Below are 56317 nucleotides of genomic sequence, written 5' to 3'. Positions count from 1 at the left end.
TGAACCAGCGGTCGCGGTCGGAGTCGTCGGCGATGGTCTCGACGGACTGCCCGGTGCTCTCCGCGAGCAGCCGGTGCATGAGCCCCTTGGTGTAGACGAGGTTCTCCGCCTGGATCGCGATGTCGACGGCGGTGCCCCCGATCCCGGCCGACGGCTGGTGCATCATGATCCGCGCGTGCGGCAGCGCGAACCGCTTGCCCGGCGTCCCCGCGCACAGGAGGAACTGGCCCATGCTCGCGGCGAAGCCCATCGCGACCGTCGACACGTCGTTGGGGATGAGCCGCATCGTGTCGTAGATGGCGAGCCCGGCGCTCACCGAGCCGCCGGGGGAGTTGACGTAGAGCGCGACGTCCGCGCGCGGGTCCTCCGCCGAGAGCAGGAGGAGCTGGGCGCACAGGCGGTTCGCGACGGCGTCGTCCACGGCCGTGCCGAGGACGACGATGCGCTGGTGGAGCAGGCGCGTCGTGAGCTGGTCGTCGAACGACGAGGCCGCCGGGGCGGCGGCCTCCGCGCGCGGGGTCCGGTGGTGGTCGCCGACGGCGGGTCGGCCGGTCAGGTGCGTGGTCATGCGACCACCCTGCGCCCGGCCGGGCCCCATGAGGAGGCCGATCTGCCGTCGGCACATTCGCCGACGGCAGATCGGCCGTCGCCGGGCTATCTGATGGGCCAGTCCCGGTGCTCGACCACGATGCCGCTCGGTGCAGGGCTGATCGTCACGTAGACCTTGGCCGTGGCCCGCGTGCCGTACGGGTTGCCCAGGATGCACCCGAGGTCGACGTAGCCGCCCGCGCTGAGGTGCTCGGTCCACGTGAAGCTGCCGATGCGGTTCCCGTCGTAGTAGCACGCGAAGGTGTAGGTGCCGGAGGGGAACGTCGCGTTCGCGTTGACGCGGAAGACCGTGCAGACGCTGGTGTTCTGGCAGTCGCCCCACGAGCCGGTGGCCTTCCCGGGCCCACGCGTGACCCAGATGGTCGGCGGGACCGGGCGAGGGTCGGTGCGGTGCGTCGCCCAGCCGCTCCACGGCCCGCACCCGGCGGCGTTGCACGCCTGCGCCCGGAGGCGGAACGTCTGGTCGTAGTCGTTCCCGACGTCGACCGTCTGCCCCGAGCCGCTGGACCCGCCCTCGATCTGCCAGTTGTAGCGCGAGACGCCGTTGCCGCCGTTCGACGAGGGCGCGGAGATCGAGAAGCGGCCCGAGGTCGCGCTCAGTCGGGACACGGACACGCCCGGCTCGCTGGGCTTGCCGTACGCGCTGATCGACCCGGACGCCGGGCTCGACGTGGACGTGCCGCCCTTGTTCGTCGCGGTGACGGTGAACGTGTAGTTCCCGGCGGGGAGGCCCGTGAAGTCGACGGACGTGCCGTCGACGTCCTTCTTCGCGCCCCCGGGCGACGCCGTGACGGTGTACTTCGTGATCGGGCTGCCGTTCGCGTCGGCGGCACCCCAGGACACGCGCGGGATGCCGCTGTCCTGCCCGCCGCCGCCGACGTTCTGCACGCTCGGCCGGGGCGGAGCCTCGGGGCGACCGTAGGGGACCACGGCCGCGGACGCCGCGCTCTCCGCCGTCCGGCCCGCCTTGTTCTCGGCCGTCACCGTGAACGTGTACGACGACTCGTTGTCGAGGCCCGTCGCCTTGTGGCTCGTCGCGGTGAGGGAGAGCGCGGCGCCGTCGCGGGAGCCGTTCTTGTACCGCTGCAGGGTGTAGCCCTTGATCGCGTCGCCGTTCTCGAACGGCGCCTTCCACGACACGTCGATCGAGCCGCCGTTGAGCGGCGAGTCCGCGGCGCGGACCGCGCTCGGCGTCTCCGGGACGTCCGGCAGGCCCGCCGGGATCTCCTCGGCCGAGTACTCGCCCCAGTCCGAGGGGTCGGGGGCGAGGTTGTTCGCCCGGACGCGGACGCTGTACGCGGTGCCGTTCTCGAGCCCGTTCCACACGTACTGGGTGCCCGAGAGCGCCGTGACCTGGACGGCGCCGCCCTTCGGCGCCGGGGAGATCTCGAGGTCGACCGTCTCGATCGGCGAGCGGTCGGTGTAGGTCTTGTTGGTCCAGGTGACCGTGAGGGACTTGTCGCCGAACTCGAGGGTGGGTGCGGCGGGCGGGTCGGGCTTCTCGTCGGGTCGGGCGACGGCGGAGGCCGGGGAGGCGGGTCCGTCGCCGACGGCGTTGGTCGCGTAGACGGTGAAGGTGTACTCGACGTTGTTGGTCAGGCCGTCCAGGGTGCAGGTGGTGGTGCCGCAGGCCTTCTCGTAGCCGTTCTGGGAGCGCACGGTGTAGCCGGTGATGTCTGCGCCGTTGTTGTTCGGCGGGTCCCAGGTGAGCACGACGGTCTTGGAGCGGATCTCGACGACCTGCGGGGTCGCGGGCGCCTCGGGCTTGCCCAGCACCTTGAGCTGGACGCGGCCCTCGACCATGCGGTCGGGGTCCTTCGTCGCGTCCTGGATCCGGTAGACGACCACCATGACGCCCACGAACGAGTCGGCGGGCGTCACGACGACGTCGCCCCCGCTGTACGACACGTCGCCGCTGCCCGTCTCGACGCTCGCGCCGACGATCTCCAGCGGGGTGTCGGGGAAGGGGTTGGAGTCGTTGGCGAGGACGGGCACGGTGGTGGCCTTGCCCTGGTGGGCGTCGTCGACGGTGTCGGGGTTGGCGCGCGCCAGGGGCCGGGTCGAGGCCACGACGGTCAGGGTCGCGGCGCCCTCGACCGGGGGGTGCTCGCCGTCGGTGACGGTGATCGGGACCTGCACGACCGAGCCCTTGGGCACGTCCGGGGTCGCCTGGGCGCGCAGCGTGGTGCCCTCGACGGTCACGGTCACGCCCTGGGCCTGGCCGGTGGCCTTGAAGGTCAGGGGGTCGCCGTCGGGGTCGGTCGCGAAGCGCGCGAGGTCGATCGAGGCCTCCTCGCCCGCCGCGACGTCGAGCGTCGGGGTCGACAGCTCCGGCGGCAGGTTCTCCGGCGGCACGACGCTGATCGGCAGCGTGAGCAGCGCGGTGTGGCCGTCGGGGTCGTCGGGACCGGAGCCGTCGGTGACCTCGAAGGTCACGGCGGCGGGACCGACGTAGTCCGGCGCGGACGTGTAGGTGATCTCCGTGGTCGAGAGGACCTCGCGCGTGCCCTCGAGCGCGGTGACCTTCTCCTCCGTGGTGAGCCGGGGAGTCTTGCCCTCGACGACCAGGACGTAGTCCGTGATGTCGATGGGCAGCGGCTCGCCGCTCACGACCTCCAGGGGCGTGATGCCGGGACGGAGGGTCGGGGCCTGGTCGGTGAGGCCGGGGACCTTGACGAAGGCCTTGGCGGTCAGGCCGTCGATGTCGGTCGCGGTGTAGGTGATGACCTGGCGGCCCTCGGTGAGGGTGACGGTGAGCTCGCCGTCGGGGGTGACGCTCGCGGTGCTCGCGTCGGTGGTGACGGTGAGCTCGCTCGCGGCGCCGTCGGGGTCCTCGTCGTTGTCCAGGACGGGGACGGTGACCTCGGTCTTGCCCAGGATGTCCTCCACGGGCACGGTGTCGTCGCGCGCGACCGGGGGCAGCAGGGGCGCGTTCGCCGAGACGTTCACGGTGACCGCGCCGGTCGCGCGGGCGCCGTAGGTGTCCTGGATCTGGTAGTAGAACGTGTACGAGCCGTCCTGGTCGGGCGAGGTCAGCACGATGCGGTCGGCCACGACCTCGGCGTCCAGGTCGTGGGTGTCCTCGATCCCGCCCGGGACCAGCCCGACCTGGTCCCCGTCGGGGTCGGTGTCGTTGGCCAGCGCCGCGACCGAGACCGTGCGCCCCGGGCGCACCGTCACCTCGTCGTCCACCGCGACCGGCGACTGGTTGGTGTCCGCGGGACGGGCGATGCCGACGTTGACCGTGCCCGTGGCGGTGGCGCCGCGCGCGTCGAGCACGGAGTACGTGAACGTGTCCGCCCCGGTCGCGTTCTTCGACGCCGCGTACTCGATCATCCCGTCCACGACCCGGGCGGTGCCCTTGCCCGCGGGGGTGGCGATGCCGGTGACCTGGACGGAGTCGCCGTCGGGGTCGATGCCGTCCAGCGGGACCGCGATGCGCACGCTGGACCCGGACAGCACCCGGGCCTCGATCTCGCGCGGCTGCGGCGGGGCGTTGTCCTCGCCGTCGCGGATCCGGATCGTGACCTGGGCCGAGTCCTCCTGCCCGTTGACGTCCCGCACCCGGTAGATCGCGTACGCCGTGCCCGCCTCCGAGCCCGCCTTGAACCGCAGCGTGTCCTCCGACACGAACGCCTCGCCCAGCGCGGGGTCCACGTCCTGCTCCAGCTCGGGCTGCAGGAACAGCTCCAACCCGTCCGGGTGCGTGTCGTTCTTCAGCACCGGGACCGTCACCACGTCGCCCGCGTGCACCGTCACCTCGTCCGCGACCGCGTTCGGCGGCTGCAGCCGCGTCGGCGTCGGCACCGGCACGACCCGCACCTGGCCGGTCGCGGTCTCGGTGCCGTTGGAGGCCGTGTACTCCACCGTCACCGGCGCGTCCAGGCGCCGGATCTCGGTCACCCGCAGCATCTGGTGGGCCAGGATCGCGACCGACACCCCGGCGTCGGCGGGCACGCGCACGGACTGCACGACGAGCACGCCGCCCGCGGGGTCCGTGTCGTTGGCGAGGACGTCCACGAGCGTGGACCCGCCCGCCGGGAGGAGCGCGGTGTCGGTGACGACGACGGGCGCGCCCTCGGCCTCGGACGGCGGCAGGACGTCGACCCGGACGAGGCCCGTGGTCGCGTTCGGGCCGTCGGTCACCTGGTACGTCAGGTCGTAGGAGCGCGGCTCCATCGAGAGGAACGTGAACGTCCCCGCGTCGTAGTTCGGCGTGATCTGCGCCGGGGCGGACTCCGAGACCGACGCCAGGCGCAGCTCGTCCCCGTTCGGGTCGGTGTCGTTGCGCAACGGCTCCACCGTCACCGGCTGCCCCGCCGGGACCACCACGTGGTCGCTCACCGCGACCGGCGGCTGCGGACCGGGCACCACGTCGACCAGCAGCTTGCCCTCGAAGGACAGCTCGCCGTCGGAGACGAGCAGGGTCACGATCTTGCGCCCGGTCGAGCCGCCGCCGTCGCGCAGCTCGACCGTGCCGTCGGGGCGCGAGCGCACGTCGTCGCCCGCGACCGTCGCGGCCGCCGAGGCGAGGTACAGGTCGTCGCCGTCCGGGTCCTTGAAGAAGGGCAGCACCTTGATCGTCGCGGCGCCGCCCTGGGCGACGCGCAGGACCGGGTCGCCGGTCTGCTCGGGGGGAGCGTTCTCGCCCCAGGGGGACACCTTGAGGGTGACGCCCGCCTCGGCGACGCCGCCGCGGCCGTCGGACACGGAGTACCGGAACGACCCGGTGCCCTCGGCGTCCTCGGGGACCACGGCCTGGAGCGCGGCGCCGCCCATGATGGTCTGCACGGTCGCGTTCGACGGCGAGTCCCCGACGAGCGACGCCGTCATCACGTCCCCGTCCGGGTCCACGTCGTTGCCCAGCACCGGCAGGATCGTCGTGCGCCCCGGACGCACCCCGAACGCGTCGTCCTTGGGCTGCGGCGGCCGGTTCGGCTGGGACCGGTCCGCGATGAACTGGTCCACCTGCTCGGGGTTCGTCAGCTCCGCGTCGGCCTCCTCGCCCTCGGCCTCCTCGGGCATCTGGACGTCCCAGTCGTCGACCTTCTGGTACTCGTCCGCCGCCATCCACAACGTCCCCGCCGACAGGTCGTTGAGCACGATGACCTGCCGGTTCACCCGGTACTCCAGGCGGGTCTGGGGGTCGAGCCCTTCGAGGCGCTCGTCGACGTCGCGGTCGGTGCCCTCGCAGTCGCGGATCACCTGGCCGGTCGAGGCCCACGCCCCGTACGTGCACGACCCGAGGCGCACCGGGGCGGCCGGGACGCCCTGGGCGGCGCGGCGCTGGGCGTCGCCGCCCTTCAGGGGCTGGGTTACGAGCGCGTCGGTCGTCGCGACGACGACGTCGCCCGACCCGGCGGACGGCTGCTGGAGCCGCGCCTGCTCCGCGCCCTCGACCGCGACGGTCCGGCCGCCGGGCAGCACGAGCTGCGAGGCGGAGCGGTCGAGGACGACGGGCTCGTCACCGACGGCCGTCACCTCGACCTCGGCGCCCTTCCCGACCGGGAGGGACGTCGACGTCGGGTCGCCGAGGACGGCGCCCTTGCTCGTGGTCTCGACGGTCCACAGGGCCCCGGTCGAGGGGATCGCGGCGAAGACCGTCCCGTCCTCGGACACCGTCAGCGCGCCGTCACCGCCGACCTCGGCCGTCGGGTCGAGCTTCTCGGCGTCGAACGAGGTGGCGCCGTCGAACGGCAGGACCCACAGCAGGCCCTCCTCGCCGTCGAGGATCGCGGTCGTCGCGCCGCCGGAGGCGACCTGCGCCCCGGCCGGCAGGCGGATCTGCCCGGTGAGCTTGAGGTGGGCGACGTCCACGGGGGACGACGTGCTCGTCCCCTGGTCGTCGAGGAGGACGCGGCCCGCGTCCTGCTGCACGTCGAACGACGCGCTGCCCGCGTTGAGCGTGCCGTCCATCGCCTGGGACTCGTAGTTGAACCGCCCCACCAGGCCGGCCGACGTCTTCGTCACCCACACGCCCGAGTCGTTGAGGTCCACGTCCGCCGTGGCCTCGCCCTCGTAGAGCAGCGCCATCCCCACCAGCGCCGTCGAGAACACCGACACGGTGCTCACCGACGCGACGGTACGACGATGCTCGCGGATGGTCGTGAGAAGACCCACCTGTGCTCCTCTGTGCCTGGGCGGGGCACACGTCCGCCCGGTCCCGCCGAGCGGCGGTGACGAGGGGAACGGGTGCTCCGGTGCCCGCAGACTGCCCGCAGAACGCCCCGACGAGGGTAACCGAGGCAGGGTCGCTCAGGGCATGGGGAGCAGTCCCCATGGAGGGTGGAATATTCCCCTGATCAGGGCAGAAGGGACGCACGGGACAGCGCGGCCCGGTCGCGCGTGCGGTCCTCGGCCGCGCGCAGCGACGCGTCGTCCGGGCGGACGGCGGCCGCCGCGGCGCGCGGGGCGGTCGGCACCCGGGACCGGGCGGCCGCGCGGCGGCGGCCGAGGTCGGCCAGGGCGGAGCCCACGAGGACGAGCAGACGGTCCGTGCCACGGGGCTCGGCCGTGCGGGGCAGGGTGGGGGAGTACGCGCTCATGAGGGGTTCTCCTTGCCGTCGATCGTCGGGAAGACGTTGAAGTGGATCTGCACGGGCCGCGCGCCGGGCGCCTGCTCCTGGCCCTGGAACCGCTGGAGCGTCGCGTCGAACGCGTCCCACGCCTCCGCGACCTCGAGCATCTGGTCGGCGGTGAGCCACATGCTCGCCGTCGTCAGACGGCTGCCGTCGAGCCACCGCGTCGGCAGCTCGGGGGAGCGCTCGAGGAACGCCTGGATCTTGCGCGCCCTCGCGGACTCGAACTCGCGGCTCACCATCGCGCCCGCGAGCGTGGCGGCGGCGTCCTCCTCGTCGTGCGGGACGTCGACGGTGAACCCGCCCGGCGGGCGCTCCCACCAGCGCTCGCGCGCCGTCCCGCGGCCCGCGACCTCCCGGACGAAGCCGTGCCGCGCGAGCTGGCGCAGGTGGTAGCTCGTGGACCCGCTGGACTCGCCCACGAGGTCGGCGAGGCGGCTCGCGGTGAGCGCGCCGTGCGTCGAGAGCAGGTCGAGGATCTGCACCCGCAGCGGGTGCGCGAGCGCCTTGAGCTGCGCGGGGCCGAGCGCGGGGTGACGTTCGGCCGGGACGGGTGCCGGTGCGCTGTCGGTGGGCATACGACGACCGTAGCGATGCAAACGACTCTTTGCAAGATTTTCTTTGCAGCGAGATGTTGGCATGTGTCGGACGGCCCACGCGGGGAGCGGGAGCGTGCGCGAGGTGCGAGCATCGAGCGCATGACGCAGGTGGCGGAGCGGGTGCGCGGCGCGGCGGAGCGCGCCATCTTCCTGCGCGTCGCGGGCCCGGACGCCACGGCGACGCGGGCGCGCATCCACGAGACGCCCGGCCCGCGCTGGTTCCCGGCGGGGTCCGCGGTCCAGCGCGTGCACGGCGACGCGTCGATGTTCGTCGGCGGGCTGCGCGCGCTGCTCCTGCAGAGCCTGCACCCGCTCGCGATGGCCGGGGTCGCCGCGCACTCGGGCTACCGGGGGGACCCCTGGGGGCGCCTCCAGCGGACCTCGACGTTCATCGCCACGACGACCTTCGGCACGGCCGACGACGCCGCCGGCGCCGTGGCGGCGGTCCGGGCGGTCCACGAGCGGGTCCGCGGCGTCGCGCCCGACGGCCGCCCCTACCGCGCGAGCGACCCGGACCTGCTGCGCTGGGTCCACGTCGCCGAGACGCAGAGCTTCCTCGTGGCGCACCAGGAGTTCGGGCACCGCCCGCTCGACGCCGCCGGGTGCGACGAGTACGTCGCGCAGGCGGCGGTGGTCGGGCGCGCCCTGGGCGTCGAGGACGTGCCGGTCACGGTGCGCGAGCTGGACGACGCCGTCGCCGGGTACCGTCCGGTGCTCGGTCTCACCCCGGCAGCCCTCGACGCCGCACGGTTCCTCCTCGTCGAGCCGCCGCTGCCGTGGGCCGTGCGTCGGGTGTACGCGGGGCTCGCGGTGGCCGCGCGGGCGTCCCTGCCGGACTGGGCGCGCGCGGGCATGCCGCGCGTGCGGGGACTGCCCCAGCGGTGGGCGCACCCGTCGGGGGAGACGGTCACGCGGCTGCTGCGGTGGGCGCTCCCCGGGGCCTGACGGCGAGGCTCGCCCGGCGGGTCAGGCGTCGTCGCGGCGCCGACGGTAGGCGTCGAGGTCGTCGTTGAGCCGGCCGAGGAGCTCGGCGAGGAGGGCCCGGTCGAGGCGCGACCAGTCCCCGAGCACGTCCGCGTAGAGCGTGGTGCGCGCCACGCGGTGGGCGGCGAGCTCGTCGAGGCCCGTGCCCGTGGGCTCGACGACGACCGCCCGGCCGTCGTGCGGGTCCCGGGCCCGGCGTACGTGCCCGGCCCGTTCGAGCGCGACCACCTGGCGGGTGACGGTGGAGGCGTCGAGGCCGAGGCGCTCGGCGAGCGCGTTGACGTGGAGCGGGCCGTGGGTGCCGAGCGTGTGGAGCAGCAGGTAGCCCGACCGGTCGAGCGTGCCGCCCCGGCGCGACGTCCCGGGGCTCCCCGAGGCGCGCGTGCGCTCCGCGCGACGCAGGAGCTGGGCGACCTCGAGCTCGATCGCGCCCAGCACGTCCTGCGCGCTCGCGTCCCCGCGCGCCTCCGCCTGCGGCTGATCGTTTCCCTCAGCAACCGTCATGGGTGTATTCTACAGATAGTTACCTGCTAGATACAGGTACTTCTCCCGCCGCCGCCCCTCGTGCGGCGGCCTCCCTCACCAGGAAGTGCGACCGAGTGGCCTCCACACGCAACGAACCGAACCGCACCGCCATCTACGCGACCGCCCTCACCGCGTTCTTCGCGATCGCCGGCATCGCCGTCGTCGACCCGATCCTCCCCGTGATCGGCGAGGAGATCGGGGCGTCGACCTGGCAGATCGAGCTCCTCTTCACCGCCTACATCGCCGTCATGGCGCTCGGCATGATCCCCGCCGTCATGGCGACCGGGCGCTTCGGCTACAAGAAGATCCTCGCCACGGGCGTCAGCCTGGTGGCCGTCGCGGCCGTGCTCGCGGCGCTGAGCACGAGCATCGGCCAGCTCGCCGCGCTCCGCGGCCTGTGGGGCCTCGGCAACGCGATGTTCTTCGCGACGGCGATGGTCCTCCTCGTCTCCCTGGCGAACGACCGCGAGTGGGTCGTCGAGCTCTTCGAGACGTGCGTCGGCCTCGGCTTCGCCGTCGGGCCGCTCCTCGGCGGGCTGCTCGGCGGCATCTCGTGGCGCGTGCCCTTCTTCGTGTGCGGCGTCTTCATGCTCGTGGCGCTGCTCGTGTCCGTGACGCGCCTCAAGGACCCCGCCGAGAAGCCCGCGCCGCTGCGCGTCGGCCAGGTCTTCCGCCTGTTCCGCAAGCCCGGCTTCCTCGCGCTCGCCGCGGTCACCGCCGCGTACAACTTCTGCTTCTTCGTCGTGCTCGGGTACACCCCCGTGTTCCTCGGGCTCGACGTCGTGCCGCTCGGTCTCGTCTTCACCGCGTGGGGCGTGGGGCTCGCGGTCGGGATCCTCGTCGTCGGGCACCGGCTCGCGCACCGCGTCGGCGCCGTCCAGACGCTGGGCGTGGCCGTCGTGGGCGTCCTCGTCGCGCTCGTGCTCCTCGCGCTCGACCTCGGGACGGCCTGGTCCGTCGTCGTGCTCGTCGGTGCCGGCGTGTTCATGGGCATCGCGAACGCCAACCTCACGGACCTCTCGCTCGCGCTCGGCGACCCGGACCGCCGCGTGACCACCGGCGCGTTCAACCTGGTGCGCTGGGGCTTCGCCGCCCCCGCCCCGGTCATCGCGGGGCTCCTGCACCCGGTGTCCGCGACCGCGCCGTTCTGGCTCGGGGCGGGGATCCTCGTGCTCGGCGTCGTCGTGTTCGTGGCGTACGGGCACCGGATGGCGGGCGAGCTCGGCGAGCGCGTCCTGTGGTCCCGGTGGAACCGCACGGCCCGGACCGTCGAGGGGACGCCCGAGGAGGCGCTCGGCGAGGTCTGAGCCGCCGGCGGCACCGACGGGGGGAGAGGGTCCTGGGCCGCGCGGCCCGGGACCCTCAGCCCTCCGGGTCGGTCCCGGCGTCGGCCGAGCCGTCGCCCGAGGTGCCCGACGGCGCGCTGGTCGCCGGGTCGGGGTCGGCCGCGGCCGACTCCGCGGCCCGCGTGAGGGCCTCGATCCCGGCCGTCAGCGCGCGCAGGTCGGCGACGTCGAGCCGGTCGAGGAGGTCCGTGAGGGGCTCGTCCTCCTGCGCGACGAGCCGGCGCACCGCCGCGGCGCCGCGCGGGGTCGCGGCGACGAGGCGCACGCGACCGTCCTGCGGGTCGGGGCGGCGCGACGCCATGCCCGCCGCCTCGAGCCGGTCCACGATCCCCGAGAGCGTCGCGGGGGAGATGCCGAGCACGTCCGCGAGCCGGTGCGAGCTCGTCTCCCCGTCGAGCTGCAGCACGGCGAGCGCGCGGAGCTGGGGGACCGTCAGGGTCGTGCGGAGCAGCGGCTCGAGGCGCTGCGCGAGCAGCAGGTCGGCGAGCCGGCGCTGGGCGTCCTCGAGGCGCCGGGCGAGCGCCGCGCGCTCGTCGTCGGCGGGGTGGGTCACGGCGCCGACTCTATCGGTGGGCGCGGGAACCATCCCGAGATGCTTCGCGTTACGCTAACGAAATCGCGACGCCGACGTCGTCTCCCGCCCGACCTGGAACCCCTGGAGGCTCCGTGTCCCGTCTCGCCCGGCTGTCGCTGGCCAACCGCGCGCTCGTCGCGCTCGCCACCGTCGCGATCGCGATCTTCGGCGTCCTCAGCATGGGATCGCTCAAGCAGGAGCTCATCCCGAGCCTGCAGATCCCCACGGCCGCCGTCGTCGGCGCGTACCCGGGCTCGGCCCCGGCGATCGTCGAGCAGCAGGTCACCGTCCCCGTCGAGACGGCCGCGCGCGGGGTCAAGGGGGTCGAGGACGTCACGTCGACGTCGTCGACCGGCCTCTCGGTGACGACCGTCCAGTTCGCGTACGGCACGGACATGGACGCTGCGGCCTCGCAGCTCCAGACGGCCGTCACGCGGCTGCAGTCTCAGCTCCCGGAGGACGTCGAGCCGCAGGTCGTGACCGGCTCCGTGGACGACCTCCCGGTCATCCAGCTCGCCGTGTCGGGCGGCGCGGACGAGGCGGCGCTCGCGGACACCGTGACGTCGAGCCTCGTCCCCGCGCTCGAGGACGTCGAGGGGGTCCGCAGCGTCGCGGTGAGCGGCGTCGCCGACCAGCAGGTGACGATCGCCCTCGACCCCGCCGCGCTCGCCGCCGCCGGGCTCAGCCCGCAGCAGGTCTCCACGATCCTCCAGGACAACGGTGTCGTGGTGCCCGCGGGCACCGTCGCGGAGGGCGACCGCACCCTCAGCGTGCAGGTCGGCACGGCCGTCACGACCGTCGACGAGCTCGCCGCGCTGCCCCTCGTGTCCCCGACCGCGGCGCCCGGCACCCCGCCCGTCGCGCTCGGCGACGTCGCGGCCGTCACCGCGGGCCCCGAGCCCGCGACGTCGTTCTCCCGGCTCGACGGCGAGCCCGCGCTCGCCGTCGCCATCACCAAGACGCCCGCCGGCAACACGGTCGAGGTGTCGCACGCGGTCCAGGACGCGGTCGACGACCTCTCCGGCGTGCTCGACGCCCAGGACGTGCGCGTCGGGGTCGTGTTCGACCAGGCCCCGTTCATCGAGGAGTCCATCGAGGGCCTCGCGACCGAGGGCCTGCTCGGGCTCCTCTTCGCGGTCGTCGTGATCCTGCTGTTCCTCGCGTCGCTGCGCTCGACGCTCGTCTCCGCCGTGTCGATCCCGCTGTCGCTGCTCGTGACCTTCATCGTCATGAACGCCACGGGCTACACGCTCAACATCCTCACGCTCGGGGCGATGACGGTCGCGATCGGCCGCGTGGTCGACGACTCGATCGTCGTCATCGAGAACATCAAGCGGCACCTGTCGTACGGCGAGGAGAAGGTCGGCGCCATCATCGGTGCGGTCAAGGAGGTCGCGGGCGCGATCACCGCCTCGACCGTCGCGACCGTCGCCGTGTTCCTGCCGATCGCGCTCGTGGGCGGCATGGTCGGCGAGCTCTTCCGGCCGTTCGCGCTCACCGTCGCCATCGCGATGCTGGCCTCGCTCTTCGTCGCGCTGACGATCGTCCCGGTCCTCGCGTACTGGTTCATCACGTCGCCGCCCGTCCCGGCCGACCCGGAGGCCGCGCGCCTCGCGGGCGAGCGCGCCCGCGCCGCCGCGGAGGCCAAGGAGCGTCGCGGGCTGTGGCAGCGCGCGTACCTCCCGACGCTGCGGGGGGCCCTGCGCCACCCCGCGATCACGCTCGGTGTGTCGGTCGCGATCCTCGCCGGGACGCTCGCGCTCGTGCCGCGGCTCGAGACCAACTTCCTCGGCGACACCGGCCAGGACACGCTCACCGTCACCGAGTCGTTCGCGCCGGGCACGTCGCTCGACGCGCAGGACGCCGCCGCGCGCGACGTCGAGCAGGCGCTCCTCGACGTCGACGGCGTCGCCACGGTCCAGACGACCGTCGGCACCGCGGGTGGCCCGGAGGCCGCGTTCTTCGGCGGCGGCGGGTCGCCGACGGCGACGTTCGCCGTCACGCTCGACGTGGACGCCGACGCCGTGGCGGCCCAGGAGGACGTGCGCGACGCCGTCTCCGGGCTGGGCGGCGACGCGAGCGAGGGCATCGAGGTCGCGGGTGCTGACGCCGCGTTCGGCAGCTCTACGGTCGACCTCGTGGTCCGCGCCCCCGACACCGACACCCTCGCCGCGGCCGCCGCCGAGGTGCAGGAGCTCGCGGAGGGGACCGACGGGGCCGCGCAGGTGACGAACAACCTCGCCGCCGCCCAGGCCACCGTCCAGGTGACCGTCGACCGCGAGGCGGCGGCCGCCGTCGGGCTCACGGAGACGCAGGTGGCCGGGACGGTCGCGGGGGTCATGTCCCCGGCCCCGGTCGGCACGGTGAACCTCGGCGACGGCCCGGTGCAGGTGCGCGTGGTCGCGGGCGAGGCGCCGGCGACGGTCGCCGAGCTCGAGCAGGTCGTGCTGCCCACCGCCGCGGGCCCCGTGCCGCTCACGCAGGTCGCCGAGGTCGCGGAGGTCGAGGTCCCCACCTCGATCACGCGCGTCGACGGCGAGCGCAGCGCGACGATCGCCGTCACGCCCGCGGGGCAGGACCTCGGCGCGCTGACCACCGAGCTGACGACCGCGATCGACGGCCTCGAGCTCGAGGGCGGGGCGACGGTCGAGGTCGGGGGCGTCGCCGCCGACCAGGCCGACGCCTTCGCCGACCTCGGGCTCGCGCTGCTCGTCGCGATCCTCATCGTCTACCTCGTCATGGTCGCGACGTTCCGCAGCCTCCTGCAGCCGTTCATCCTGCTCGTGTCGATCCCGTTCGCCGCGACGGGCGCGCTGCTCCTGCTGCTCGCCACGGGGACGCCGCTGGGCGTGCCGGCCCTCATCGGCCTGCTCATGCTCGTCGGCATCGTGGTGTCGAACGCGATCGTGCTCATCGACCTCATCAACCAGTACCGCGAGCGCGGGCGGGCGCTCGACGACGCCGTCATGGAGGGGTCGCGCAAGCGGCTGCGCCCTATCGTCATGACCGCCGCCGCGACGATCTTCGCGCTCACGCCCATGGCCATCGGGATCACGGGCGGCGGCGCGTTCATCTCCCAGCCGCTCGCGCTCGTCGTCATCGGCGGCCTGCTGAGCTCGACGCTGCTCACGCTCGTCGTCGTGCCGGTGCTCTACACGCTCGCCGAGCGCCGCGGCGAGAAGCGCGCAGCGAGGAAGGCGGCCAAGGAGGAGGCCCGGGCCCAGGCCGAGGCCGACAAGGCCGCCGCCGAGGAGACGACGGCGAACGCCTGAACCGCCCGACCGTCCCCGACCCGCCGGACCCGCCGGGCCCCCGCCGACCAGGCGACCCCGGCGGGCCGAGCAGGTGGTCTTGGCGCGTCAGATGTCCTGGACGCGCCGGAACCACCTGCTCGGCGCGGGGGCGGGTCAGTCAGGAGGGGCGGGCGACGCCCGTCTCGTAGGCGAGCACGACGGCCTGGACGCGGTCGCGCAGGCCGAGCTTGCCGAGGACGCGCCCGACATGGGTCTTGACCGTCGCCTCCGAGAGCACGAAGCGCTCGGCGATCTCGGCGTTCGTCAGCCCCTCACCGAGGGCCTCGAAGACCTCGAGCTCGCGCGCGGTGAGGTCGGCGAGGCGCGGGTCGTCCCGGCCGGTCGGTGCCTGGGCCGGGGCGGCGGTGCCGTCCTGCGGGAGCTGGCCGGAGAACATCTCGAGCATGCGGCGCGTGATGCGCGGGGAGACGGCGGCATCGCCGCTCGCGACGGCGCGGATCGCCCCGACGAGCTCGCCGGGCTTGGCGTCCTTGAGGAGGAAGCCGCTCGCCCCGGCGCGCAGGGCGGCGAACGCGTACTCGTCGAGGTCGAACGTCGTGAGGATGATGACGCGCGACCCGGGCTGGGCGGCGACGATCCGCTCCGTCGCCTCGATGCCGTTCGTGCCGGGCATGCGCACGTCCATGAGCACGACGTCCGGCGCGAGCGCGGAGGCCTGCGCGACGCCCGTCTCGCCGTCCCCGGCCTCGCCGACGACCTCGATGTCGTCCTCGGCGGCGAGGATCATGCGGAAGCCCATGCGCAGCAGGGCCTGGTCGTCGACGAGCAGCACCCGGATCGGTGCCCCCGTTCCCGTCATGTGCGTTCCCGTCCGTCGTCGCGTGCGCCGGCCTGGCGGCCGGGGTCGAGGTCGAGGCGCAAGCTCGCCCGCACCTCCCAGCCCGTCCCGCTCGGCCCCGCGGACACGGTACCGCCGTAGACCGCGGCCCTCTCCCGCATCCCGATGATCCCGCGCCCGGTGCCGACGGGGACGCCGGGCGGGTGCTGCTCCGCGACGGACGGCGGGAGCCCGCGCTCGTCGGCGCTCGCGCCCTCCCCGGGACGACGGCCCGCCTGGTTGACGACGCGCAGCTCGAGCCAGTCGGCGCCGGGCTCGGCGCGGCGCGACACCTCCACGAGGACCACGGGGGACAGGGGTGCGTAGCGCAGCACGTTCGTCAGGGCCTCCTGGACGATGCGGTGCGCGGTCTGGCGCAGGGCGGGGCCGGGCGTCGGCTGCGGGCCGGAGCGCACGAGCCGGACGGGCAGCCCGGCGGTACGGAACCGCTCGACGATCTCCTCGAGCTCGGGCGTCTCGTGCGCGGGCGCGAGGGGCACGGTCTGCTCGCCGCCCGGCTCGCGCAGGACGCCGAGGACGCGCCGCATGTCGGCGAGCGCGGCGCGGCCGGTCGCGGTGAGCTCGTCGAGCGCGTGGCCCGCGAGCTCGGGGTTCTTGGCGCCCGACGCCTTGGCGCCGTCCGCGAGGGCGACCATCACGGTGAGGGAGTGCGCGACGACGTCGTGCATCTCGCGCGCGATGCGCGTGCGCTCGGCGGCGGCGGCGAGCTGCGCCTGCTGGTCGCGGTCGCGCGCGATGGAGTTGGCGCGCTCGACGAGGTCGGACACGTGCTGGCGGCGCGCGCGCACGTTCGTGCCGATCGCGAGCGCGACGAGGCAGAGGATGGTGGTCACGAGCATGCCGACGATGCGGTCGACGGTCGCGCGGCCCGGCTCGACGCTCTGGCGCAGGACCTCCCCCTCCGGGGTGGTGACCACGTCGTACCAGAGCAGGGTCGCGCCGGAGAGCGCGAGGACGGTGATCGCGAGCACGGGCCACGCGATGCGCGAGGGCCGCGACGCCGCGACGGCGTAGACGGCGAACATCGCCGCGACCTCGAACCCGGCCGTGTCGCCGGTGACGCCGATGGCGACGACCCCGACCACGGTGAGCGCGAGCGCGACCGTGACGGGCCGACGGCGGCGCCAGTACAGGAGCACACCGCCGACGAGGAAGAACACGAGCGACAGCGCCGTCGTCCCGCGGGGCTGCGACGCGGTGAGCGCGTACAGCACGCCGGGCACGACGAAGACGGCCACGACGACCCAGTCCATGACGACCGGGTGCCGCGCGAAGTACCGGCGGACGGGGCCGAGCCGGCGCGCGTCGAGCTCGGTGAAGGGAGCGGGCGCGGGGCGCAGGGGGTGGGTCGACGAGCCCGGGCTCCCCGGGGCGGCGGGCTCCACCGGCTCCGGGCGCGCCACGGCCGACGCCGGACGAGCGGCCTGCTCGTCCGGCGTCGGCGGGGTGGTGGGCCGGGTGGTCACGCGTCCCGGCGCTTGAGGACGACCGCGGCCGCGGCGACCAGCGCGGCGGTCCAGCCGAGGAGCACGGCGTAGCCGGGCCACGGCGCGATCGTGTCGCTGCCCGACATGTTGCCGCCGAGCACGATCTGCTCGCCGGCGGACGCGGGCAGCGCGTTGTAGAGCGTCTGGACCCAGTCGGCACCGGTCACGCCCATAACGATCCCGAGGACCATCGACAGGACGAAGAACACGGCGACGAGCGTGAAGATCGCCCCCGCGGAGCTGCGGAGCAGCACGCCGACCGCGACGGAGAAGAGCGCGACGGTCGTGAGGTAGAGCACGACGCCGATCAGGGCGCGCTGGTCGTCCGCCGACGAGAAGTCGACGGTCATGTCCTTGCCCGACAGGATCGGGTACGTCACCAGCCACGACAGCCCGACGGCCACGACGGTCGTCACCGCGGTCACCACGCCGACGACGATCATCTTCGCCGCGAGCGCGGGGAGACGGCTCGGCACGGCGGAGAGCGTGGAGCGGATCATGCCGGTCGAGTACTCGCCCGTCACGGTGAGCGCCCCGAGCACGGCCACGGCCAGCTGCGCGAACGTGTAGCCGACGGTGATCACGGTGATGCCGACCCCGTCGGTCGACCCCATGCCGGCCTCCTCGGCCGAGACACCCGCGGACTGCATGGAGGACATGACGGCCGCGAACATGAGCGAGAAGCCCACCATGACGACGACGGTGATGCCGAGCGTCCACCAGGTGGAGCGCAGGGTGCGGAACTTGATCCACTCCGAGCGCAGCACGTGGCCGAACGAGAGGCGGTAGGGGGAGGTGCGGGACGCCGTCGGGCCGGCGCCGGTGGCGAGGGTCGTGGCGCTCATCGCTGCGCTCCTTCGAGGGAGTCGGTGGGGGCCGGTGCGCCCGCGGTCGCGCCCGCGGCACCGTGGCCGATGTGGTTCTGCGCGGAGTCGGTCTGGTACTCGACCGCGTCCGCCGTGAGGGCCATGTAGGCGTCCTCGAGCGTGGACGTGACCGGCGTGAGCTCGTGCAGCACGAACCCCTTGGCCGCGGCGAGCTCGCCGATCCCGGGGGCGTCCGCGCCCGTGACGACGAGCAGGCTCGGCTCGTCGCTCGTGACGGTCGCGCCGTCGCTCGTGAGGAGCTCCGCGAGCTGCGTGGCGTGCGGGGTGCGCACGCGCACCGTGCGCTGCTGCGAGCCGTTGACGATGTCGCTCACCGGGGCGTCCGCGATAATGCGGCCCTTGCCGATGACGATGATGTGGTCGGCGGTGAGGGCGACCTCGCTCATGAGGTGGCTCGACAGGAAGACGGTGCGGCCCTCGGAGGCGAGGTAGCGCGCGAGGTTGCGCACCCACAGCACGCCCTCGGGGTCCAGGCCGTTGACGGGCTCGTCCAGGATGAGGGTCTTGGGGTCGCCCAGCAGCGCGGACGCGATGCCCAGGCGCTGGCCCATGCCGAGGGAGAAGCCGCCCACGCGCTTCTTGGCGACCGGCTGCAGGCCGGTCATCTCGATGACCTCGTCCACGCGCTGGGTCGGGATGCCGTGCGTGGCGGCCATCGCGAGCAGGTGGTTGTAGGCCGAGCGGCCGGTGTGCACGGCCTTGGCGTCCAGCAGCGCGCCGACCTCGGTCAGCGGTGAGCGGTGCTGGGCATAGGGGCGCCCGTTGACGGTGACGGTCCCGGCGGTGGGGCGGTCCAGGCCCATGATCATGCGCATGGTCGTGGACTTGCCCGCGCCGTTGGGGCCCAGGAAGCCGGTCACGGTCCCGGGACGCACGGTGAACGAGACGCCGTCCACCGCGGTCTTGGGCCCGTACCTCTTGGTCAGGCCGCGTGCTTCGATCATGACTTCGCCCCTCCGAGGGTCGTTCGTCCGGGATGGTCCTGGTGCACCGCGGGAAGGTCGCTCCGGTCCGGCCGGGCCCCTCACCGCGAGGTACGTCTCGAGCCTACGGACGGGCTCGGCGTCGGGCAGCCACCTTGCGACGTATCTTGCCGCCGTCGTGACCCGGGGCGCGTACGCCGCGCGGCGTACACGACGTCCCGGCGCGTGGTCCGCTGGTCGGGACTTCGCCCGCGAGGCGCGGAAAACCCGCGGGAACAGTGGCCGGGACTCGCACGTTCCCTAGGATGAACACAGGCCAGCGACACCCGACTCGAGGCGAGACGCCGATGACGAGGCCCGCTGAGAGGTAGTGGACGCCGCGACCAGGAGGAGCTCATGAGCAACCCCGTCTTCAACAACAGCGCGGTCTTCGGCGAGCCGAAGAACCGGCGCGGTGGGGCGGCCACGCAGGCCGCGCCCGCCTACGGGAGCCCGCCCGCACAGGGCCAGGGCCCCGCGTACGGCACGCCCCCGCAGGGCGCGCAGGGGGGTGCGTACGGCGCCCAGACCGCGGACGCGGCGCAGCTCGACGCGATGTACAGCGCGCCGTCGGCGACCACGGCGGACACCAAGCGCCTCACGTACGACGACGTGATCATGAAGACGGGCGGTCTGCTCGCGCTGCTCGTCGTCGTCGGGGCGGCGTCGTGGTACCTCACGCCGCAGATGCCGTTCCTCTACCTGCTGGGTGCGATCGCCGGCCTGGTGCTCGGCCTGGTCAACGCGTTCAAGCGGAACCCCAGCCCGGCCCTGATCATCGCCTACACCGTGGCCCAGGGCCTGTTCCTCGGTGGCATCAGCCTCGCGTTCGGCACCATGACCGTCGGCAACGGCGGGAACCTCACGGACATCGTCTTCCAGGCGGTCCTCGCGACCGTCGCGACGTTCGCGGCCGCGCTGTTCCTGTTCCGCTCCGGCAAGGTGCGCGTCACCCCGAAGTTCACGCGCTGGCTGCTCATCGCGATGGTCGGGTACCTCGCGTTCTCGCTCGTCAACGTCGTCCTCGTGCTCTTCGGCGTCCTCGACGGCTGGGGCATGCGCGGCGGCACGATCGGCATCGTCGTCGGGCTCATCGCGGTCGGCCTGGCCGCCGCGTCGCTCATCGTCGACTTCGACTCGATCAAGCGTGGCGTCGAGGCCGGTGTCCCCGCCAAGTTCGCGTGGTCGGCCGCGTTCGGCCTCATGGTCACGCTGATCTGGCTCTACCTCGAGTTCCTGCGCCTCTTCGCGATCCTGCAGAGCAGCGACTGACGGTGGCGCGCAGCACCCGTGAACCGGCACCCGCGGCGGACCTCCCGCCGCGGGTGCCGGTGTTTCTGGCCGGGCTCGTCGTCGCGGCGGCCGCGATGCTCGGCGTCCAGGTCCTGTACATGGTCGTCTCGGGCGCGCCGCCCGCGTGGCTGTCGTTCGCGGCGCTCCTCATCCTGCTCAGCGTCCCGACGGCGGGTGCCGCCGTCGCCTGGCTCGGGACCCGGATCACGCGCGACGCCACGGAGCGCCGGGCCGCGCTCGTGTTCGCGGCGCTCGGCCTCGTGGCCGGAGCGCTCTGGGGGTCGTTGCTCGCGGGCGGGATCGCCCGACAGCTCGCCGACGCGGGCGTGGGCGGCGGAGGTGCGCTCGTGGCGGGTGCGGCCGCCGTCGTCGGGGTCACCGCCGCGGTCGGCGCGGGTCTCGGCCGGCTCGTGGCGCCCGAGGCCTCCGACCGCCCGCTGCTCGTCGTCGTGCTCGGCGTCGTCGTGGTCCTTGTGGCGATCCTGGGTCTCGTCGGCTGACGGCCCACCCCGTGAGCGCGGGAGAGAGTCGCGGTCGGACGTCTCCGCCGCGGCTCTTTCCCGCACTCAACGGGTGGGGTCAGGCGGGCAGGCGGCCGGCGGCCGAGGCGAAGCCGAGCCACGTGTGGCGGTTCCCGGCCCAGCACCACCCGACCTTCGGGGCGCCGCGGCGCTCGCGCCCGTCGCGTCCCGTGCCGTTCGAGATCCACAGCGCGGGGGTGCGGGTGTCGAGGCGGCCGTCGGGCTTGCGCAGCCGTGAGCCGACCGTCATGTAGCAGTGGTTGCGCGCGAGGACGTCCGGCGCCTGGAGCGCCCAGTGGATCCCCTCGTGCAGCAGGAGCGGCGTCCGGCCGCGCGCCGTGAGCTCCGGCAGCGCCTCGTCCGGGGACCAGCTCGCCACGTCGTCGCCGCGGTCGACGTCCGTCACGAGCGAGAGCGGCCCCGGCGGGACGACGATCCCCTCGATCGGCGCGAAGCGGTCCACGTCCGTCATGTCGACGACGACGAAACCCTCCTTCTCGCCGTCCTTCGCCGGGAGCCGCAGCAAGGGTGCGAGGGCCGACGGCGGCGCGAGCGCCGGGTCGACGACGAGCAGCGCGCCCGCGGGGGCGGTCGCCGCGAGGTCGGCCGCGGCGGCGCGGAACGCCTCCGCGGTGAGGCCGGCGATGTCGTGGACGCCGAGCGCGACGAGGCGCTCGGCCTGGGCGACGACGTCGGGCAGCGGGGGGAGCGCGGGCGGCGCGGAGGCCGCCGCGGGGGACGCGGGACGGGTGGCGGCGGTCGTGGGCTCGGGCACGGGTCACCTCTCGGTCGGGGATGTCGGCGTCCTCAACGTTCTACACCGTACGGGAATTCCCGTCGCGAGCCGCCCTCACGCCCGGCGTCGGTCGGGACGGCGCCCGGTCGAGCACGCGCGCGGCGCCGGATCGGGGATGATCGGGGCATGAGATACGCAGAGCACGTGTCCGAGCTCGTCGGCGGTACCCCGCTCGTCCGGCTGTCCCGTGTCACCGCAGGCCTCAGCGCGACGATCCTCGCCAAGGTCGAGTACGTGAACCCCGGCGGCTCCGTCAAGGACCGCATCGCGCTGAAGATGGTCGAGGCCGCGGAGGCGTCGGGCGAGCTCCGGCCCGGCGGCACGATCGTGGAGCCCACGTCGGGCAACACGGGCGTCGGCCTCGCGCTCGTGGCGCAGCGCAAGGGGTACGACTGCGTCTTCGTCTGCCCGGACAAGGTGAGCCAGGACAAGCGCGACGTGCTGCGCGCGTACGGCGCGCGCGTCGTCGTCACGCCGACCGCCGTGGCCCCCGACCACCCCGACTCCTACTACTCGGTCTCCGACCGGCTGGTCCGCGAGATCCCGGGCGCGTGGAAGCCGAACCAGTACGCGAACCCGAACGGCCCGGCGTCGCACTACGAGTCCACCGGCCCCGAGGTCTGGGCCGACACCGACGGTCGCGTGACGCACTTCGTCGCCGGGGTCGGCACGGGCGGCACCATCACCGGCACGGGCCGCTACCTCAAGGAGGTCTCCGCGGACCGCGCCGACTCCGACGGCGGTCGCGTGCGCGTCGTCGGCGCGGACCCGGCGGGCTCGGTCTACTCCGGCGGCGACGGGCGCCCGTACCTCGTCGAGGGCGTGGGCGAGGACTTCTGGCCGGACGCCTACGACCCGGCGGTCCCCGACGAGGTCATCCCGGTCAGCGACGCGGACTCGTTCGCGATGACCCGGCGCCTCGCGCGCGAGGAGGGCCTGCTCGTCGGCGGGTCGTGCGGCATGGCGGTCGAGGCGACGCTGCGGCTCGCGCGCCGGCTCGAGGAGGAGGACCCGGAGGCGGCCGCGCGGGCCGTCATCGTCGTCCTGCTGCCGGACAGCGGGCGCGGCTACCTCTCCAAGATCTTCAACGACGCGTGGATGCGGTCCTACGGGTTCCTGCCCGACGAGGAGGGCGTGACCGCGGGCGACGTGCTGCGCGCGAAGGACGGCCGCCTGCCCGACCTCGTGCACACGCACCCGAGCGAGACGGTCCGCGACGCCATCGAGATCCTGCGCGAGTACGGGGTGTCGCAGATGCCCGTCGTCGGCGCCGAGCCGCCCGTGAAGAGCGGGGAGGTGGCCGGGTCGGTGAGCGAGCGCGCGCTGCTCGACGCCGTCTTCTCCGGCCGCGCGTCGCTCGCCGACCGCGTGGACCAGCACATGGAGCCCCGCTTCCCGCTCATCGGCGCGGGCGAGGGCGTCGAGGCCGTGCGCACCGCGCTGCACGACGCCGACGCGCTGCTCGTCGTCGAGGACGGCGACCCGGTCGGGGTCCTCACGCGGCACGACCTCCTGGGGTTCGTCGCCGCGCGCTGACCCCGCCGGGCCCGGCGCGCGCCTCAGGCTCCGGCCGGCGGGCGCGCGAGGGACGCCAGGCCCGCGAGGAGCGCGCGGACGTGCAGGTCGAAGCTGCGGTCGAGGTCGTCGGGCAGGCGGTAGCCGCCGCCGACCTCGAGCGCGACGAAGCCGTGCAGGCTCGCACGCACGGACCGGACGGCGTCGACCGTGCGGTCCTCGGGGAGGTCGAACCCGCGCAGCACGGCGGCGACGACCTGGACGCTGCGCCCCGCGGCCGCCGACAGCGCGGCGTCCGCGGGGTCGTCCGGGTCGGGGGCGACCTGCACGGCCGCGTACCGGCCGGGGTGCGCTCGGGCGTACCGCCGGGTCGCGTGCGCGAGGGCGGCGACGGCGTCGGGCCCGGCGAGACCGACCGTCGCGTCGGTGAGGGCGCGCGTGTAGTCCCCGACGGCGACGACGGCGACCTCGCGGCGCAGCGCGGCGAGCGAGCCGACGTGCTTGTAGAGGCTCGGCGTCGCGACGCCTGCCTGCGCGGCGACCTTGGCGAGCGTGAGGTCGGCGAAGCCCGTCGGGCCGCCGGCGTCGACGAGGTCGAGCGCGATCCGGACGACGGCGTCGTGGGACAGCCCGGCCCTAGCCACGCGCGTCCTCCGACCGCTCGGCGTCCGGGCGCGCGTCGGCGTCGGGCAGACCGGAGAGGAAGTCGAGGGTCGCGGCCACGACCTCCTCGGGGGCCTGGAGCTGGGGGTAGTGGCCGACGTCGGGCAGCAGGAGCGTGGTCGCGCCGAGCGCCTGCTCGGCCCATGCGGCCTCGGCGGCCGGGTCGGCGTAGTCGGGGTCGAGCGCGCCGTAGACCGCGAGCACGGGCGCCTCGACCTGCGCGACGCGCGGCTCGACGACGCGGTGGTCGAGCTGGAGGGTGAGGTCCCGGAAGGAGCGCAGGCGCCCCGGCTCGGAGAGGTTGGCGCGGATCGCGGCCTGGTGCGAGGCGAGGCGCGCGGGGGTGCGGCCCTTGTTCAGCGAGCCGTAGAACGCGGCCCAGAACGCCGCGCCCCACGGCCGCGCGAGCGCGACGCGGTAGAGCACGCGCATCGCGCGGAGCCTCGCGGGGGACGACGGCTCGCGCAGGAACCCGTCGAGCAGGACGAGCCCGCGCACGAGGTCGGGGCGCTGGGCCGCGGCGACCACGGCGGCCGACGCCGCCATGGAGCTGCCCAGCAGGACGGCCGGGCCGGCGCCCAGGTGCTCGACGAGCGCGACGTAGTCGGACGCGGTCGCCTCGTCGCCGTGCGTCGCGAAGGTCGTGTCGCTGTCGCCGTGGCCGCGCAGGTCCATGACGACGACGCGGTGGCCCGCGGCGAGGAGGTCGGGGACGACGTCGTCGTAGGTGGCGCGGAGGTCGCCCATGCCGGGCGCGGCGACGACGAGCGGGCCGGAGCCCTGGTCGGTGTAGGCGAGGCGTCCCTCCGTGCGGGCGAGGTGGCGCACGGTCGGGTGCTGGCTCGTGGTCATAGCCCAAAGGCTAATGCCATTAGCCAACGAGGGCAAGAGTTTCGGCGATCGCGCCCGGCCGGGTCGGGGCGACCCGCGTAGGGTAAGGAGACCCGCGCCCGCGCGGGCCTTCCTGCACCCGACGAGAGGCAACCTCGTGACCGACCAGCCCACCCTCCCCACCGCCTCGGGATCCTTCGGCGAGAAGCCGACGCTCACCTTCCCCGAGACGGACGCGCCCAGCGGTCTGCAGGTGGTCGTGCTCACCGAGGGCGACGGCCCGGCCGTCACGTCGGGGCGCAACATCGTCGTGCACTACCTCGGCCAGACCTGGGGCGGGCACGTCTTCGACAACTCCTACGACCGCGGCGACACCATCGCCTTCCCCATCGGTGTCGGCGCCGTCATCGGCGGCTGGGACAAGGGCCTCGTGGGCCAGAACGTCGGCTCCCGCGTGCTGCTCTCGATCCCGCCGGAGCACGGCTACGGCCAGCGCGGCGTTCCGCAGGCCGGCATCGGCGGCACGGACACGCTCGTCTTCGTCGTGGACGTCGTCGACGTCCAGTGACCTCGTGAGCGCGGGGTGCCCGTCGTCGCGGTGACCACCCACGACGGGCGCCCGCCGCTCAGCGCCGCACGGACCGCGTCACCGTGAAGCGCGGGTCGCGCGCGACCTGCGTCGTGGGCCCGACCGCGCGCTCGAGCGCGGGGCGGTACCGCAGGTGCGAGTTCCAGACGCACCACAGCTCGCCGCCCGGTCGCAGCACGCGCCCCGCGGTCGCGAACATGCGGTGCGCCGCGTCGGTGCGCACCGCCGCGCCGTCGTGGAACGGCGGGTTGAGCAGCACGACGTCGGCGCTGGCGTCCGCGAGGGTCGTGCCCGCGTCGTCGCGCACCGTGCGCACGCGGTCGGCGACGCCGTTCTCGCGCGCTGTGAGCGCGGCCGAGCGGACGGCGGCGTCCGAGCGGTCGGCGGCGACCACCCGCGCGTCGGGCCAGCGCCGGGCCGCCCACGCGGCGAGCAGGCCCGTCCCGCACCCGAGGTCGACGACGTCGCGCGGCGCCGCACCCTGCCCGCCGGGGGTCGGTCCGTCGTCGGCGCCGAGCCGGTCGAGCAGGAACCGCGTGCCGAGGTCCAGGCCGGCGCCCGCGAAGGCGGCGCCGAACGCCGCGACCCGCAGGCCGACGTCGGCCAGGTCGGTGACGACCGGGTAGGTCAGCGGGCGCGCCGGCCGGGGCGCCGACGCGACGAGCGCGCGGGACTTGCCCCGGGCGAGGCTCGCGCGCACCTCGCCGAACGACTCGGCGAGGACGTCGTTCATCGCGCGCGTCATGTGCTTGACGCGCGCGCTCCCGAGGAGCACGACGTCCGGCCCGGCCTCGCGCGCGACGTGCTCCGCGACGTCGCGCAGCGCCGCGAGGCCGCGGGGGAGCCGCAGCAGCACGACCCGCGCCCCGGCCAGGAGCCCCGCGTCGAGGCCGTGGCGGTCGTACGCCGTCGCCATCCCCGCCGCGCGCGCGTTCGCGTCGAGCGCCGCCTCCGCGGTGCACGCGTCCTGGTGGACGCGCACGCGCCCCCCGGGGGCGGTCGCGCTCCCGGCTTCCCCGGCGGGTCCTGCCCCGGTGAGCAGCGCCGCACCCAGGGTGAGGGCGCCGTACCGGTCGTCGACGACGGCCACGGCCCCCGGCGCGACGCCGGCGAGCAGGGGCGACGCCTCGTCGAGCAGCAGGCGGTCGGCCGGGTCGACGGCGACCGGTGCGTCCTCCCGGTCCGGGCCGACGTCGTGGGTGCGCAGGCGCTCCAGGAGGGCGGCGAGGTCGGGCGAGGTCGTCACCGCCCCAGTCTCCCCGACGCCCGGTGGTCGCCGCGCCGCGCGCCCGGCGGAGCGCTACTGTGCGACTGCGGAGAGCGAGGAGGCACCCGTGGACGTCCCGCGAACCCTGGTCGAGTCCCGTGCCGTCGGGCGCGCGCTGCGCGACCGGGTGCCGCGCCGCACGCAGGGCGCGCTGCTGCTGCCGGAGCGCGACCCGGTGGCGATCGTCGAGGAGCAGAACCGCGACCGGCTCCAGGACCTCGTCCCGCTGCGGATCGGCCGGATGCTCGAGTCGCCCTTCGCGTTCTACCGCGGCACCGCCGCGACGATGGCCCACGACCTGCGCGACGGCCCCCGGACCGGCGTCCAGGTCGTCGCGTGCGGGGACGCGCACGTCTCCAACTTCGGGCTCTTCGCGTCGCCCGAGCGGCGGGTCCTGTTCGACCTCAACGACTTCGACGAGGCGTCGGACGCCCCGTGGGAGTGGGACGTCAAGCGCCTCGCGGCGAGCATGTACGTGGGCGGGCGGGACAAGGGCCTGGCCGAGCACGACTGCGCGGACGCCGCGCGCGGCGCGGTGCGCGGGTACCGCGAGACGCTCGCCGAGGCGTTCGCGCGCGACGCCCTCGCGCGCTACGCGTTCCTCGTCGACACCGCGGTCATCGAGCCCCTGCTGCTCGACGGCGGGCGCGAGGAGCTCGAGCGGACCGTGCGCAAGGCGCGGCGGCGCACGTCGGAGCAGGTGGTGCGGAAGATCACGAGCCGGACCGCCGACGGCCGCACCCGGATCGTCGACCAGCCACCGGTCACCCAGCACGTGGACACGGCGAGCGTCGACGAGCTCACGACGCTGTTCGAGGCGTACCGCGAGCCGCTGCGCGCCGACGCCCGGCTCCTGCTGAGCCAGTTCACGGTCGTGGACTTCGTGCTGCGCGTCGTGGGCGTCGGGAGCGTCGGGACGCGCTGCTACATCGTGCTCCTCGAGGGGCCCGCGGGGGAGCCGCTCGTGCTGCAGGTGAAGGAGGCGACGTCGTCGGTCCTCGCGACGTACGGCGGGATGGTCGACGCGCTGCCGTCCGGGCTCGTGCCCGCCGGCGCCGTGCCCGCCCAGGGCCGCCGGGTGGTCGCCGCCCAGCGCATCCTGCAGGCGCAGTCCGACCCGTTCCTGGGGTGGACGACCGTCGAGGCGCCCGACCGCACGGGCCGCCCGCGCGTCGACTTCTACTGGCGCCAGTTCCGCGACATGAAGGGGTCCGTCGAGCTCGGCCGGCTCTCGGCCTCGCAGTTCGTGCGGTACGGGGAGCTGTGCGGGCGCGTGCTCGCCCGCGCCCACAGCCAGTCGCCGGGCGCGCGCGTGGCGCACGGCTACCTCGGCCGCTCCGACGTGTTCGACGAGTCCCTCGCGCGGTGGTCGCGCGCGTACGCGGACGTCGTCGAGGGGGACTACGCCGCGCTCGAGGCCGCCGTGACGAGCGGCCGCCTCCCGGCCGAGCGGGGCGTCTGAGCCGGTCCGACGGCGGTGGACGGCCACCCGCGCGCCCCGCCGTCGCCCGTACGCTGGGCGCCATGACGGACGACGCCGGTCAGCCCGGCCCGCACGCCCCCGCGCCCGCCGAGGCGCCTGCGGAGTCCTCCGCTCCGGCAGAGGCTCCGACCGCGCCCGCCGAGGCGCGCGGGACCGCGCGCGTGGCGGTCGAGTACTGCACGCAGTGCCGCTGGCTGCTGCGCGCGGCGTGGGTCGCGCAGGAGCTCCTGCAGACGTTCCGCACGCGCCTGGGCGAGGTGGCCCTCGTGCCCGGCACGGACGGCGTCTTCCGCGTCACGCTCGACGCCGGGGACGGGCCGGTGCTGCTGTGGGACCGCCGCGTCGACGGCGGGTTCCCCGAGATCCCGGACCTCAAGCGCCGGGTGCGCGACGCCGTCGCGCCCGACCTGTCGCTCGGCCACACCGACCGCGCGGCCACCGCGACGGACGCCGCGACGGAGGCACCGCGCCCGGACTGAGGCCGGTCGGGCCGCGCGGCAGATACTGTCCGCAGGACGCGGCTCAGCCCTTCTTCGCGCGCGCGGCGGCGAGCCGCTCCTCCTCGGCGCGGACCTTCTTCTGCACCTCGCGCTCGGCCGTCAGCCACTCCGGCGGGTCCTGGCGCAGCGCGTCGATCTCGTCGGTGGTCAGCGGCTCGGTGAGGCCGCCGCGCGTGAGGCCGGAGATCGAGACGCCGAGCCGGCCCGCGACGACGGGCCGCGGGTGCGGGCCGTTGCGGCGCAGGTCCGCGAGCCACTGGGGCGGGTTCTTCTCCATCTCCTCGAGCTGCGCCCGGGTGATGGTGCCCTCCTGGAACTCCTGCGGCGTGGCGGGCAGGTACACCCCGAGCTTCTTCGCCGCGGTGGCGGGCTTCATGGTCTGCGCGGACTGCTTGGGGGTCATGGGCTCCAGGGTAGTCGGCCGGTCGGGTGCCGGCGGCCCGCGGTCGGGCGCGCGGCGGGCGTCCGGCGGGCCTGCGACGGACCGGAGCCGGGCCCGGTGCACGCCGGGCGGGAGCGCGCGGGACCGCGCGCCTAGGCTGTCCGGGTGGACGACGACGCGGGCACGGCTCCCGAGGCAACGACCGACGGCGGCGGGGACGACGGTGCCGGTCGCCGGTTCCGGCTCGCGTACGTCCCCGGCGCGACCCCGGCCAAGTGGGTGCGCACGTGGCGCGAGCGCCTCCCCGACGTGCCGCTCGAGCTCGTCGCCGTCGAGCCCGGCGACGCGGAGCGGGCGCTGCGCGACGACGAGGCCGACGCCGCGATCCTGCGCCTGCCCGTCGACCGCGACGTGCTGAGCGCGATCCGCCTCTACGAGGAGGCGCCCGTCGTGCTCGTGTCGCGCGACCACCTGCTCGCCGCCCTGGAGCCCGAGGAGCCGGTCGCGCTCGACGACCTCGCCGACGACGTGCTGCTGCGGCCGCTCGACGACGTCGTGCCGTGGGCGGGCGAGGCCGGGGCCGCGGACGACGCGCCGCGGCCACCGGGGCGGCCGGCCGACGAGCGGCCCGCGACGACCGGCGACGCGGTCGTGCTGGTCGCCGCGAACGTCGGGGTGGCCGTCGTGCCGCAGTCGCTCGCGCGCCTGCACCACCGCAAGGACGTCACCTACCGCCGCCTGGAGGGGGCGCCGTCGGCCCCCGTCGCGCTCGCGTGGGTCGCGGACCGCGACGACGACCTCGTCGAGGAGATGGTCGGGATCGTCCGCGGCCGCACGGCCAACAGCTCGCGCGGGCGTCGGGCGACGGCGCCCGCGGAGGATGCCGCGCCCGCCCGCGAGCGCCGCGACCGCGACGCGCGCGGTGGCGCGGGCCGCGGGGGAGCGGGCGCCGGTCGTGCGGGAGCGGGCGGCGGGCGCGGCGGGGGTGGCGCGCAGGGCCGCGGCACGCCGAAGGGCCGGGGCGCCCGCGGTCGGGGCGGGAAGCGGCGGTGACGGCTCCGCCGCCCGCGCCGCAGGCTCCGGGTGGCCCGGTCGAGCTCGTGCTGCTCGACGCGGTGCCCCCGGACGAGCGGGGCCGGCTGCTCGCCGCCGCGCTCCGGCTCCGGCTGGGACCCGGGCAGGAGGAGTTCGTGCCGCCCGCGGCCGACGTCGTCGCCGCGGCCCACGCCGACCCGGGCCGGCACCTGCTGGTCGCCCGGCCGCCGGGCGGCGACCCCGTCGCGCTCGGCGTGCTGCACCCCGGCGGTGCCCCGGCCGAGGTCGCGGCGCTGCTCGACGGCGTCGCCCCGGACGACGTCGTGCTGTTCCGCGGCTTCCTCGTCGACGTCGCGGCGCAGGGCGGCGGCGTCGGGTCGCGCGTCGTGCGGGACCTTCCCGGCGCGGTCGCGGCGCTCGCGGCGCTGCGCGGGCGGACGGCGCCGTACGAGGCGCTCGTCCTCACGGTCAACGACCGCAACGCGGCGGGGCGGCGCGCGTACGCGCGCGCGGGGCTGCACGACCGCGGCGCGTACCTCGGGGGGAGTGCCGGGCCGCAGCGGGTCATGGCACGCGCGCTCGCAATATAGGCATTGACTTATATAAGCGCAGTCTGAAAGATGGGGGTCATGGAAGCGTTCGACGTCCTCGGCGACCCGGTCCGTCGTCGGATCCTCGAGCACCTCGCGCACGGCGAGCAGCCCGCCGGCGAGATCGCGGCGCGCGTGGGGGAGGAGTTCGGCATCAGCCAGCCCGCGGTGTCGCAGCACCTGCGCGTGCTGCGGACCAGCGGGTTCGCGTCGGTCCGCCCGGACGGGACCCGGCGCCTCTACGCGCTCGACCCGGCGGCCCTCGACGAGGTCGAGGACTGGACCGCGGGCCTGCGCCGGTTCTGGGAGCAGCGGCTGGACGCGCTCGGGACCGAGCTCGCCCGGGGTGCCCGCGAGCGCCGTCGGGCGACGGCAGCCGGCGCCGACGAGGACGACGAGCGCCCCACCGACACCACCAGGAGGACAGCATGAAGGACTTCATCGCCGAGCTCGAGGCCGCGCGGCGCACCGTCGGGACGGGAGACCTGCCCGCCGGTGCGGCACGGGTCGTCACCATCGAGCGCACCTACCCGGCCGACGTCGAGGACGTGTGGGAGGCCGTCACCGACCCCGAGCGCATCCCGCGCTGGTTCCTGCCCGTGACGGGCGACCTCCGGGTGGGCGGCACCTACCAGGTCGAGGGCAACGCCGGCGGCGAGATCCGCGCGTGCGAGGCCCCGCGGCTCCTGCGGCTCACGTGGGTCATGGGCCCGCCGACGCCGGAGGACACGTCCGTCGTCGAGGTCCGGCTCGCGCCCACGCCCGACGGCGGCACGACGCTCACGCTCGAGCACACCGCCGTCGTGCCGCCGGAGATGTGGGACCAGTTCGGCCCGGGCGCCGTCGGCGTCGGGTGGGACGGCGCCCTGCTGGGCCTCGGGCTGCACGTCGACGGCCGGGCGACGCTCGACCCCGAGGCCGTCCTCGCGAGCCCCGAGCTGCGCGCGTTCAACGTCGCGAGCAGCGAGGCGTGGGGAGCGGCGCTCGCCGTGGCCGACGGGCTCGACGCGGACGACGTCGCCGCCCGCGTCGCCGCCACGACGGCGTTCTACGTCCCTGCGGACGACGTCCCCGCCGAGGACGGCTCGGGCGCCCGGTAGGGCCGCCCCCGCGGTCGCCGGTCGCGGGTCGCACCGGCGGTCCCGCGAGGTACCGCCCCGGGGGGACGCCCCGCGGCGGACGTCCGCCGCGGGGCGGATGTTCACCCGTGGTTCACCCGGCATACCCTCGTCCGATGACTTCGCCCGATTCGTCCCGCACCACGACCCTGCCCGACCCCGTCCCGACGCGTGACGAGAGCGACGGCGCGCCGGCCGGACCCACGGCCCCCGAGCCGTCGTCCGGGCTCGCGGGGCAGGCGCTCGTGGCGGTGTCGTGGCTCGTCGGGGCGGCGCTCGTCGTCCTCGTCGCCCGGATGCTGCGCGGGCCGAGCGAGTCCCTCTACCTCGCCGTCACGGCGCGCACGGCCGATCTCCCCGGGACGGAGCTCGTCGCCGAGGGCGGCGTGCTCGTGCTCGTGGCCTGGTGCGCGCTCGTGGCCTGGCGCTCGCGCCGGGGCGGCCCGCCCGCGGTCGCGACGACGCTCGCCGCCGGCGTGGGCGCCGTCGCCGCCTACGCCGCGAGCGAGGCCGTGAAGTCCCTCGTGCGGCAGCCGCGCGGCTGCTGGGAGCTGGTCGAGGTCGCGCACTGCCCCGCGGCGGGCGACTGGTCGTTCCCGAGCAACCACACCGCGATCGCGTTCGCCCTCGCGACCGCCGTCGTCCTCGCCGGCGCGCCGGCCGTGCGGGTCCCCGGCGCCGTGCCGGCGCGGCACGCGACCCGCTCCCGCACGCGCGACCTCGCGGTGTGGGTCGTCGTGCCGGCCCTGCTGGCCGTGGCGGTCGCGGCGGCCCGCGTCGCCCAGGGCGTGCACTTCCCGCACGACGTCGTGGCCGGCGCGGCCGTGGGCGTCGCCGTGGTCGTGGCGGCGGTGACGGTGCTCGCCGGTCCCGCCACGACGGCCGTCGCGGCGGCGTGCCGCGTCGACGGGGTGCGCCGCGTGCTGCTCGCCCGACCGTCCTGAGCCCGCCCGCGGGCCGCGCCGTCAGCGCGGCGCGGTGACGAAGACGTCGAACAGCTCCGGGTGGTGGGCGTGCACGAGCACGGCGAAAACCACGACGTCGAACAGCAGGTGGACGGCCACGACGTAGGTGAGCGACTTGCTCCAGGAGAAGATCCAGCCCTGGACGAGCGCGAACGGCACGGTGAGCAGCGGGCCCCACTCCCGGTAGCCGAGCTCCCAGAGGAACGACGCGAAGACCGTCGCCTGGAGCAGGTTCGCCGTCCACACCCCGAAGTGCTCGCGGTACAGCGCGAAGACCACGCACACGAAGAACAGCTCGTCCCAGATGCCCACCGCGTTGACGCCGACGAACAGGCGCGCGATCTCCGCGCCGCCCGTGATCGGCGGCCAGTTGAGGTACGCGCCCGACCCGATGAAGTAGAACGGCAGGATCAGGTAGCCCGCCACGACGACCACGACCAGGTACACGACCTGCCCCCGCGTCCAGCGACGGCCCGTCGCGACGGGGAACGTGACGGCGTCCTCGCGGAAGACGAAGCAGGACAGAGCCCACGGCACGAGCACCGCGAGGGAGAGCACGACGGCGAAGCGCACCATGCCGGCGTCGGACAGGTCGGCCTTCAGCGAGATGGTCGAGATGATCCCCATCCCGACGCCGACCAGCGCGAGGTCGCGGCCGAGGCGCCGGTCCACGAGCAGCCCGAGCGCGACCCCGAGGACGAGCGGGACGTACCCGAGCGGGCGCGCGTGGACCGCGAAGAGCAGCACCGCGGAGCCGGACACGAGGACCGCGGCGAGCAGGCGCAGGGGCGACCCGACCGCCCAGGGCGGGCGGGCGGCGTCGGGCAGCGGGCTGAGCGCGGCGGAGGTCACGCGCACACGGTGCCACGACCGGCGGGCGGGGGCGCGCGCCGCCGCGCCGGGACCGGGCCGCGACCGGGCCGTGCGAGCCCCGGCGCTACAGCTCCTCGTACACCGCCGGGTCCTGGCCGTTCGTGCGCCCGTCCGCCCGGGCGAGCCCGGTCAGGGCGTTCATCTCGTGCGTGGTCAGCTCGAACGAGAACACGTCGAGGTTCTCGCGCTGACGCTCCGGCGACGACGCCTTCGGCAGCGGCACGACACCGAGCTGCACGTGCCAGCGCAGGATCGCCTGCACCGGGGAGACGCCGTGCGCGGCCGCGACCTGCGTGACGACCGGGTCCCGGAGCAGGTCGTTCGCGCGTCCGATCGGGCTCCACGCCTCCGTGACGACGCCGCGCTCCGCGTCCGCCGCACGCTGGAGCGGCTGCGGGAAGTACGGGTGCAGCTCGACCTGGTTCACGACGGGCGTCACGCCCGTCGCCGCGATCACCGCGTCCAGGTGCTCGGGCAGGAAGTTCGAGACGCCGACGTGCCGGACCAGGCCCCGGTCGCGGCACTCCACGAGCGCCTCGTACGCCTCGACGTACCGGCCCACGCGCGGGTTGGGCCAGTGCACGAGGTACAGGTCGAGGTAGTCCAGGCCCGTGCGCAGCACCGACTCCTCGACCGTCCGGACGGCGTCGTCGTGCGCGTGGTGACGGCCGGGGAGCTTCGACGTCACGAGCACGTCCTCGCGCGCGACGCCCGAGCGGCGCACCGCCGCGCCCACGGCGCCCTCGTTCTCGTAGCTGAACGCGGAGTCGACGAGCCGGTACCCCGCGTCGATCGCGCGCGCGACGGCGTCCGCGCCCTCCTCGCCCTGGAGCCGGTAGGTGCCGAGGCCGATCGCGGGGATCGTCGTGCCGTCCTGCGCCGCGAGGGTGGGGATCGTCATGGGCCCATCGTGCGGGCGACCCCGGCGGCCCCGCACCTCGGCGGGACGCGGCAGCGGGACGTCGCGCGGGCGAGATGCGAGAAGTGGCCCCTGGTCCGGCGGGACCCGGGGCCACTTCTCACCTCTCGGCGGGTGCTACGCGGCGCTCGGGAACGGGACCCCCGTGGTCGCGTGGCAGCGGTAGCCGTTCGGGTTCTTGTCGAGGTACTGCTGGTGGTAGTCCTCGGCGTAGTAGAACGGCCCGGCCTCGGCCGCGGGGCGCATCTCCGTCGTCACCGGGTCGTACCCCTTGGCCTCGAGCACCGCGGAGTAGCGCGCCGCCGTCTCGCGGACGGCCCGCTCCTGCTCGGGCGTCGTCCAGTACACGGCGGACCGGTACTGGGTGCCGACGTCGTTGCCCTGGCGGTAGCCCTGCGTCGGGTCGTGGCGCTCCCAGAAGATCTTGAGCAGCTCCTCCTCGGAGACCTTCGTCGGGTCGTACGCGACGAGCGCCGTCTCGGTGTGGCCGGTCCGCGCGGTGCACGCCTCCTCGTAGGTGGGGTTCGGCGTCGTGCCGCCCATGTAGCCGACGGCGGTGCTCACCACCCCGGGGACCTGCCAGAAGATCTCCTCGGCGCCCCAGAAGCAGCCCATCGCCAGGTAGAGCACGCGCGTGCCCTCGGGCCACGGGCCGGTGATCGAGGTGCCGAGCACGGTGTGGGGACGCGGCGCCTGCAGCACGGGCGACTGGCGCCCGGGCAGCGCGTCCTCGGGGGCGATCATCGTCGTCTTGCCGGACGAGCCGAAGATCGCGTCGAAGATCGAGTTCATCGCTTACCTCCTGAGGGTGCCCGGACGACCGGGGCGCTGGCCCACGACGCATCGTCCTGGCACGGGGTAGAACGCGGCGGGGGCGGTCGGTGTTCCGCGGACGTGCCGCGACCGGGGCCCGGGCGCGCGTCCGGCCCGAGCCTCTCACGGGACGATCGAGTCGATGTACCCGCCGTCGACGCGCACCGCGGCGCCGGTCGTCGCCGACGCGAGCGGTGACGCGAGGTAGGCGACCATGTGCGCGATCTCCTCCGGCTCGATGAGGCGCTGGAGCAGCGACTGCGGGCGGTGCTCGCGCATGAACACGCGCTGCGCCTCGTCCCACGGCAGGTCGTCGCCGACGAGCTCGCGCGCGAACGCCTCCACCCCGCCCGTGTGCGTGGGCCCGGCGAGCACGCTGTTCACCGTGACGCCCGTGCCCGCCGCCGCCTTGGCGAACCCGCGCGAGACGCCGAGCAGCGCCGTCTTCGTCACGCCGTAGTGGATCATCTCGGCCGGGATCACGACCGCCGAGTCGCTCCCGACGAACTGCACCCGGCCCCAGCCGCGCTCCGTCATCCCCGGCAGGTACGCGCGCGTGAGCCGCACGCCCGCGAGGACGTTCACCTCGAAGTAGCGGCGCCACGTGGCGTCGTCGATCGCGAGCGGGTCCGCGCTCGAGAAGATGCCGAGGTTGTTCACCAGCACGTCGACGTGCGGCACGGCGTCGAGCACGGCCGCCGTCCCCTCGTCGGTCGCGAGGTCGGCGGCCACGCCCAGCACGTCCGCCCCGGGCACGTGCTCGCGCACGTCGGCGGCGGCCCGCTGCGCCGTCTCCTCGGAGCGCCCGTTGACGACGACCGCCGCGCCGCACGCCGCGAGCGTGCGCGAGATCGCGAGCCCGATCCCCTGCGCCGAGCCGGTGACGAGCGCCCTCCTGCCGTCCAGGTCGATCCTCATGCGCGGGCTCCTTCCGGGTCGTCGGACGACGGTCGCCGCCCGCCTCCCTACCGTGCCCCGCGGCGGTCGCGGCCGCCACCGCCTCACCGCCCCCGCCATGGCCGCCGTCGCCACGGCCGCCGCCGAGCAGGTGGTCCTGGCTCGTCCGGGTAGCGGGACGGACCAGGACCGCCTGCTCGGCGCAGGGGGTGCGCCTAGGCTGGTCGGGTGACCACCTCGAGCGAGCACCCCGACTGGACCACCACCGGCTTCTCCACGCGTGCGATCCACGCGGGCCAGGACCCGGACGCGACGACCGGCGCCGTCGTGCCGCCGATCCACCAGGTCTCGACGTACAAGCAGGACGGCGTCGGCGGGCTGCGCGGCGGCTACGAGTACTCGCGCTCCGCGAACCCGACGCGCACCGCCCTCGAGGAGGCGCTCGCGGCCGCGGAGTCCGGCGGCCTGCGCCCGACGGCGGACGGGTCGCCCGCCGCGCGCGGGTTCGCCTTCGCGTCCGGCCTCGCGGCCGAGGACACGCTGCTGCGCGCCGTCGTGCGCCCCGGGGACCACGTGATCGTGCCCGACGACGCGTACGGCGGCACCTACCGCCTCATCGCCCGCGTGTTCGGCCCGTGGGGCGTCGAGCACACGCCCGTCGACCTCACGGACGTCGAGGCCGTGCGCGCCGCCGCGCGCCCCGAGACGCGCGTCGTCTGGGTCGAGACCCCGACGAACCCGCTGCTCGGCGTGAGCGACGTCGCGGCGCTCGCGGGCGTCGCGCACGACGCCGGGGCGCTGCTCGTCGTCGACAACACCTTCGCGACCCCCTACCTCCAGCAGCCCCTCGCGCTGGGGGCGGACGTCGTCGTGCACTCGACGACGAAGTACGTCGGGGGGCACAGCGACGTCGTCGGGGGAGCGCTCGTCGTGGCGACGGCCGCGCAGCTCCCCGGCGGGCTCGCGTCGCCCGCGGGCGGCACGGACGTCGCGGGGGCGGTGGGCTTCCACCAGAACGCGTCGGGCGCCGTCGCCGGGCCGTTCGACGCGTGGCTCACGCTGCGCGGGCTCAAGACGCTCGCGGTGCGCATGGACCGCCACCAGGCGAACGCGGCCGCGGTCGCGGAGTTCCTCGACGCGCACCCGGCCGTGACCGAGGTGATCTACCCGGGCCTCGCGTCGCACCCGGGCCACGAGCTCGCCGCGCGTCAGATGTCCGGGTTCGGCGGCATGGTCTCGTTCCGCGTGGGCAGCGAGGCCAAGGCGCTCGACGTGTGCGCGCGCACCCGGGTGTTCACGCTCGCGGAGTCGCTGGGCGGGGTCGAGTCGCTCGTCGAGCACCCCGGCCGCATGACGCACGGCTCCGTCGCGGGCACGGCGCTCGAGGTCCCCGACGACCTCGTCCGGCTGTCCGTCGGCATCGAGGACGTCGAGGACCTCCTCGCCGACCTCGGGCAGGCGCTCGCCTGACGGGGAGATCCTGCGCACACCGCGCGGGCTCGCCGTGCGCAGGGGCGCGCGGCGGGGGCCGCTCCCCTAGGGTTGCGCTGTGAGCGCGCAGACGGACCAGCACCGCACCCCCGACCCGCTTCCTCCCGCGCGTCCCGGCGCAGCGGCCGTGCCCGACGCCGTGCGCTCGGCCGCCGCGTGGTCGTGGCGCCTGCTGCTCATCGGCGCGGCGATCGCGGCCGGGCTGTGGGTCGTGACGCAGCTCAAGGTGATCGTCGTGCCGATCGCGGTGGCGCTGCTGCTCACCGTGCTCCTCACGCCGGTCCAGCGGTTCTTCCGGCGGCACCTGCGCATGTCGCGCGGCCTCGCGTCGGGCGCCGCGCTCATCGCGCTCATCGTCGTGGTCGCGGGGCTCATCGCCACCGCGGGGCAGCAGATCGTCAGCGGCTTCCAGGACCTGCGCGACCAGGCCGTCGAGGGCTTCGAGCAGTTCACGAACTGGCTCGCCGACGGCCCCCTCGGCCTCGACTCCACCACGCTCTCGCACTGGCTCGACCAGGCGGGGACCGCGGTCTCCGAGAACCAGGACTCGATCGTCTCGGGCGCGCTGGGCGCGGCGACGACCATCGGCCACGTGCTCGCCGGGGCCCTCATCGCCCTGTTCTGCACGTTCTTCTTCCTGCTCGACGGCCGCTCGATCTGGTCGTGGGTCGTGGGGCTGCTCCCGCTGCGCGCCCGCGACCGCGTGCACCAGGCCGGCCGTCGCGGCATCGTGACGCTCGCCGCGTACACGCGCACCCAGATCCTCGTCGCCGCGGTCGACGCGGTCGGCATCGGCGTCGGTGCCGCGTTCTTCGTGCCGTCGCTCGCGCTGCCGCTCGGCATCCTCGTCTTCGTCGGGTCGTTCATCCCGATCGTCGGTGCCATCGTCACCGGGTCCATCGCGGTGCTCGTCGTGCTCGTCGCGCAGGGCTGGGTGCAGGCGCTCGTCATGCTCGGCATCGTGCTGCTCGTGCAGCAGATCGAGGGCCACATCCTCCAGCCCTTCCTCATGGGGCACGCGGTCTCGCTGCACCCCGTCGCCGTCCTGCTCGTCGTCGCGGCCGGTAGCTTCGCCGCGGGCATCGTCGGCGCGCTGTTCGCGGTCCCGATCGCCGCGGTGCTCAACACGGTGGTGCTCTACCTGCACGGCCACGACAAGTTCCCCGAGCTCGGCACCGACGACCGCGTCGTCGTGCGCGGCAGCCCGCAGCCGCCCGTCATCGCGCGCGCCGAGTCCGACCTTGACGACGCGGGCGTGCGCCGCCGCCCCGGTCGCCGGGCGCACGACGCCGGCGGCTCGGCGGTCGTGGAGACGCAGGACGCCGGCGTCGCCGACGCACCGGGCGAGGGCACACCGGGAGAGGCGCGGTGACCTCAGGTCCCGTGCCCGTCCCGCTCGGCGACGTCCGCGACGCCGCCCGCCTGCTCGACGGCGTCGCGTACCGCACGCCGGTGCACACCACCCGGGCGATCAGCGAGGCGGCTGGCGTCCGGGTCCTGCTCAAGTGCGAGAACCTCCAGCGCGCGGGGTCGTTCAAGGTCCGCGGCGCCTACGTGCGCATGGCGCGCCTGAGCGCCGACGAGAAGGCGCGCGGCGTCGTCGCGGCGAGCGCGGGCAACCATGCGCAGGGCGTCGCGTTCGCCGCGGGCCTGCTCGGCATCCGGGCCGTCGTGTACATGCCGGTCGACGCCGCGCTCCCCAAGGTCGCGGCGACGCGCCAGTACGGCGCCGAGGTCCGGCTCGTCGGCGCCGACGTGGACGAGACGCTCGCCGCCGCGCGCGCCGAGGCCGACCGCACCGGCGCCGTGTTCATCCACCCGTTCGACCACCCCGACGTCGTCGCGGGTCAGGCGACCATCGCGCTCGAGATCCTCGAGCAGGTGCCCGACGTCCGGACCGTCGTCGCCCCGCTCGGAGGCGGCGGCCTCGTCGCCGGGCTCGCCGCGGCGTTCGCCCAGGCCGCGCCGCACGTGCGCGTCATCGGGGTGCAGGCGGAGCGCGCCGCGGCCTACCCGGGCTCGCTCGCCGCAGGAGAGCCGACGACGGCCCGGCTCGCCGGGACGATGGCCGACGGCATCGCGGTCGGGACCCCGGGTGCGGTGCCGTTCGGGATCGTCGCGCACCACGGCGTCGAGGTGCGCACCGTGACCGAGGAGGAGATCTCCCGGTCCCTGCTCATGGTCGCCGAGCGTGCGAAGCTGCTCGTGGAGCCCGCCGCCGCGACCGGCGTCGCGGCGCTCCTGTCCGGGACGGCCGCGGTCGACGCGGGCGCGGCGGACCCGGTCGAGGGACCGGTCGTCGTCGTGCTGTCCGGAGGGAACGTCGACCCGCTCGTGCTGCTGCGGGTCGTGCGGCACGGCCTCGCCGCCGCGGGCCGGTACATCCAGCTCCAGGTGCTGCTCGACGACCGCCCCGGCGCCCTCGCGCGCATGCTCGAGGCGGTCGCGGCGCGGCGCGGCAACATCATGCACATCGACCACGACCGCACGGACGTGGGCCTCGCGATCGGCGAGGCGTGGGTGCGCATGCAGGTCGAGACCAAGGGGCCCGAGCACTGCGACGAGCTCGTCGCGCACCTGCGCTCCGCGGGCTACCGCGTCGAGCGAAGCGACGGCGGGTCGCCTCGGGTCTGACGAGACCTGAGAAGCGAGAAGTGGCCCCTCCCGCGCGTGCCGGAGGGGCCACTTCTCACGCCTCGCTCACCCGCCTCTCGGCCGGCGAGCCGGCAGTCAGGTGGTCCGGTGCGCCGGGGTGACGACGCGCGGGCGCGTGGTCGGGTCGGGAGCGTCCGGGAGCTCTTCCGGGCGCGCGCCGCGGTCGACGAAGGCTTGCAGAATCCGGCCCTCGGTCGAGGGCCAGCGGCCGAGGACGTCGTACGCGAACAGCACGATCACCCGCCATCCGAGCCGTTCCAGCTCCTCCTGCCGCGCGACGTCGTTCAGGCGCTGCCGCGCGGAGGTCAGGTGGTGCCGGCCGTCGTACTCCACCGCGATGCGGAGCTCGGGCCAGCACAGGTCGGGTCGTGCGAGCCAGCGTCCGTCGTCGTCGACGACGTCGGCCCCGACGACCGGGCAGGGGAAGCCCGAGTCGACCAGCCGGAGGCGCAGCAGCGTCTCCATGGGGGAGTCCACGAAACGGCGGGAACGGTGGAGCGCGGACGCGAGCGGCACGACCCCGCGTCGACCGCGCAGCAGGTGCACGCGCGCCTCGAGCCGGTCGCGGGGGTACGGGCGGGCTCGTCCCCGGGCGCCGAGGACCGCGTCCAGGACGACGACGAGGTCCGTCTCGGTGAGACCGTGCCCGCCCGCGGCGACGAGCGCCGCCAGGTCGGCGACGGTCCTGTCCGGGCCGGTCACGGCGAGCTCGTGCCGGACGACGACGTCGCGCCCCGGCAGGCCGACGTGCGTGACGACACCGGTCGCGTCGAGGGGTCGCGTGCCGGGTGGCCCCGAGACGTGCAGCGGAGAGAGGCCGGACACGCCGGGCGGGAGCGGCAGGTCCCACAGCGCGGCAGCGGTGGTGTGGGAGAAGGCGGCCGCGCGCGGGAGCGCGAGCCGGACGGCGGCGGCGACGGACCGCAGGTCGTCGCGCCGGCGGCGTCCATGCGGACGCCCCGCACCGGGGCGTGGAGCCGCGGTGAGCGCAGCTGCTTCCGGCTCACGCCGAGGCGGAGCGCCTCGGCGACGACGAACGGCGGGTCGGGCACCGGGACGGGCATGCCGAGAGTGTCCCCGAGCACACCCCCGACCTGCCGAGGAACGGCCAAGACCTGTGGACGAAGCAGACGAGAGCTGCCGAGAAGCGAGAAGTGGCCCCTCCGACACGTGTCGGAGGGGCCACTTCTCACGTCTCGCCCGGCGGCGTCGCGGCCGCCGGGGGCGCGTCAGCCCTCGAAGGGCTTCGCGGCGGTGATCTTCACGGCGATCTCGTTGCCGTTCGGAGCGGTGTAGCTGGTCTCGTCGCCGACGGTCTTGCCGTCGATCGCGGCACCGAGCGGAGACGTCGGCGAGTACACGTCGAGGTCCGTCGTGCCGGCGATCTCGCGCGAGCCGAGGAGGAACGTCATCTCGTCGCCCGCGACGACGGCCGTGACGACCATGCCGGCCTCGACCTTGCCGTCGTCCGGCGGCGTGCCGATGCGCACGTTGCGCAGCTTCTCGGTGAGCTCGCGGATGCGGGCCTCGTTCTTGGCCTGCTCCTCGCGGGCGGCGTGGTAGCCGCCGTTCTCCTTGAGGTCGCCCTCGTCACGGGCGGCGGCGATGCGCTCCGCGATCTCGGTGCGGCCCTCGCCGGACAGGTGGGCGAGCTCGGCCTGCAGCCTGTCGTGCGCCTCCTGGGTCAGCCAGGTGACGGTGGTGTCGGTCACGGTTCGCTCCTTCCTTTCCATGGTTCGACGGTCGCGCCGGGCACGGCCGTGCAGAGACGGGCAGCCGGGGCGCGTGCTCACGCGAGCGCCTGCCTGCCCGGGTCGGTGACGCTGCCCGGGTGGCAGCGCGGAGGACTGGTTCCCGCCGGACCGCCGGGTCGCCCGATGGTCGGTCGCCTGTCACGAGCACCGGCCGCGGGCCGCACGCGGTCGGGTGCGGGAATCCCTCAGGATAGCAAAGCACGAGGTGCGGACGGCGCGGGGTGGGGCGGTCCGCCGGCACGACGGCCGGGAGTGCGGCGGCTGGTCCGCACGACGGCCGGGCGGCTCAGGGAGCCGGGCGGCAGGACTGGACGATCCCCGTCGTGGCGAGCTCCGACGTCGCGACGCTCACGGTGTAGCGGGACTCCGTGACCTCGACGGGGCCGACCGTCACGTCGACCGTGCCGACCTGCGCGTAGCTCTCGGCGAGTGCGTCCAGGGTGCACGTCGCCGTCGTGCCGGGGTCCATGTACACCTCGAACGTGACGTCCACGCGCTCCGGGCTGACGACGGTGTACCCGAAGTCCTTGAAGCGCACCGGCTCGTTCGCGTAGCGCAGCCCGATGACGAACGTGATCGCGAGCCCGACGACCGCGACGAGCACGATCCCGACGACCGCCAGGCGCCGACGCCGCTCGGTGGGCTCGGGCCCGTACCGGCCCGCCGGAGGGCGCAGGGGCGTGCTCGGGCTCGGCTGCGGGGCGGTGGTCTCGTTCGTCATGGTGCGGTCCCGTGGTCGGTGCCGCCGCGCCCCGGTCGCGGGCCCGGCGGGTGCCGGCGGTGGTCGGCGGTTCGTCAGGTGTGGGCGCGGTGGTGGATCATGTCCTCGACCCATCTTCGCAGAGCCCCGGCCCTCGTCGTGCACCCACGGCGTCCTGTGCCGCGTCCCGGGCCGCGCGAGGAGACGTACGACGCATCCGGGAGGACCAGTGGCCGAACCCGCGGCCGGATCGACCACCCACCGCGAGCAGCCGGAGACGCTCCGTCTCCTGGCCGTGCACGCGCATCCCGACGACGAGTCGAGCAAGGGCGCCGCGACGACGGCGCGCTACGCGGCCGAGGGCGTGGACGTGCTCGTCGCCACGTGCACCGGGGGCGAGCGTGGCGACATCCTCAACCCGAGCTTCGGCGAGGGCCCGGCGGACATCGAGGGCATGCGTGCCCTGCGTCGCGTCGAGATGGCCGCCGCGGCGCGCGCGCTCGGCGTCCGGCAGCAGTGGCTCGGGTTCGTCGACTCGGGGCTGCCCGAGGGGGACCCGCTGCCGCCGCTGCCCGAGGGCTCGTTCGGTCTCGTGCCGCTCGAGGAGGCGGCCGCGCCGCTGGTCGAGCTCGTGCGCGAGTTCCGTCCGCACGTCGTCACGACGTACGACCCGTCGGGCGGCTACCCGCACCCGGACCACGTCATGTGCCACCGCGTCGCGTTCGAGGCGTTCCACGCCGCGGGCGACCCGGAGCGCTACCGCCGGGAGGGCGGTGCGGCGCCCTGGTCGCCGCTCAAGCTGTACTACAACCACGACTTCTCGATGAACCGCATCCGCACGCTCCACGAGGCGATGCAGGGCGCGGGCCTGGAGTCGCCGTTCGGCGACTGGGTCGAGTCGCGGTCCGCGCGGGAGATCCCCGAGCGCGAGGTCACGACGCGCGTCCACGTGGCGCGCTACTACGCCCAGCGTGACGCGGCGCTCATCGCGCACGCGTCGCAGATCGACCCGGAGGGCTTCTTCTTCGCGATCCCGCGCGACCTCGAGGTCGACGTGTGGCCGTTCGAGGAGTTCGAGCTCGCGGAGTCGCGCGTCCCGACGGACCTGCCGGAGGACGACCTGTTCGCCGGCGTGCGGGAGCTCGTCGCGGGCGAGGAGGTGGCCTCGTGAGCGCGGCACCCTTCCTCGACGTGCCGACGCTCGCGGGCGGCCCGGGCTGGGCGGCGGACGTCGTCGCGGAGACCGCGACGCCGAGCCCGTCGGACGACCCGCTGCGCGAGGACCTGGATCCGAACGACGTGTCGCCCGGTCTCGCCGGTTTCCTCGCGATCTTCGCGGTGGCGGTCGCGACCGTCGCCCTGTTCTTCGGGCTCTCGCGCCAGCTCCGACGCATGCGGCACAACGCCGAGACCCAGGGGATCGGCCCGGACGGCCCGGTCGACGCGACCGCCCCGGAGACCCCCGCCGGCTCCGCGACCGCCGGCTCCGGACCGGACGGCTCCGCGTCCGACGGTGCCGCGCCGGACAGCTCCACGTCCGGCGGCACCCGCGACGCGCGCGGCCCGGACGAGAGCGGCCCGGAGCGGCAGGGCTGACCGTGGCGACCAGCGCTCGCGTCACGATCGGGCAGCTCGAGGTCTCGGCCGACCACGCCGCGAACCTCGTGACGGTCGGCGCGGCGTTCCGGGAGGCGGCGCGCGTGCGCGCCGACCTGCTCGTGCTGCCGGAGTACGCCTCGGCGTTCGACCCGCGCGGCACCGGCGCGGAGCACGCGGAGCCGCTGGACGGGCCGTTCGTCGGCACGTTGCGCCGGCTCGCGCGCGAGCACGGTGTCGCGGTCGTGGCGGGGACCCTCGTGCCGGGCAGCGCGCCCGGCCGGGCGGTGAACGTCGTCGTGGCCGTGGACGCCGCGGGCGACCTCGTGGGCACGTACCGCAAGGTGCACCTCTACGACGCCTTCGGTCACCGCGAGTCGGACCGGCTCGACGCCGGGGACCCGGCCGCGCCCCCGCTCGTGCTGCGCGTCGGCGACCTGACGTTCGGCGTGATGACCTGCTACGACCTGCGCTTCCCGGAGAGCGCGCGGCGCCTCGTGGACGCGGGCGCCGACGTGCTGGTGGTGCCGGCCGCGTGGGCGGCGGGCGAGCTCAAGGCGGACCAGTGGCGCACCCTCGCGCGGGCCCGCGCGATCGAGAACACCGCCGTCGTGCTCGCCGTCGGCCAGGCGGGCCGGGGCGTGACCGGGCGCTCCCTGCTCGTCGGTCCCGACGGCCAGGTGGGGCTGGAGCTCGGCGAGCGCGCGGAGCTGCGCAGCGCGGACCTCGACCCGGCCGCGCTGGCCGCGGTGCGCGAGCGCAACCCGTCGCTCGCGAACCGGCGCTACGTCGTCGTCCCGAAGGACTGAGCCGGCGCGGGGCGCCCGGGTGGGCACTCCGCCCGCGGCGGGCGCTCAGCGCGCGGCGAGCGCCGCGATGAGGATCGCGGCGTAGTGGCACCCGTAGCCGACGACGGTGAGCACGTGGAAGATCTCGTGGAAGCCGAACCAGCGCGGGCTGGGGTTGGGCTTCTTGATGCCGTAGACCACGGCGCCCAGCGTGTAGGCGAGGCCGCCGACGGCGACGAGCCAGACGATCGCCGGGCCGTTCGTCGTCGTCCAGAACTGCGGCATGTAGCCCACCGCGACCCACCCGAGCGCGACGTAGATCGGGACGTACACCCACCGCGGGGCGTCGAGCCACAGGATCCGGGCGAGGAGGCCGAGCAGGGCCCCGCTCCACACGATCGCGAGCAGGATCGTCGCGGTCCGCTGGGGGAGCAGGAGCACGGCGAGGGGCGTGTAGGTGCCCGCGATGATGAGGAAGATGTTCGAGTGGTCGGCGCGGCGGAGCACGCCCGCGACGCGGGGCGACCACGTGCCGCGGTGGTACACGGCGCTCGTGCCGAACAGCAGGCACGCGCTGAGGCCGAAGACCGCGGTCGCGACCTTGCCGGCGACGGGCGGCGCGACGACGACGAGGACGATGCTCGCGACGAGCGCGAGGGGGAACGTCCCCGCGTGGATCCAGCCGCGCAGGCGCGGCTTGACGACCTCGGCGACCTTCGCGACCGCGTCGCCCACGTTCTCGCGGACGGAGTCGAGCGCGTCGGTGCCGGGTGCGTGCGCCGGGCCCGGGTCGGCGGGCGGCGCGCTCGGGGTGCGGTCGCGGTCGGTCGGTCGGTCCACGACGTCTCCTCGGTGGTGTGTCCGTGCACGGAAGAGGCCGGCGCGGGGCTCCCACGCCAACCTACGCCATCGTAAGTTACGCCAACGTAGGTTCGCGACCGGTCCCCGCCTCGCGGTGTGAAGATCCTGGGCAGGGGCGCGCGGAGCGGTCCGGGCCCGCCGGACCGGGCACGGACGAGCGGTAGCGTGTGCGGGTTCGGCCCGAGCGCCCCGCACCGGGGCGCGCCCGCCGGGCGTCCCCGTCCGCCCATCGCCGAGGAACCAGCGTGCGCCTGCCCCGCCCCGTCTACGGACTCTACGAGCGTCGCCTCGCGGCGACCCTCTCGCGCGAGAGCGTCCCGCGCCACGTGGGGGTCATCCTCGACGGCAACCGGCGGTGGGCGCGCTCGTTCGGGGAGTCCACGGCGACCGGCCACCGCCGGGGCGCCGACAAGATCACGGAGTTCCTGGGCTGGAGCGAGGACCTCGGCGTCGAGGTCGTCACGCTGTGGATGCTCTCGACCGACAACCTGTCGCGGTCGCAGGAGGAGCTGTCGGCGCTGCTCGACATCATCGAGGACGCCGTGCGCGACCTCGCCGAGACGGGCCGCTGGCGCCTGCGGGTCATGGGTCGGCTCGACCTGCTGCCCGAGCGGCTCACGGCGGCGCTGCGCGACGCCCAGCAGCGCACGGCCGCCGTCGACGGCCTCCAGGTCAACGTCGCGATCGGCTACGGGGGGCGCCACGAGATCGCCGACGCCGTGCGGTCGTACCTGCGCGAGCAGGCCGCCGCGGGCGCGCGCCTGCAGGACCTCGCGGAGAACCTCGACGTCGAGCACATCGAGGAGCACCTCTACACCAAGGGCCAGCCGGACCCGGAGCTCGTCATCCGCACGTCGGGCGAGCAGCGCCTCGGCGGCTTCCTGCTCTGGCAGAGCGCGCACTCGGAGTTCTACTTCTGCGAGGCGTACTGGCCCGACTTCCGTCGCGTCGACTACCTGCGCGCGCTGCGCGCGTACTCGCAGCGCGAACGCCGGCTGGGCCGCTGATCGGTCACCCGGCGGGTAGGGTCGATGCGAATGCATCGACCGATCCGTCCGGGGGCGACATGACCCAGCAGCACGCCGACGACGCGGGCCCCGAGCCGGGCCCCGGGAGCGCGCGCCTCGCCGTCGAGACGTGGGAGTCCCTCTTCCGGGCCCAGGTCGCGATCATGCGGCGGCTGCAGTCCGACCCGGTCTGGGACGGCCTGACCCTGCGCGAGTACGACGTGCTGTTCTCGCTGACGAAGGGCCCCGAGGACGGGATGCGGCTGCGCGACCTCAACGCGTACATCCTGCTCAGCCAGCCCTCGCTGAGCCGCATGGTGGACCGGCTTGCGGCGCGCGGCCTCGTCGAGCGGGCGACCCCGCCGGACGACGCGCGGGGCACGCTCGTCCGGCTCACCCCGGCGGGCCGGGACCTCCAGCGCGCGACCGGCCGCGCGCACGCCCGGGCCATCGCGACGTACGTGGGCGGCGCGCTCGACGACGCCGACCTCGCCACGCTCGGCGAGCTGCTCGAGCGGCTGCGCGCCGCGCAGCCGGACATCCCGGACGCCGCGCCGGGACGCGCGGCGGGCGCCCCGGGCGCCTGAGCACTCGGCCAAGGGCGATGCTGGCGACCCGGGCACCCCGAGCGCCTCAGCATCGGCCCCGCACGCTCGGCGCTGTGGCGCGGAACACGTCCGGTCCGTCCCTTCCGCTACGGGCCGTCGCACGTCGGCCTGCCTAGGATGCGAGCGTGTCCTCAACGCCGAGCACCACCCCGAACCCCGTCCCCGGGCCCCGCGCCGACGGCCCGCTGCGCGTCGTCGTCGCCCCCGACTCGTTCAAGGGCAGCCTGAGCGCCGCCGACGTCGCGCACGCCGTCGCGACGGGCGTGCGCAGCGTCGTCCCCGACGCGGAGGTCGTCGAGCTCCCCATGGCCGACGGCGGCGAGGGCACGCTCGAGGCCCTGCTCGCCGTGTGGGGCGTCCCGGCCCGGGACGTCTCCACGGTCGACGCGATCGGCCGTCCCCGCACCGCGCGGTACGGGGTCTCGGCCGACGGCCACCTCGGCGTGGTCGAGCTCGCCGAGGCGAGCGGGCTGCCCCAGGTGAGCGACGTCGCGCTCCAGCCCCTGCACGCGCACACCCGCGGCACGGGCGCCGCGGCGGCCGCCGTGCTCGACGCGGGCGTCGACGAGGTGATCGTGTGCCTCGGCGGGTCGGCGTCCACCGACGGCGGCGCGGGCATCCTCACCGGCCTCGGCGCGCGGCTCCTCGACGCCGACGGCGCGCCCGTGCCCGACGGCGGGGAGGGCCTCGCGCGCGTCGCGCGGCTCGACCTGTCCGGCCTGCACCCACGGGCGCGCGAGGTCCGCTGGCGCCTCGCGGTCGACGTCACCAACCCCCTGCACGGCGAGCGGGGCGCGGCACACGTGTTCGGACCGCAGAAGGGCGCCCAGCCGGCGGACGTGGCGTTCCTCGACGACGCGCTGCGGCGCTGGGCGGGAGTCCTCGCGCAGGAGACCGGCGTCGAGGTGGCTGAGCTCGCGGGTGCGGGCGCCGCGGGCGGCGTGCCCTCGGGCATGGTCGGCGTCCTCGGCGCCGAGCTCGAGCCGGGCGCGCGCCTCGTCGCCGAGGCGGTCGGGCTGCCCGCTGCCATCCGCGCCGCCGACCTCGTCGTCACGGGCGAGGGGTCGTTCGACTCGCAGTCCGTCAACGGGAAGGTCGCGGACGCGATGGGCGCCCTCGCGGCGGAGGCACCGCACCGGCCTCCGGTCGTCGTGCTCGCGGGCCGGGTGCTGCTGCCCGCCCACCAGGCGCGCGAGGCCGGGATCGCCGCGGCGTTCAGCATCGCGCCCGGGCCCATCGCGCTCGACGAGCTGCTCGACCGCACGGCGTCCCGCCTCGTCGACCTCGCGGCGACCGTCACGAGCCTGCACGTCGCGTCGCGGCGCTGACCGGCGCGTCCCTCGCCGCTGCCCTCGGCCGGCTCCCGGGGGACGGTGCCGCCGTCAGCGCTTCGGCCAGGCCCACGCGGGCTGGTCGAGGAGCCCCTCGCGCCCGGCGACCGTCGTCTCGCCGAACGGTGACCGCACGAGCTCGACCTCCACGAGCTCGTCCGCGCCGGACAGGTCCGCCGGGCCCGACGCGGCCGCGTCGCGCAGCGCCTCGACGAGCGGCGGCGCGTGCGTGACGACCACGACCTGCGTCTCGCGGCCCGCCGCGTGCACGAGCGCGCCGAGCGCGGGCAGGAGGTCGGGGTGCAGGCTCGTCTCCGGCTCGTTGAGCACGAGGAGCTCGGGCGGTCGCGGCGAGAGCAGCGCGGCGACGAGGAACAGGTAGCGCAGCGTCCCGTCGCTGAGCTCGGCGCCGGTGAGCGGCCGGAGCAGCCCGTCCTGGTGGAAGGCGACCTCGAACCGGCCGTCGTCGGCGTGCACCGCGAGCCGGCTGCCGGGGAAGGCGCGGGCGACGGCGTCGTCCAGCTCGTCGCCGCGCCCCAGGTCGCGCACGGTCTCCAGCGCCGCGGCGAGGTCCGCGCCGTCGTGCGCGAGGACGGGCGTGCGGGTGCCGAGCTGCGGCGAGCGCGCCGGGGCGTCGGCGTCGGTGCGCAGCTGGTCGTAGAAGCGCCACGACCGCAGGCGCTCGCGCACCGCGACGACCTCCGGCGCGCCCACCGGGTCGACGAGCTCGGTGAGCACGCTGTCGAAGGGCCGCAGGCGTGCGGGCGAGGACTGCCAGCGGCCCGCGTCGTCGCGCACGCGGACGGCCGGTCCGCGCCGCTCGACCTGGAGCGTCGCGGGCCGCGGGACGGGCCCCGACCAGACGGTCTCGACCTTGATCTCCGGGTCGAGGGCGAACGCCGACCCGGGTGCTGCGGCAGTCCGAGGTCCACCGCGTAGCCCAGGTCGTCCGGCGTGGCCCCCGCGAACCCGAGGCGCAGCGCGACGGGCGCCGTCCGGCGCATGCCCTGGACCGGGCCGCCCGCGCGCGCGGCCCGTCCGCCCTGCTCGGGCCCGGCCCAGAGCGTCGACCGCAGGCCGCCTTCGCGGGCCACCGCGCCGACGGCGCCGCCGAGCGCGCACCCGGACAGCAGGCGCAGCGCGCGGTACAGGCTCGACTTGCCCGTCCCGTTCGCCCCGGTCACGACCGTGAGCCGCCCGAGCGGCAGCACGAGGCTCCGCAGCGAGCGGTAGCCCTCCACCGCGATCGTCGCGAGCATCGGTCACCTCCCGCCCGGCACGCTACGCGCCGGGTCCCACGCGGCGGCGCGGGCCCCGGCGCGGTGCGCGTCGAGGCGGCGTCGGGCCGCGTGGCGCGTCAGTCGGTGATCGCGAACGCGTCGATCTCGACGAGCATCTCCTCGCGCGGCAGACCCGTGAACACCGTGGTGCGGCTGGGGAGCACGCCCTTCGTGGTGTGCTGCGCGACGAACGCGCCGTAGGCGTCGTTCATGATCGGGAAGTCCTCGCGCTTCGTGAGGTACACGCGGAGCATGACGACGTCGTCGAACGTGGCGCCGGACGCCTCGACGATGGCGCGCACGTTCTCGAGCGTGCGTGTGGTCTGCGCCGCCACGTCGCCGGGGTAGAGGTACTCGTTCGTCGCCGGGTCGACGGGCCCCTGGCCCGAGACCTGGACGAACGGTCCCTTGCGCACGCCCTGGTGGAACGTGTGCGCGGGGGCCGGGGCGTCGGGGGTGGAGATCGCGGTCTTCTCGGTGGTCATGCGGGGTCCTCTCGGAGCGTCTGGGTGTCTGGGACTCGTGCGGGGTCGTGCGGGTCGTCGGGGTGGGTCAGAGGTCGATCGTCGCGAGGTCCACGACCTCGTCGCCCCGCACGACGGCGGCGACGCGCCACCGGTCGAACGTCGTGCAGGGGTGGGAGATGCCGAAGCCGACGACGTCGCCCGGGCGGACCTGGGCGGTGGCGGGACCGCCGACCTGCCCGCCGCCGGCCTCGTCCGCGTCCAGCGCGAGGTAGAGGTGCTGGTCGTTGAGCGCGGTGACACGGGTGCCGGCGAGCTCGCGCGGGGCGAGCCAGCCGTCGTCGGACTGCGAGCGCAGCCAGAGCGCGACGGGCAGGTCGATGTCGAACGAGACGTCGCGCCGGCCGATGCCGCAGACCGCGAGCCCGGGCTCCGGGACGGAGAGCACCTGGCCCCAGACGGTCGCGGCGGCGCGCAGCGGCTCCGCGCCGGGGATGCGGCTCCACGGGTCGGTGCGCGAGTAGAAGCCGTGGTCGTGCGTCACGTACGCGCCCGAGCGCACGACGACGCGGACCTCGACCTCGCGCCCGTCCGGGCCGGGGACCGGGCCGGGCAGCCCGGCGAGCACGACGTCGAGGAACGAGCTGCCGCCCGCCGACAGCACGAGCGGCTCCTCGACGCCCGCGAGACCCTCGCGCACGAACGCGGCGCCGAGCGCGCGCAGCCCGTCGCACCAGGCGCCGACGGCGGCGAGCTCGTCGGCGGTCGTGCCGCCCGCGACCGAGCCCTCGTACCCCGTCGCGCCGAGCAGGCGCAGGCCCGACGCGCGGAGCGCGCGCGCGAGGTCGAGCGCCGCGGCGGTGCTGCGGACGCCGGTGCGCCCGCCGGGGACACCAAGCTCGACGAGCACGCCGAGGCGAGCGCGGACGGCGGCGGGGGCGTCGGCGAACCCGCGGGCGAGCAGGTCGACCCCGTGCGGCGAGTCGACGCACAGCCACACCTCGGCGTCGTCTCCCGCGGCCTCGGCGTGCGCCAGGTCGTCGCGCAGCCACGCGATCTCGCGCGGGTCGAGCAGCTCGTTGGCGAGCAGCACGCGCGGCACGCCCCAGTCGCGCACCGTGCGCAGCTGGGACGGCGTCGCGACCGTCGCGCCCCACGCCCCGGCCGCGGCCTGGCGCGCGTAGAGCGCGCGCGACATCGTCGTCTTCACGTGCGGCGCGTGCTCGACCCCGCGCTCGGCGCACACGCGCGCGACGGTGCCGACGTTGTGGTCGAGCGCCGCGTGGTCGAGCGTGAGCAGCGGCCAGGAGAACGCGGCGTCGGTGACGCGCGGCGAGCCCGCGAGCACGTCCGCGACGGTGGTCCCGGCCGGGAGCCGCAGGCCCTTGGTCCGGGGCCCGACGACGTCGCCCGCCCAGGGGCGGTCGGGTGCGGGCCGCGCGGCGTCGTGCGTGCCGGTCATGGGGTCCTCCTCGGGGACGGGGCTCTCGTGGACGGGTGCAGGGGGAGACTCACGCCGCCGGGGCGCCCGGGCGCAGCGGGCGGCCCGGGAGCGCGCCGGTGAGCGCGCCGTCGCGCAGGACGCGCACGCCCGCGACGAGCACGTCGTCCACGCCCGACGCCGGTCGGCGCGGGTCCTCGTACGTCGCCTCGTCGCGCACGCGGTCGGGGTCGACGAGCGCGAGGTCCGCGACCGCCCCCGGGACGACCGCACCGCGCCCGGCGAGCCCGAAGCGCGCGGCGGGCCGCGCGGACAGGTGCGTGACGGCGTCGTGCCACGTCCAGTCCCCGAGCGTACGCACGTGCTCGGCGAGGAAGCGCGCGAACGCGCCCCAGCCGCGCGGGTGGGGGCGGCCGCCGCCCCCGACCGGTGCGTAGATCGCGTCGGACCCGCCGACGTGCGCCCGGTGGCGCAGCAGGGCGCGGACGGACTCGGGGGAGTTCGTGGGCGGCTGGGCGAACACGCACGACGCGCGCAGCCGCGTCGCGACGAGCAGCCGCACCGCGGTCTCGGCGGGCGACAGCCCCAGGCGCGCCGCGACGTCGGGCAGCGTCCTGCCCTCGGTCCACGACAGGTCCTCGACCGGGCCCGGCGGGGCCCCGGCGGTGGGGCCGGTCGGGACCGCGGCCATCGTCACGCGCGGCCACAGGTCGGCCAGGTGCGGGAAGTGCTCGCGGTGCAGGCGCTCGAGCACCGCGGGGTCGGCGAGCGCCGCGACGGTCGCGTCGACGTCCGCGATGGGAAGCCACGTCGGCAGCGAGACCATCGACAGGATCGAGCAGCCGCGCAGGTACGGGTACGAGTCGAACGTGACGTCCAGACCCTCGGCGTGCGCGTCGTCGACGTACCCCAGCAGCTCCGCGGCCGGGCCGTGGTAGTGCGAGACGTGGGTCGCGACCCCGGACGTGCGTGCGACGCGCACGAGCTCCGCGAAGGCCGGCCCGGCCCGGTCCTCGTAGCCGCGCATGTGCGACACGTGAGGAAGTCCTCGCGCCGCGAGCACGCGCGCGAGCGCGACGAGCTCGGTCTCGTCGGCGTACGTCGCGGGGACGTACTCCAGGCCGGTCGACAGGCCGAGCGCGCCGTCGTCGAGCGCAGACGCGAGCAGCGCGAGCATGCGGTCGGTCTCGGCGGGCGTCGCGGGGCGCGCGGCGGCGCCGAGCACCGCGTAGCGGAGCGTGCCGTGCGGGGCGAGGTAGCCCACGTTGACGCGCGTCGTGCCGTCGTACGTGGCGAGGAGGTCGGCGACGGACCCGCCGCGGAACGTCGGGTGCTCGCCGTTGATCGCCGCGAAGTACCCGCTCGCCCAGGCGGCGGCGTCGTGCAGGCCCGACGTCGCGGGCCCGCCGTCGGCGTCCGGGCGCGGCGAGGGTGCGTAGGACACCCCGTCCTGCCCGACGACGACGCTCGTCACGCCCTGGCGCAGCATCGCGAGCTGCACGTCGTCGTCGAGCACGGCGGCCTCTCCGTGCACGTGCGCGTCGACGAACCCGGGCAGCAGGAGGCGGCCGTCCGCGTCCAGCACGTCGGCGCCCGCCGGAGCGGTCGCGGCCGCGGGCGCGACGCCCTCGACCCGGCCCGCGCGCACGGTGACGTCGACGGGGGCGGAGGGGCCGTCGTCGGGCTCGACGAGGCGCGCCCCGCGCACCACGAGGGCGCTCATGCCGGGCCGCCCGCGTCCTCGTCGCGACCCTCGACCCAGCCGCCGACGCCGCGCAGGCCGCCCGCGGCGAGCTCCTCGGCGCGGTCGCGCGGCCAGCCCGCGACCCCGGGCCGGGTCTGCCACGGGTGCGGCCCGTCGAGCGGCCGGTACTCCACGCCGGCCGCGTCGAGGCGCGGCAGGTGGTGCGCGACGAGGCGCTCGCGGAACGCGCGCGCCGCGGGGGACCCGGGGGAGCGGTCGGCCTCGGGGGACCACATGACCTCGGCGAACGCCGCGAGACGCGGGAACGCGGCGTAGTCGACGCGGCGCGCGGAGTCGAGGTGCTCGGACCAGAGCTCCGCCTGCCCGCCGAGCAGCGCGCCCGGCGCGGGGGCCGTGGCGGGACCGCCCGCCGTGCCGCGCGCGGCACCCGCGAGCTCGGTCGGCAGGGGCTCGAACGCGTACACGTCGTCGAGCGTGGTGAGGAACCCGACCGGCACGGGCTCGTCCGGGGTGTCGCCGCCGCGGTGGTCGAGGTACACGACCTGCTCGGGCGCCATGACGACGTCGTGGCCCGCCGCGAGCGCGTCCGCGCCCACGGCCCAGCCGCGCCACGACGTCACGACGACGTCGCGCGGGAGCGCGGGGCCGAACGCCTCGTCCCACACGACCGCCCGCCGACCGCGGGACGCGACGTGCTCCGCGAGCCGCGCGAGGAACCAGCCGTGCAGCCCGGCGACGTCGTCGAGCCCGAGCGTCTGCGCGCGCGCGACGATCGCGGGGTTCTCGCGCCACAGCGTCGTGGGCACCTCGTCACCGCCGATCGCGACGAACGGCGCGTCGAAGATCTCCAGCACCTCGTCGAGCACGTGCCGGAAGAACGTCAGCGACTCCTCCGACGGGTCGAGCACCTCGGTGCTCACGCCCCACGTGGTGCGGACCTCGTGCGGCCTCTTGCGCGTGCCGAGCTCCGGGTACGCGGCGACGGCGGCCTCCACGTGCCCCGGCGCGTCGATCTCCGGGACCACGGTGACGCCGCGCTCGCGCGCGTACGCGACGATCTCGCGCAGGTCGTCCTGCGTGTAGAAGCCGCCGTGCGGACGGCCGTCGGCGACGCCGGCGCGCCAGGTGCCGAGCCCGGACTCGCGCCGCCACGCGCCCACCTCGGTGAGCCGGGGGTAGCGCGCGATCTCGACGCGCCACCCCTGGTCGTCGGTGAGGTGGAGCTGGAGCACGTTGAGCCGGTGCGCCGCCGCGAGGTCGACGAACCGCAGGACGTCGGCCTTCGGCAGGAAGTGGCGCGCGACGTCGAGCAGCACGCCGCGCCACGCGAACCGCGGGTGGTCGGTGATCGCGACGTGGGGGAGCGCGAGCGTCGCGGGACCGCCTGCCCCGGCGGGGGCGCGGCGGAACGCGGCGGGGCCGGCCAGCTGGCGCAGGGTCTGGGCCGCGGCGTGCGCGCCGTCGAGGTCCGCCGCACCGACCCGGACGCCGTCGTCGTCCACGACGAGGCGGTAGCCCGACGGCGGGAGGTCGTCGTCGACCGCGAAGACCACGGGCGGGATGCCGTCGGCGGGCGCGGTGCCCCCCGGGACCGGTACGAGGTCGAGGCCGAACGCGTCCTCGGTGACGCGCCGCCACCAGCGCGCCGCGGGGCGCAGGGCGGGGTCCGCGACGACCGACGTCCCGTCCGCGACGACGGTCGTCCCGGCGCCGGGCTCGAGCGTCACCGGGGCGGGGAGGATCCCGGCGGGGTCCGCCGTGGACGAGGTGGGCACCTTTTGGAAGGACACCGAACGAGCCTAGCGGGCCCGCGCGGTGTGCTCCTACCCGGCTGTGGACGGCCGGACGGCGCTGCCGCAAACGTGCGTTCACCGCAGGGAGGATCACGCAAGCCGCTTGCAGCCGGACGTATAGTCGACGGCATGTCGAGACGTCTGGCGGAGGTCGCCACCAAGGTCGGTGTCAGCGAGGCCACCGTGAGCCGCGTGCTCAACGGGAAGCCCGGCGTCTCGCAGGCCACGCGGGACGCGGTGCTCACGGCGCTCGACGTGCTGGGCTACGAGCGGCCCACCAAGCTGCGCGGGGAGCGCGGCCGGCTCGTGGGGCTCGTGCTCCCCGAGCTCGTCAACCCCATCTTCCCGGCGTTCGCCGAGGTCATCGGGGGCGCGCTCGCGCAGCAGGGGTTCACCCCGGTGCTGTGCACGCGCACGGCGGGCGGCGTGACGGAGGCCGAGTACATCGACCTGCTCTTGGGGCAGCACGTGTCGGGCGTGATCTTCGCGGGCGGCTTCTACGCCGAGCGCCAGGCCGACCACGCGCACTTCCGCCGGCTCGAGAAGCTCGGCCTGCCCGTCGTGCTGATGAACGCGTCCGTCGAGGACCTCGACTTCCCGCGCGTCTCGTGCGACGACCTCGTCGCGATGAACCAGGCGCTCGGCCACGTGCTGTCCCTCGGCCACGAGAGGGTCGGCCTGCTCCTCGGCCCGGCCGACCACGTGCCGTCCGAGCGCAAGCTCGCCGCCGCGCAGGCCTTCGCCGAGCGGCACGGCCACGCGCTGGACCCGGCGCTCGTCGTGCACAGCCAGTACTCGCTCGAGAGCGGTCAGGCCGCCGCGAACCGGCTCCTCGAGGCCGGCGCGACGGCGATCGTGTGCGCGAGCGACCCCCTCGCGCTCGGCGCGGTCCGCGCCGTCCGCCGCGCGGGGCTCGACGTGCCCGCCGACGTCTCCGTCGTCGGCTACGACGACTCGAACCTCATGAACTCGACGGACCCCGCGCTGACGACCGTGCGCCAGCCGATCGAGCCGATGGGCCGCGCGGCCGTCGACCTGCTCGCCGGCATGATCGCGGGCGCCGACGTCTCCCGCGACGAGCTGCTCTTCG

At 75.4% G+C, this 56317-nt stretch carries 51 protein-coding genes and 1 pseudogene (2 of these 52 only partly in view); 24 read left to right on the top strand and 28 right to left on the bottom strand.

The features are described 5' to 3' along the window. The 4 genes from RSE42_RS14435 to RSE42_RS14420 all read right to left on the bottom strand — a co-directional run. Positions 1 to 568, bottom strand: partial view of a ClpP family protease gene (locus RSE42_RS14435; protein WP_415296759.1) — the 5' portion only. The gene continues 98 nt to the left of window position 1, outside the view; 568 of the gene's 666 nt are visible here — the first part of the coding sequence; its start codon is at positions 566 to 568; its stop codon lies beyond the left edge, outside the window. Between the two features lie 86 nt (positions 569 to 654). Further along, positions 655 to 6681, bottom strand: a complete 6027-nt coding sequence (locus tag RSE42_RS14430) for an Ig-like domain-containing protein (RefSeq protein WP_415296757.1) — start codon at positions 6679 to 6681, stop codon at positions 655 to 657. 230 nt (positions 6682 to 6911) lie between these two features. Beyond that, entirely contained in the window at positions 6912 to 7154 is a 243-nt protein-coding gene (locus RSE42_RS14425) for a hypothetical protein (protein ID WP_415296755.1), read from the bottom strand. Next, positions 7151 to 7765, bottom strand: a complete 615-nt coding sequence (locus tag RSE42_RS14420) for an ArsR/SmtB family transcription factor (RefSeq protein ID WP_085387470.1) — start codon at positions 7763 to 7765, stop codon at positions 7151 to 7153. Before RSE42_RS14420 ends, RSE42_RS14425 begins: the two co-directional genes overlap by 4 nt. Positions 7766 to 7885: 120 nt before the next feature. Here RSE42_RS14420 and RSE42_RS14415 point away from each other — a divergent pair, with 120 nt between their 5' ends. Then, positions 7886 to 8731 (top strand): oxygenase MpaB family protein, encoded by an 846-nt coding sequence (locus RSE42_RS14415; protein ID WP_415296753.1) that lies wholly within the window; start codon positions 7886 to 7888, stop codon positions 8729 to 8731. A 21-nt stretch (positions 8732 to 8752) separates the two neighbouring features. Here RSE42_RS14415 and RSE42_RS14410 read toward each other — a convergent pair whose 3' ends face one another. Beyond that, positions 8753 to 9274: a MarR family winged helix-turn-helix transcriptional regulator gene (locus tag RSE42_RS14410; RefSeq protein ID WP_415296752.1), complete on the bottom strand. Its 522-nt coding sequence runs from the start codon at positions 9272 to 9274 to the stop codon at positions 8753 to 8755. A gap of 95 nt (positions 9275 to 9369) precedes the next feature. Here RSE42_RS14410 and RSE42_RS14405 point away from each other — a divergent pair, with 95 nt between their 5' ends. Then, positions 9370 to 10602 (top strand): MFS transporter, encoded by a 1233-nt coding sequence (locus RSE42_RS14405; protein WP_051028020.1) that lies wholly within the window; start codon positions 9370 to 9372, stop codon positions 10600 to 10602. Between the two features lie 55 nt (positions 10603 to 10657). On the opposite strand, the gene RSE42_RS14400 is transcribed toward RSE42_RS14405, so the two are convergent. Then, entirely contained in the window at positions 10658 to 11194 is a 537-nt protein-coding gene (locus tag RSE42_RS14400; protein WP_051028023.1) for a MarR family winged helix-turn-helix transcriptional regulator, read from the bottom strand. A gap of 113 nt (positions 11195 to 11307) precedes the next feature. On the opposite strand from RSE42_RS14400, the gene RSE42_RS14395 reads away from it, so the two are divergent. Continuing rightward, positions 11308 to 14487 (top strand): efflux RND transporter permease subunit, encoded by a 3180-nt coding sequence (locus RSE42_RS14395; protein WP_415296749.1) that lies wholly within the window; start codon positions 11308 to 11310, stop codon positions 14485 to 14487. 139 nt (positions 14488 to 14626) lie between these two features. Here the strand turns inward: RSE42_RS14395 and RSE42_RS14390 are convergent, their stop codons facing one another. From RSE42_RS14390 to RSE42_RS14375, 4 genes are read right to left on the bottom strand one after another with little or no spacing between them, the layout of a single operon-like run. Next, positions 14627 to 15328, bottom strand: coding sequence for a response regulator (locus RSE42_RS14390; RefSeq protein ID WP_034655510.1), 702 nt, complete (start codon positions 15326 to 15328; stop codon positions 14627 to 14629). Next, entirely contained in the window at positions 15325 to 16833 is a 1509-nt protein-coding gene (locus tag RSE42_RS14385) for a sensor histidine kinase (protein ID WP_194521118.1), read from the bottom strand. Before RSE42_RS14385 ends, RSE42_RS14390 begins: the two co-directional genes overlap by 4 nt. Continuing rightward, on the bottom strand, positions 16830 to 17699 hold the full coding sequence (locus RSE42_RS14380) for an ABC transporter permease subunit (protein ID WP_415296747.1): 870 nt from the start codon (positions 17697 to 17699) through the stop codon (positions 16830 to 16832). Before RSE42_RS14380 ends, RSE42_RS14385 begins: the two co-directional genes overlap by 4 nt. Further along, entirely contained in the window at positions 17696 to 18685 is a 990-nt protein-coding gene (locus tag RSE42_RS14375) for an ABC transporter ATP-binding protein (RefSeq protein ID WP_211933032.1), read from the bottom strand. Before RSE42_RS14375 ends, RSE42_RS14380 begins: the two co-directional genes overlap by 4 nt. Before the next feature lie 375 nt (positions 18686 to 19060). On the opposite strand from RSE42_RS14375, the gene RSE42_RS14370 reads away from it, so the two are divergent. Beyond that, positions 19061 to 19975: a Bax inhibitor-1/YccA family membrane protein gene (locus RSE42_RS14370; RefSeq protein WP_415296745.1), complete on the top strand. Its 915-nt coding sequence runs from the start codon at positions 19061 to 19063 to the stop codon at positions 19973 to 19975. A 53-nt stretch (positions 19976 to 20028) separates the two neighbouring features. Further along, positions 20029 to 20496: a hypothetical protein gene (locus RSE42_RS14365; RefSeq protein ID WP_137281140.1), complete on the top strand. Its 468-nt coding sequence runs from the start codon at positions 20029 to 20031 to the stop codon at positions 20494 to 20496. 79 nt (positions 20497 to 20575) lie between these two features. On the opposite strand, the gene RSE42_RS14360 is transcribed toward RSE42_RS14365, so the two are convergent. Further along, positions 20576 to 21292 (bottom strand): DUF5701 family protein, encoded by a 717-nt coding sequence (locus RSE42_RS14360; protein ID WP_415296743.1) that lies wholly within the window; start codon positions 21290 to 21292, stop codon positions 20576 to 20578. A gap of 147 nt (positions 21293 to 21439) precedes the next feature. Here RSE42_RS14360 and RSE42_RS14355 point away from each other — a divergent pair, with 147 nt between their 5' ends. Then, entirely contained in the window at positions 21440 to 22849 is a 1410-nt protein-coding gene (locus RSE42_RS14355; protein ID WP_114554192.1) for a cystathionine beta-synthase, read from the top strand. A 23-nt stretch (positions 22850 to 22872) separates the two neighbouring features. On the opposite strand, the gene RSE42_RS14350 is transcribed toward RSE42_RS14355, so the two are convergent. Further along, positions 22873 to 23472 carry a TetR/AcrR family transcriptional regulator gene (locus RSE42_RS14350; RefSeq protein WP_409142162.1) on the bottom strand — a complete coding sequence of 200 codons (600 nt, stop codon included), beginning with the start codon at positions 23470 to 23472 and terminating at the stop codon, positions 22873 to 22875. Further along, the gene (locus RSE42_RS14345) at positions 23465 to 24343 is read right to left on the bottom strand and encodes an alpha/beta fold hydrolase (RefSeq protein WP_415296740.1); all 879 of its coding nucleotides are present in this window, start codon (positions 24341 to 24343) and stop codon (positions 23465 to 23467) included. The genes RSE42_RS14350 and RSE42_RS14345 overlap by 8 nt, the downstream gene beginning before the upstream one ends. 136 nt (positions 24344 to 24479) lie before the next feature. Here RSE42_RS14345 and RSE42_RS14340 point away from each other — a divergent pair, with 136 nt between their 5' ends. Next, positions 24480 to 24890, top strand: a complete 411-nt coding sequence (locus RSE42_RS14340; protein WP_009864026.1) for an FKBP-type peptidyl-prolyl cis-trans isomerase — start codon at positions 24480 to 24482, stop codon at positions 24888 to 24890. 58 nt (positions 24891 to 24948) lie between these two features. On the opposite strand, the gene RSE42_RS14335 is transcribed toward RSE42_RS14340, so the two are convergent. Continuing rightward, positions 24949 to 26157 carry a class I SAM-dependent methyltransferase gene (locus RSE42_RS14335; protein ID WP_415296738.1) on the bottom strand — a complete coding sequence of 403 codons (1209 nt, stop codon included), beginning with the start codon at positions 26155 to 26157 and terminating at the stop codon, positions 24949 to 24951. Between the two features lie 88 nt (positions 26158 to 26245). Here RSE42_RS14335 and RSE42_RS14330 point away from each other — a divergent pair, with 88 nt between their 5' ends. Then, positions 26246 to 27640, top strand: coding sequence for a DUF2252 domain-containing protein (locus RSE42_RS14330; RefSeq protein WP_212715515.1), 1395 nt, complete (start codon positions 26246 to 26248; stop codon positions 27638 to 27640). Positions 27641 to 27702: 62 nt separating this feature from the next. After that, the gene (locus RSE42_RS14325) at positions 27703 to 28140 is read left to right on the top strand and encodes a SelT/SelW/SelH family protein (RefSeq protein ID WP_415296736.1); all 438 of its coding nucleotides are present in this window, start codon (positions 27703 to 27705) and stop codon (positions 28138 to 28140) included. Positions 28141 to 28183: 43 nt separating this feature from the next. Here RSE42_RS14325 and RSE42_RS14320 read toward each other — a convergent pair whose 3' ends face one another. Continuing rightward, positions 28184 to 28564 carry a DUF5997 family protein gene (locus RSE42_RS14320; protein ID WP_034650386.1) on the bottom strand — a complete coding sequence of 127 codons (381 nt, stop codon included), beginning with the start codon at positions 28562 to 28564 and terminating at the stop codon, positions 28184 to 28186. A 144-nt stretch (positions 28565 to 28708) separates the two neighbouring features. Between RSE42_RS14320 and RSE42_RS14315 the strand changes: the two genes are divergently transcribed. The 5 genes from RSE42_RS14315 to RSE42_RS14295 all read left to right on the top strand — a co-directional run bounded on the left by RSE42_RS14315 (position 28709) and on the right by RSE42_RS14295 (position 32230). Continuing rightward, entirely contained in the window at positions 28709 to 29596 is an 888-nt protein-coding gene (locus tag RSE42_RS14315; protein ID WP_415296734.1) for a substrate-binding domain-containing protein, read from the top strand. Further along, positions 29593 to 30168, top strand: coding sequence for a GNAT family N-acetyltransferase (locus RSE42_RS14310; protein ID WP_137281144.1), 576 nt, complete (start codon positions 29593 to 29595; stop codon positions 30166 to 30168). The genes RSE42_RS14315 and RSE42_RS14310 overlap by 4 nt, the downstream gene beginning before the upstream one ends. A gap of 39 nt (positions 30169 to 30207) precedes the next feature. Continuing rightward, complete coding sequence (locus RSE42_RS14305; protein ID WP_061267446.1) at positions 30208 to 30600, top strand: ArsR/SmtB family transcription factor; 393 nt, start codon at positions 30208 to 30210, stop codon at positions 30598 to 30600. Beyond that, positions 30597 to 31268 carry an SRPBCC family protein gene (locus tag RSE42_RS14300; protein ID WP_415296733.1) on the top strand — a complete coding sequence of 224 codons (672 nt, stop codon included), beginning with the start codon at positions 30597 to 30599 and terminating at the stop codon, positions 31266 to 31268. The genes RSE42_RS14305 and RSE42_RS14300 overlap by 4 nt, the downstream gene beginning before the upstream one ends. A gap of 134 nt (positions 31269 to 31402) precedes the next feature. Then, complete coding sequence (locus tag RSE42_RS14295) at positions 31403 to 32230, top strand: phosphatase PAP2 family protein (RefSeq protein ID WP_415296732.1); 828 nt, start codon at positions 31403 to 31405, stop codon at positions 32228 to 32230. Positions 32231 to 32251: 21 nt separating this feature from the next. On the opposite strand, the gene RSE42_RS14290 is transcribed toward RSE42_RS14295, so the two are convergent. The 4 genes from RSE42_RS14290 to RSE42_RS14275 all read right to left on the bottom strand — a co-directional run bounded on the left by RSE42_RS14290 (position 32252) and on the right by RSE42_RS14275 (position 35774). Then, the gene (locus RSE42_RS14290) at positions 32252 to 33079 is read right to left on the bottom strand and encodes a type II CAAX prenyl endopeptidase Rce1 family protein (protein WP_415298903.1); all 828 of its coding nucleotides are present in this window, start codon (positions 33077 to 33079) and stop codon (positions 32252 to 32254) included. A gap of 109 nt (positions 33080 to 33188) precedes the next feature. Then, positions 33189 to 34025 carry an aldo/keto reductase gene (locus RSE42_RS14285; RefSeq protein ID WP_061267449.1) on the bottom strand — a complete coding sequence of 279 codons (837 nt, stop codon included), beginning with the start codon at positions 34023 to 34025 and terminating at the stop codon, positions 33189 to 33191. A 135-nt stretch (positions 34026 to 34160) separates the two neighbouring features. Next, a complete protein-coding gene (msrA, locus tag RSE42_RS14280; RefSeq protein ID WP_034653375.1) occupies positions 34161 to 34835 on the bottom strand; it encodes a peptide-methionine (S)-S-oxide reductase MsrA in 675 nt (224 codons plus the stop codon). A 144-nt stretch (positions 34836 to 34979) separates the two neighbouring features. Next, a complete protein-coding gene (locus RSE42_RS14275; protein WP_076405877.1) occupies positions 34980 to 35774 on the bottom strand; it encodes an SDR family NAD(P)-dependent oxidoreductase in 795 nt (264 codons plus the stop codon). A gap of 207 nt (positions 35775 to 35981) precedes the next feature. Between RSE42_RS14275 and RSE42_RS14270 the strand changes: the two genes are divergently transcribed. The 3 genes from RSE42_RS14270 (at position 35982) to ilvA (ending at position 39878) form a co-directional block, all read left to right on the top strand. Continuing rightward, complete coding sequence (locus tag RSE42_RS14270; RefSeq protein WP_415296729.1) at positions 35982 to 37223, top strand: cystathionine gamma-synthase; 1242 nt, start codon at positions 35982 to 35984, stop codon at positions 37221 to 37223. Positions 37224 to 37302: 79 nt separating this feature from the next. Continuing rightward, on the top strand, positions 37303 to 38616 hold the full coding sequence (locus RSE42_RS14265; RefSeq protein WP_415296728.1) for an AI-2E family transporter: 1314 nt from the start codon (positions 37303 to 37305) through the stop codon (positions 38614 to 38616). Beyond that, entirely contained in the window at positions 38613 to 39878 is a 1266-nt protein-coding gene (gene ilvA, locus RSE42_RS14260; protein WP_308821403.1) for a threonine ammonia-lyase, read from the top strand. Before RSE42_RS14265 ends, ilvA begins: the two co-directional genes overlap by 4 nt. Before the next feature lie 96 nt (positions 39879 to 39974). Here ilvA and RSE42_RS14255 read toward each other — a convergent pair whose 3' ends face one another. From RSE42_RS14255 to RSE42_RS14245, 3 genes are all read right to left on the bottom strand, one after another. Then, positions 39975 to 40724: an endonuclease domain-containing protein gene (locus RSE42_RS14255; protein ID WP_415296725.1), complete on the bottom strand. Its 750-nt coding sequence runs from the start codon at positions 40722 to 40724 to the stop codon at positions 39975 to 39977. A 404-nt stretch (positions 40725 to 41128) separates the two neighbouring features. Further along, positions 41129 to 41611 carry a transcription elongation factor GreA gene (greA, locus tag RSE42_RS14250; RefSeq protein ID WP_021483866.1) on the bottom strand — a complete coding sequence of 161 codons (483 nt, stop codon included), beginning with the start codon at positions 41609 to 41611 and terminating at the stop codon, positions 41129 to 41131. A 328-nt stretch (positions 41612 to 41939) separates the two neighbouring features. Next, positions 41940 to 42374, bottom strand: a complete 435-nt coding sequence (locus RSE42_RS14245) for a DUF4307 domain-containing protein (RefSeq protein ID WP_061267455.1) — start codon at positions 42372 to 42374, stop codon at positions 41940 to 41942. A gap of 208 nt (positions 42375 to 42582) precedes the next feature. Here RSE42_RS14245 and mca point away from each other — a divergent pair, with 208 nt between their 5' ends. From mca to RSE42_RS14230, 3 genes are read left to right on the top strand one after another with little or no spacing between them, the layout of a single operon-like run. Then, entirely contained in the window at positions 42583 to 43524 is a 942-nt protein-coding gene (gene mca / locus RSE42_RS14240; RefSeq protein WP_051028194.1) for a mycothiol conjugate amidase Mca, read from the top strand. Next, entirely contained in the window at positions 43521 to 43949 is a 429-nt protein-coding gene (locus RSE42_RS14235; RefSeq protein WP_061267456.1) for a hypothetical protein, read from the top strand. The genes mca and RSE42_RS14235 overlap by 4 nt, the downstream gene beginning before the upstream one ends. A gap of 2 nt (positions 43950 to 43951) precedes the next feature. Beyond that, positions 43952 to 44758 (top strand): carbon-nitrogen hydrolase family protein, encoded by an 807-nt coding sequence (locus tag RSE42_RS14230; RefSeq protein ID WP_415296722.1) that lies wholly within the window; start codon positions 43952 to 43954, stop codon positions 44756 to 44758. Positions 44759 to 44803: 45 nt separating this feature from the next. Here the strand turns inward: RSE42_RS14230 and trhA are convergent, their stop codons facing one another. Further along, complete coding sequence (gene trhA, locus RSE42_RS14225; protein WP_083711929.1) at positions 44804 to 45577, bottom strand: PAQR family membrane homeostasis protein TrhA; 774 nt, start codon at positions 45575 to 45577, stop codon at positions 44804 to 44806. 266 nt (positions 45578 to 45843) lie between these two features. Between trhA and RSE42_RS14220 the strand changes: the two genes are divergently transcribed. The 3 genes from RSE42_RS14220 to RSE42_RS14210 all read left to right on the top strand — a co-directional run bounded on the left by RSE42_RS14220 (position 45844) and on the right by RSE42_RS14210 (position 48541). Then, a complete protein-coding gene (locus RSE42_RS14220; RefSeq protein ID WP_043655243.1) occupies positions 45844 to 46605 on the top strand; it encodes an isoprenyl transferase in 762 nt (253 codons plus the stop codon). Positions 46606 to 46664: 59 nt separating this feature from the next. After that, a complete protein-coding gene (locus RSE42_RS14215) occupies positions 46665 to 47192 on the top strand; it encodes a MarR family winged helix-turn-helix transcriptional regulator (protein ID WP_363375062.1) in 528 nt (175 codons plus the stop codon). Positions 47193 to 47338: 146 nt separating this feature from the next. After that, a complete protein-coding gene (locus RSE42_RS14210) occupies positions 47339 to 48541 on the top strand; it encodes a glycerate kinase (protein WP_415296721.1) in 1203 nt (400 codons plus the stop codon). Between the two features lie 54 nt (positions 48542 to 48595). On the opposite strand, the pseudogene RSE42_RS14205 reads toward RSE42_RS14210, so the two are convergent. The 5 genes and pseudogenes from RSE42_RS14205 to RSE42_RS14185 form a co-directional block, all read right to left on the bottom strand. Next, positions 48596 to 49803: pseudogene (locus RSE42_RS14205) on the bottom strand (AAA family ATPase). Positions 49804 to 49901: 98 nt separating this feature from the next. Further along, positions 49902 to 50309: a RidA family protein gene (locus tag RSE42_RS14200; protein ID WP_021483739.1), complete on the bottom strand. Its 408-nt coding sequence runs from the start codon at positions 50307 to 50309 to the stop codon at positions 49902 to 49904. A 67-nt stretch (positions 50310 to 50376) separates the two neighbouring features. Next, positions 50377 to 51750, bottom strand: coding sequence for an alanine racemase (locus RSE42_RS14195; protein ID WP_415296719.1), 1374 nt, complete (start codon positions 51748 to 51750; stop codon positions 50377 to 50379). A 49-nt stretch (positions 51751 to 51799) separates the two neighbouring features. Continuing rightward, on the bottom strand, positions 51800 to 53452 hold the full coding sequence (locus tag RSE42_RS14190) for an N-acyl-D-amino-acid deacylase family protein (RefSeq protein ID WP_415296717.1): 1653 nt from the start codon (positions 53450 to 53452) through the stop codon (positions 51800 to 51802). Further along, positions 53449 to 55224: a beta-N-acetylhexosaminidase gene (locus RSE42_RS14185; protein WP_415296715.1), complete on the bottom strand. Its 1776-nt coding sequence runs from the start codon at positions 55222 to 55224 to the stop codon at positions 53449 to 53451. The genes RSE42_RS14190 and RSE42_RS14185 overlap by 4 nt, the downstream gene beginning before the upstream one ends. Positions 55225 to 55356: 132 nt before the next feature. Here RSE42_RS14185 and RSE42_RS14180 point away from each other — a divergent pair, with 132 nt between their 5' ends. Then, a protein-coding gene (locus RSE42_RS14180) for a LacI family DNA-binding transcriptional regulator (RefSeq protein ID WP_043658239.1) crosses the window boundary here: on the top strand, positions 55357 to 56317 show its 5' portion. 71 nt of this gene lie beyond the right edge of the window; the window shows 961 of its 1032 coding nt (coding positions 1-961); it begins with the start codon at positions 55357 to 55359; its stop codon lies beyond the right edge, outside the window.

This window comes from Cellulosimicrobium sp. SJTW-1 (genome assembly GCF_047716875.1).
GTDB classification, from domain to species: domain Bacteria; phylum Actinomycetota; class Actinomycetes; order Actinomycetales; family Cellulomonadaceae; genus Cellulosimicrobium; species Cellulosimicrobium funkei.
Note: the sequence above shows the minus strand (reverse complement) of the source record. Positions and strands in the feature narration are given on the sequence as shown.

Excerpts from the sequence above, each read along its gene's own strand:
- RSE42_RS14425 (WP_415296755.1), bottom strand. The coding sequence starts at position 7,154 with ATGAGCGCGTACTCCCCCACCCTGCCCCGCACGGCCGAGCCCCGTGGC.
- RSE42_RS14420 (WP_085387470.1), bottom strand. The coding sequence starts at position 7,765 with ATGCCCACCGACAGCGCACCGGCACCCGTCCCGGCCGAACGTCACCCC.
- RSE42_RS14415 (WP_415296753.1), top strand. The coding sequence starts at position 7,886 with ATGACGCAGGTGGCGGAGCGGGTGCGCGGCGCGGCGGAGCGCGCCATC.
- RSE42_RS14410 (WP_415296752.1), bottom strand. The coding sequence starts at position 9,274 with ATGACGGTTGCTGAGGGAAACGATCAGCCGCAGGCGGAGGCGCGCGGG.
- RSE42_RS14390 (WP_034655510.1), bottom strand. The coding sequence starts at position 15,328 with ATGACGGGAACGGGGGCACCGATCCGGGTGCTGCTCGTCGACGACCAG.
- RSE42_RS14380 (WP_415296747.1), bottom strand. The coding sequence starts at position 17,699 with ATGAGCGCCACGACCCTCGCCACCGGCGCCGGCCCGACGGCGTCCCGC.
- RSE42_RS14375 (WP_211933032.1), bottom strand. The coding sequence starts at position 18,685 with ATGATCGAAGCACGCGGCCTGACCAAGAGGTACGGGCCCAAGACCGCG.
- RSE42_RS14370 (WP_415296745.1), top strand. The coding sequence starts at position 19,061 with ATGAGCAACCCCGTCTTCAACAACAGCGCGGTCTTCGGCGAGCCGAAG.
- RSE42_RS14355 (WP_114554192.1), top strand. The coding sequence starts at position 21,440 with ATGAGATACGCAGAGCACGTGTCCGAGCTCGTCGGCGGTACCCCGCTC.
- RSE42_RS14345 (WP_415296740.1), bottom strand. The coding sequence starts at position 24,343 with ATGACCACGAGCCAGCACCCGACCGTGCGCCACCTCGCCCGCACGGAG.
- RSE42_RS14325 (WP_415296736.1), top strand. The coding sequence starts at position 27,703 with ATGACGGACGACGCCGGTCAGCCCGGCCCGCACGCCCCCGCGCCCGCC.
- RSE42_RS14320 (WP_034650386.1), bottom strand. The coding sequence starts at position 28,564 with ATGACCCCCAAGCAGTCCGCGCAGACCATGAAGCCCGCCACCGCGGCG.
- RSE42_RS14305 (WP_061267446.1), top strand. The coding sequence starts at position 30,208 with ATGGAAGCGTTCGACGTCCTCGGCGACCCGGTCCGTCGTCGGATCCTC.
- RSE42_RS14300 (WP_415296733.1), top strand. The coding sequence starts at position 30,597 with ATGAAGGACTTCATCGCCGAGCTCGAGGCCGCGCGGCGCACCGTCGGG.
- RSE42_RS14295 (WP_415296732.1), top strand. The coding sequence starts at position 31,403 with ATGACTTCGCCCGATTCGTCCCGCACCACGACCCTGCCCGACCCCGTC.
- RSE42_RS14285 (WP_061267449.1), bottom strand. The coding sequence starts at position 34,025 with ATGACGATCCCCACCCTCGCGGCGCAGGACGGCACGACGATCCCCGCG.
- msrA (WP_034653375.1), bottom strand. The coding sequence starts at position 34,835 with ATGAACTCGATCTTCGACGCGATCTTCGGCTCGTCCGGCAAGACGACG.
- RSE42_RS14275 (WP_076405877.1), bottom strand. The coding sequence starts at position 35,774 with ATGAGGATCGACCTGGACGGCAGGAGGGCGCTCGTCACCGGCTCGGCG.
- RSE42_RS14245 (WP_061267455.1), bottom strand. The coding sequence starts at position 42,374 with ATGACGAACGAGACCACCGCCCCGCAGCCGAGCCCGAGCACGCCCCTG.
- RSE42_RS14215 (WP_363375062.1), top strand. The coding sequence starts at position 46,665 with ATGACCCAGCAGCACGCCGACGACGCGGGCCCCGAGCCGGGCCCCGGG.
- RSE42_RS14200 (WP_021483739.1), bottom strand. The coding sequence starts at position 50,309 with ATGACCACCGAGAAGACCGCGATCTCCACCCCCGACGCCCCGGCCCCC.
- RSE42_RS14195 (WP_415296719.1), bottom strand. The coding sequence starts at position 51,750 with ATGACCGGCACGCACGACGCCGCGCGGCCCGCACCCGACCGCCCCTGG.
- RSE42_RS14190 (WP_415296717.1), bottom strand. The coding sequence starts at position 53,452 with ATGAGCGCCCTCGTGGTGCGCGGGGCGCGCCTCGTCGAGCCCGACGAC.